The organism is Aeromonas sp. 25-AL00135 (genome assembly GCF_054052385.1).
Window position 1 is genome coordinate 112,090 of the sequence record NZ_JBSTYQ010000009.1, and the last position, 56,820, is coordinate 168,909.

At 58.6% G+C, this 56,820-nt stretch carries 51 protein-coding genes (1 of these 51 only partly in view); 25 read left to right on the forward strand and 26 right to left on the reverse strand.

The annotated features are described in order from the left end of the window. Positions 1-95 precede the first annotated feature (95 nt). Positions 96-677 carry a YjaG family protein gene (locus tag ACW5XC_RS10475; RefSeq protein WP_021231718.1) on the forward strand — a complete coding sequence of 194 codons (582 nt, stop codon included), beginning with the start codon at positions 96-98 and terminating at the stop codon, positions 675-677. A 71-nt stretch (positions 678-748) separates the two neighbouring features. Here ACW5XC_RS10475 and ACW5XC_RS10480 read toward each other — a convergent pair whose 3' ends face one another. Beyond that, positions 749-1,228 carry a MarR family winged helix-turn-helix transcriptional regulator gene (locus ACW5XC_RS10480; RefSeq protein WP_021231719.1) on the reverse strand — a complete coding sequence of 160 codons (480 nt, stop codon included), beginning with the start codon at positions 1,226-1,228 and terminating at the stop codon, positions 749-751. Between the two features lie 163 nt (positions 1,229-1,391). On the opposite strand from ACW5XC_RS10480, the gene ACW5XC_RS10485 reads away from it, so the two are divergent. Both ACW5XC_RS10485 and ACW5XC_RS10490 read left to right on the forward strand, forming a co-directional pair. Next, on the forward strand, positions 1,392-1,919 hold the full coding sequence (locus ACW5XC_RS10485; protein WP_005335836.1) for a hypothetical protein: 528 nt from the start codon (positions 1,392-1,394) through the stop codon (positions 1,917-1,919). Between the two features lie 9 nt (positions 1,920-1,928). After that, positions 1,929-3,527: a BCCT family transporter gene (locus ACW5XC_RS10490; protein WP_042052458.1), complete on the forward strand. Its 1,599-nt coding sequence runs from the start codon at positions 1,929-1,931 to the stop codon at positions 3,525-3,527. Between the two features lie 118 nt (positions 3,528-3,645). Here ACW5XC_RS10490 and ACW5XC_RS10495 read toward each other — a convergent pair whose 3' ends face one another. Next, positions 3,646-4,884 carry a multifunctional CCA addition/repair protein gene (locus ACW5XC_RS10495; RefSeq protein ID WP_042052457.1) on the reverse strand — a complete coding sequence of 413 codons (1,239 nt, stop codon included), beginning with the start codon at positions 4,882-4,884 and terminating at the stop codon, positions 3,646-3,648. A gap of 237 nt (positions 4,885-5,121) precedes the next feature. Between ACW5XC_RS10495 and mutY the strand changes: the two genes are divergently transcribed. The 3 genes from mutY to mltC all read left to right on the forward strand — a co-directional run bounded on the left by mutY (position 5,122) and on the right by mltC (position 7,676). Continuing rightward, positions 5,122-6,174 carry an A/G-specific adenine glycosylase gene (gene mutY / locus ACW5XC_RS10500; RefSeq protein WP_042052456.1) on the forward strand — a complete coding sequence of 351 codons (1,053 nt, stop codon included), beginning with the start codon at positions 5,122-5,124 and terminating at the stop codon, positions 6,172-6,174. 8 nt (positions 6,175-6,182) lie between these two features. Further along, positions 6,183-6,455 (forward strand): oxidative damage protection protein, encoded by a 273-nt coding sequence (locus ACW5XC_RS10505; RefSeq protein ID WP_005335828.1) that lies wholly within the window; start codon positions 6,183-6,185, stop codon positions 6,453-6,455. Positions 6,456-6,572: 117 nt separating this feature from the next. Continuing rightward, a complete protein-coding gene (gene mltC, locus ACW5XC_RS10510; protein WP_042052484.1) occupies positions 6,573-7,676 on the forward strand; it encodes a membrane-bound lytic murein transglycosylase MltC in 1,104 nt (367 codons plus the stop codon). Positions 7,677-7,761: 85 nt separating this feature from the next. Here the strand turns inward: mltC and ACW5XC_RS10515 are convergent, their stop codons facing one another. Next, positions 7,762-8,148, reverse strand: coding sequence for a YgiW/YdeI family stress tolerance OB fold protein (locus tag ACW5XC_RS10515; protein ID WP_005335826.1), 387 nt, complete (start codon positions 8,146-8,148; stop codon positions 7,762-7,764). A 254-nt stretch (positions 8,149-8,402) separates the two neighbouring features. On the opposite strand from ACW5XC_RS10515, the gene ACW5XC_RS10520 reads away from it, so the two are divergent. Both ACW5XC_RS10520 and ompA read left to right on the forward strand, forming a co-directional pair. Continuing rightward, the gene (locus ACW5XC_RS10520) at positions 8,403-9,440 is read left to right on the forward strand and encodes an SGNH/GDSL hydrolase family protein (protein WP_042052455.1); all 1,038 of its coding nucleotides are present in this window, start codon (positions 8,403-8,405) and stop codon (positions 9,438-9,440) included. 265 nt (positions 9,441-9,705) lie between these two features. Continuing rightward, positions 9,706-10,740, forward strand: coding sequence for a porin OmpA (gene ompA, locus ACW5XC_RS10525; protein ID WP_042052454.1), 1,035 nt, complete (start codon positions 9,706-9,708; stop codon positions 10,738-10,740). 131 nt (positions 10,741-10,871) lie between these two features. On the opposite strand, the gene ACW5XC_RS10530 is transcribed toward ompA, so the two are convergent. Beyond that, the gene (locus ACW5XC_RS10530) at positions 10,872-11,894 is read right to left on the reverse strand and encodes a GGDEF domain-containing protein (RefSeq protein WP_019445736.1); all 1,023 of its coding nucleotides are present in this window, start codon (positions 11,892-11,894) and stop codon (positions 10,872-10,874) included. Positions 11,895-12,028: 134 nt separating this feature from the next. Between ACW5XC_RS10530 and rnr the strand changes: the two genes are divergently transcribed. After that, positions 12,029-14,416, forward strand: a complete 2,388-nt coding sequence (rnr, locus tag ACW5XC_RS10535; RefSeq protein WP_042052453.1) for a ribonuclease R — start codon at positions 12,029-12,031, stop codon at positions 14,414-14,416. Between the two features lie 363 nt (positions 14,417-14,779). Here the strand turns inward: rnr and ACW5XC_RS10540 are convergent, their stop codons facing one another. Both ACW5XC_RS10540 and ACW5XC_RS10545 read right to left on the reverse strand, forming a co-directional pair. Next, on the reverse strand, positions 14,780-16,963 hold the full coding sequence (locus ACW5XC_RS10540) for a DEAD/DEAH box helicase (RefSeq protein WP_042052451.1): 2,184 nt from the start codon (positions 16,961-16,963) through the stop codon (positions 14,780-14,782). After that, positions 16,960-18,576: a HamA C-terminal domain-containing protein gene (locus ACW5XC_RS10545; protein ID WP_042052450.1), complete on the reverse strand. Its 1,617-nt coding sequence runs from the start codon at positions 18,574-18,576 to the stop codon at positions 16,960-16,962. The genes ACW5XC_RS10540 and ACW5XC_RS10545 overlap by 4 nt, the downstream gene beginning before the upstream one ends. A gap of 790 nt (positions 18,577-19,366) precedes the next feature. On the opposite strand from ACW5XC_RS10545, the gene rlmB reads away from it, so the two are divergent. From rlmB to ACW5XC_RS10560, 3 genes are read left to right on the forward strand one after another with little or no spacing between them, the layout of a single operon-like run. Continuing rightward, a complete protein-coding gene (gene rlmB / locus ACW5XC_RS10550) occupies positions 19,367-20,116 on the forward strand; it encodes a 23S rRNA (guanosine(2251)-2'-O)-methyltransferase RlmB (protein WP_042052449.1) in 750 nt (249 codons plus the stop codon). Positions 20,117-20,118: 2 nt separating this feature from the next. Beyond that, on the forward strand, positions 20,119-20,691 hold the full coding sequence (locus tag ACW5XC_RS10555; RefSeq protein ID WP_042052448.1) for a Crp/Fnr family transcriptional regulator: 573 nt from the start codon (positions 20,119-20,121) through the stop codon (positions 20,689-20,691). A gap of 56 nt (positions 20,692-20,747) precedes the next feature. Beyond that, positions 20,748-21,203 (forward strand): GNAT family N-acetyltransferase, encoded by a 456-nt coding sequence (locus tag ACW5XC_RS10560; protein WP_042052447.1) that lies wholly within the window; start codon positions 20,748-20,750, stop codon positions 21,201-21,203. 72 nt (positions 21,204-21,275) lie between these two features. Here ACW5XC_RS10560 and srmB read toward each other — a convergent pair whose 3' ends face one another. Next, positions 21,276-22,499 (reverse strand): ATP-dependent RNA helicase SrmB, encoded by a 1,224-nt coding sequence (gene srmB, locus ACW5XC_RS10565; RefSeq protein WP_040066999.1) that lies wholly within the window; start codon positions 22,497-22,499, stop codon positions 21,276-21,278. Between the two features lie 119 nt (positions 22,500-22,618). On the opposite strand from srmB, the gene ACW5XC_RS10570 reads away from it, so the two are divergent. The 3 genes from ACW5XC_RS10570 to brnQ (ACW5XC_RS10580) all read left to right on the forward strand — a co-directional run bounded on the left by ACW5XC_RS10570 (position 22,619) and on the right by brnQ (ACW5XC_RS10580) (position 26,554). Beyond that, a complete protein-coding gene (locus ACW5XC_RS10570; RefSeq protein WP_042052446.1) occupies positions 22,619-23,329 on the forward strand; it encodes a tRNA1(Val) (adenine(37)-N6)-methyltransferase in 711 nt (236 codons plus the stop codon). Between the two features lie 191 nt (positions 23,330-23,520). After that, a complete protein-coding gene (gene brnQ / locus ACW5XC_RS10575; protein ID WP_005335813.1) occupies positions 23,521-24,825 on the forward strand; it encodes a branched-chain amino acid transport system II carrier protein in 1,305 nt (434 codons plus the stop codon). A gap of 451 nt (positions 24,826-25,276) precedes the next feature. Further along, the gene (brnQ, locus tag ACW5XC_RS10580; RefSeq protein WP_042052445.1) at positions 25,277-26,554 is read left to right on the forward strand and encodes a branched-chain amino acid transport system II carrier protein; all 1,278 of its coding nucleotides are present in this window, start codon (positions 25,277-25,279) and stop codon (positions 26,552-26,554) included. Positions 26,555-26,627: 73 nt separating this feature from the next. Here brnQ (ACW5XC_RS10580) and ACW5XC_RS10585 read toward each other — a convergent pair whose 3' ends face one another. The 3 genes from ACW5XC_RS10585 to zur are packed head-to-tail and all read right to left on the reverse strand — an operon-like array spanning position 26,628 to position 27,772. Continuing rightward, complete coding sequence (locus ACW5XC_RS10585) at positions 26,628-26,858, reverse strand: hypothetical protein (RefSeq protein ID WP_042052444.1); 231 nt, start codon at positions 26,856-26,858, stop codon at positions 26,628-26,630. Positions 26,859-26,862: 4 nt separating this feature from the next. After that, positions 26,863-27,324: a chemotaxis protein CheX gene (locus tag ACW5XC_RS10590; RefSeq protein WP_005335807.1), complete on the reverse strand. Its 462-nt coding sequence runs from the start codon at positions 27,322-27,324 to the stop codon at positions 26,863-26,865. Next, entirely contained in the window at positions 27,314-27,772 is a 459-nt protein-coding gene (gene zur / locus ACW5XC_RS10595) for a zinc uptake transcriptional repressor Zur (protein WP_074042686.1), read from the reverse strand. The genes ACW5XC_RS10590 and zur overlap by 11 nt, the downstream gene beginning before the upstream one ends. Positions 27,773-27,909: 137 nt before the next feature. Here zur and dusA point away from each other — a divergent pair, with 137 nt between their 5' ends. Further along, positions 27,910-28,896, forward strand: a complete 987-nt coding sequence (gene dusA, locus ACW5XC_RS10600; RefSeq protein WP_042052443.1) for a tRNA dihydrouridine(20/20a) synthase DusA — start codon at positions 27,910-27,912, stop codon at positions 28,894-28,896. Between the two features lie 69 nt (positions 28,897-28,965). Here the strand turns inward: dusA and ACW5XC_RS10605 are convergent, their stop codons facing one another. The 3 genes from ACW5XC_RS10605 to ACW5XC_RS10615 all read right to left on the reverse strand — a co-directional run bounded on the left by ACW5XC_RS10605 (position 28,966) and on the right by ACW5XC_RS10615 (position 32,685). Continuing rightward, complete coding sequence (locus ACW5XC_RS10605) at positions 28,966-30,525, reverse strand: methyl-accepting chemotaxis protein (protein ID WP_042052442.1); 1,560 nt, start codon at positions 30,523-30,525, stop codon at positions 28,966-28,968. A gap of 137 nt (positions 30,526-30,662) precedes the next feature. Then, entirely contained in the window at positions 30,663-30,962 is a 300-nt protein-coding gene (locus ACW5XC_RS10610; RefSeq protein WP_005335795.1) for a hypothetical protein, read from the reverse strand. Positions 30,963-31,080: 118 nt separating this feature from the next. Beyond that, on the reverse strand, positions 31,081-32,685 hold the full coding sequence (locus ACW5XC_RS10615) for a peptide ABC transporter substrate-binding protein (protein ID WP_042052441.1): 1,605 nt from the start codon (positions 32,683-32,685) through the stop codon (positions 31,081-31,083). Positions 32,686-32,869: 184 nt separating this feature from the next. Here ACW5XC_RS10615 and ACW5XC_RS10620 point away from each other — a divergent pair, with 184 nt between their 5' ends. Further along, positions 32,870-33,577: a ParB-like protein gene (locus ACW5XC_RS10620; RefSeq protein WP_042052440.1), complete on the forward strand. Its 708-nt coding sequence runs from the start codon at positions 32,870-32,872 to the stop codon at positions 33,575-33,577. A gap of 94 nt (positions 33,578-33,671) precedes the next feature. On the opposite strand, the gene ACW5XC_RS10625 is transcribed toward ACW5XC_RS10620, so the two are convergent. Continuing rightward, positions 33,672-34,331, reverse strand: coding sequence for a CatB-related O-acetyltransferase (locus tag ACW5XC_RS10625; protein ID WP_042052439.1), 660 nt, complete (start codon positions 34,329-34,331; stop codon positions 33,672-33,674). 283 nt (positions 34,332-34,614) lie between these two features. Here ACW5XC_RS10625 and ACW5XC_RS10630 point away from each other — a divergent pair, with 283 nt between their 5' ends. Next, a complete protein-coding gene (locus tag ACW5XC_RS10630) occupies positions 34,615-35,043 on the forward strand; it encodes a DUF2753 family protein (RefSeq protein WP_005335785.1) in 429 nt (142 codons plus the stop codon). A gap of 17 nt (positions 35,044-35,060) precedes the next feature. On the opposite strand, the gene ACW5XC_RS10635 is transcribed toward ACW5XC_RS10630, so the two are convergent. After that, complete coding sequence (locus ACW5XC_RS10635; protein ID WP_042052438.1) at positions 35,061-35,810, reverse strand: enoyl-CoA hydratase-related protein; 750 nt, start codon at positions 35,808-35,810, stop codon at positions 35,061-35,063. A 90-nt stretch (positions 35,811-35,900) separates the two neighbouring features. Here ACW5XC_RS10635 and ACW5XC_RS10640 point away from each other — a divergent pair, with 90 nt between their 5' ends. The 3 genes from ACW5XC_RS10640 (at position 35,901) to ACW5XC_RS10650 (ending at position 37,887) form a co-directional block, all read left to right on the forward strand. Further along, positions 35,901-36,350: a copper chaperone PCu(A)C gene (locus ACW5XC_RS10640; protein WP_005335782.1), complete on the forward strand. Its 450-nt coding sequence runs from the start codon at positions 35,901-35,903 to the stop codon at positions 36,348-36,350. 95 nt (positions 36,351-36,445) lie between these two features. After that, on the forward strand, positions 36,446-37,078 hold the full coding sequence (locus tag ACW5XC_RS10645; protein WP_005354809.1) for a TIGR04219 family outer membrane beta-barrel protein: 633 nt from the start codon (positions 36,446-36,448) through the stop codon (positions 37,076-37,078). A gap of 128 nt (positions 37,079-37,206) precedes the next feature. Then, positions 37,207-37,887, forward strand: a complete 681-nt coding sequence (locus ACW5XC_RS10650) for an SDR family oxidoreductase (RefSeq protein WP_042052437.1) — start codon at positions 37,207-37,209, stop codon at positions 37,885-37,887. Between the two features lie 90 nt (positions 37,888-37,977). Here ACW5XC_RS10650 and ACW5XC_RS10655 read toward each other — a convergent pair whose 3' ends face one another. Further along, the gene (locus ACW5XC_RS10655) at positions 37,978-39,702 is read right to left on the reverse strand and encodes a proline--tRNA ligase (protein ID WP_042052436.1); all 1,725 of its coding nucleotides are present in this window, start codon (positions 39,700-39,702) and stop codon (positions 37,978-37,980) included. Positions 39,703-39,975: 273 nt separating this feature from the next. On the opposite strand from ACW5XC_RS10655, the gene rlmD reads away from it, so the two are divergent. Then, complete coding sequence (rlmD, locus tag ACW5XC_RS10660) at positions 39,976-41,328, forward strand: 23S rRNA (uracil(1939)-C(5))-methyltransferase RlmD (RefSeq protein WP_042052435.1); 1,353 nt, start codon at positions 39,976-39,978, stop codon at positions 41,326-41,328. 80 nt (positions 41,329-41,408) lie between these two features. On the opposite strand, the gene ACW5XC_RS10665 is transcribed toward rlmD, so the two are convergent. Genes ACW5XC_RS10665 through ACW5XC_RS10675 form a run of 3 tightly spaced genes read right to left on the reverse strand, consistent with a single transcriptional unit; the run spans position 41,409 to position 44,885 of the window. Then, the gene (locus ACW5XC_RS10665; RefSeq protein WP_042052434.1) at positions 41,409-41,975 is read right to left on the reverse strand and encodes a PqiC family protein; all 567 of its coding nucleotides are present in this window, start codon (positions 41,973-41,975) and stop codon (positions 41,409-41,411) included. After that, positions 41,972-43,621, reverse strand: a complete 1,650-nt coding sequence (gene pqiB / locus ACW5XC_RS10670) for an intermembrane transport protein PqiB (protein WP_005335774.1) — start codon at positions 43,619-43,621, stop codon at positions 41,972-41,974. Before pqiB ends, ACW5XC_RS10665 begins: the two co-directional genes overlap by 4 nt. Next, positions 43,614-44,885: a paraquat-inducible protein A gene (locus tag ACW5XC_RS10675; protein ID WP_040066978.1), complete on the reverse strand. Its 1,272-nt coding sequence runs from the start codon at positions 44,883-44,885 to the stop codon at positions 43,614-43,616. Before ACW5XC_RS10675 ends, pqiB begins: the two co-directional genes overlap by 8 nt. 176 nt (positions 44,886-45,061) lie before the next feature. Between ACW5XC_RS10675 and hfq the strand changes: the two genes are divergently transcribed. After that, entirely contained in the window at positions 45,062-45,421 is a 360-nt protein-coding gene (gene hfq / locus ACW5XC_RS10680; protein ID WP_005335772.1) for an RNA chaperone Hfq, read from the forward strand. A gap of 132 nt (positions 45,422-45,553) precedes the next feature. Here the strand turns inward: hfq and ACW5XC_RS10685 are convergent, their stop codons facing one another. From ACW5XC_RS10685 to ACW5XC_RS10710, 6 genes are all read right to left on the reverse strand, one after another. Beyond that, positions 45,554-46,144 carry an HAD family hydrolase gene (locus ACW5XC_RS10685; protein WP_005363005.1) on the reverse strand — a complete coding sequence of 197 codons (591 nt, stop codon included), beginning with the start codon at positions 46,142-46,144 and terminating at the stop codon, positions 45,554-45,556. 65 nt (positions 46,145-46,209) lie between these two features. Continuing rightward, positions 46,210-47,313: an EAL and HDOD domain-containing protein gene (locus ACW5XC_RS10690; RefSeq protein ID WP_042052433.1), complete on the reverse strand. Its 1,104-nt coding sequence runs from the start codon at positions 47,311-47,313 to the stop codon at positions 46,210-46,212. A 4-nt stretch (positions 47,314-47,317) separates the two neighbouring features. Further along, the gene (locus tag ACW5XC_RS10695; protein ID WP_042052432.1) at positions 47,318-48,958 is read right to left on the reverse strand and encodes a sensor domain-containing diguanylate cyclase; all 1,641 of its coding nucleotides are present in this window, start codon (positions 48,956-48,958) and stop codon (positions 47,318-47,320) included. 254 nt (positions 48,959-49,212) lie between these two features. Beyond that, a complete protein-coding gene (locus ACW5XC_RS10700) occupies positions 49,213-51,249 on the reverse strand; it encodes an exoribonuclease II (protein ID WP_042052431.1) in 2,037 nt (678 codons plus the stop codon). 99 nt (positions 51,250-51,348) lie between these two features. Next, positions 51,349-52,248: a LysR family transcriptional regulator ArgP gene (locus ACW5XC_RS10705; RefSeq protein ID WP_042052430.1), complete on the reverse strand. Its 900-nt coding sequence runs from the start codon at positions 52,246-52,248 to the stop codon at positions 51,349-51,351. Between the two features lie 209 nt (positions 52,249-52,457). After that, a complete protein-coding gene (locus ACW5XC_RS10710) occupies positions 52,458-53,096 on the reverse strand; it encodes an acyl-homoserine-lactone synthase (RefSeq protein WP_021231751.1) in 639 nt (212 codons plus the stop codon). A 62-nt stretch (positions 53,097-53,158) separates the two neighbouring features. Between ACW5XC_RS10710 and ACW5XC_RS10715 the strand changes: the two genes are divergently transcribed. Then, positions 53,159-53,935: a helix-turn-helix transcriptional regulator gene (locus tag ACW5XC_RS10715; protein ID WP_021231752.1), complete on the forward strand. Its 777-nt coding sequence runs from the start codon at positions 53,159-53,161 to the stop codon at positions 53,933-53,935. A 196-nt stretch (positions 53,936-54,131) separates the two neighbouring features. After that, complete coding sequence (lysE, locus tag ACW5XC_RS10720; RefSeq protein ID WP_021231753.1) at positions 54,132-54,740, forward strand: L-lysine exporter; 609 nt, start codon at positions 54,132-54,134, stop codon at positions 54,738-54,740. 81 nt (positions 54,741-54,821) lie between these two features. Here lysE and ACW5XC_RS10725 read toward each other — a convergent pair whose 3' ends face one another. Continuing rightward, positions 54,822-56,820, reverse strand: the 3' portion of a protein-coding gene (locus ACW5XC_RS10725; RefSeq protein ID WP_042052428.1) for a methyl-accepting chemotaxis protein. The gene runs 11 nt beyond the window's last position; only the last 1,999 of its 2,010 coding nucleotides appear in the window; its start codon lies beyond the right edge, outside the window; it ends in the stop codon at positions 54,822-54,824.

Here is a 56,820-nt window from a genome sequence, read left to right on the forward strand (position 1 = left end):
ATATCGCAACATAGCCGACCAGGGCGCTTTTTCGTTTTCGCCGCGCCCCTCGTGGGCTACAATCTGCCCCACATTTTGCAAAGGATCCGACTCCAGTGTTTGGTGACAAGTTTTATAAGCGACTGGCCGAGCTACAGCCTTGGCAACAGACCGTCTACACCCTGGCGCTGGCAGAGCGCATGTACCCCAACTATGCCCTGTTCTGTCAGGCTTCCGGCTTTGGCAATGCAGGCGCTTTCCGGCATGCGCTGGATCAGATGTGGGTCTACCTCACCGTCAAGGGATCCCGGGTCAATCTGGGTGCCATTCTCGAAGAATTCGAGTCTCACATTCCGGATCCCCGCAAGTTTGAATCCTACGGTGCCTATCCGGCGCTTGATGCCTGTGTTGCGCTGGGCTGCGCCTACAACTCGGTGATCTGCCGGGTCGGCGAAGAGGCCAACGATGCCAGCCATGCGTCAGTCGGTACAGTGGCCGGTTTTATCGAGCTGCTGGAAGAGCGGGATCTGACCGAAGAGGAGCTCTACGAGCACGAGTACATGGAAGCCGAACTGGAGTTCCAGGTTGAACTGCTCAAGCGGGTTGCCCATGAGCGCGACAGCGATCGAATCCTGGCCATCAGAGCATTCGCCTCTCAGGATGGCGTCTCCAATATCGGGATCAGCCTGGAAGAGTAATTCTCTGCGGCCCCTGATCGAAAAAAGCTCCCGTTCGGGAGCTTTTTTTATGCCTGAAATTGTTCAGCAGCTTATGCCTGCTCTTCGGTGAGGGGTCTGACGCTCAGCACTGGGGCGGCATCGATTTCGTCTGCATTCATCATGGCGGAGATGCGTTGCAGGGAAGAGAGCAGCAGGGTCTGCTCCCACGCTTCAAGTGCCTGAAAACGTTGGATAAAGCGCTCTTGCAGCGGGGTCGGGGCCTGGGCCAGCAGGGCGCGGCCTGCGTCAGTCAGTGTCGCGTGAACCTTACGCTTGTCGGTATTGCTGCGAACGCGCTGCACCAGTTGGCGGCTCTCCAATCGGTCCATGATGGTGGTGGCGGTGGCCTGGCTCATGTTGGTGTGATCGGCCAGCTGGCGCATGGAGATCTGTCCCAACTCGTCGATCCCCTTGAGCAGCAAGAGTTGCGGAGAGGTGAGCCCGGCTTCTTTGATCAAGCGCCTGGAGTGCATGTCGATGGCACGAATAATCTGGCGCAGGGCGACCAGTACTTCATCATGTTTTTCCATGGGGTGTGCGTCATTGGAGGGCTATGGAGAGGGGCAAAATTTTCCGCCTAATTCGTCACAAGGTCAATATGGTTTTTGTTGTAACAATTTCTGCTCTAATCAATTTTGTGTTAGGTTGACGGGCATTTCACGGAATTCACCCTGACATTTGAGGAGCGAAATGATGAATGACGAGCTGGATATCAAGTCTCTGGTGGCCGAGTTACGTGTGGTCAGAGTACGCTATGAACTGCCGGATACCTCGGCTTTTGTGCGCTATCAGCCTGCCTATGATGAAGACCCCAACAACCTCAAGGTACACCACTATGATGGTGAGTTACCCCTCTCTTGCAGTGAGACAGGTACTTTCAACCTAAAGGAGTTGGTGAATGAATTACGCTACGCCTATGTGCTGGTGCACCTCTTTCCTGACGAAAGTGCCATGAACTTCTATCTGACCGGCCTCGATACCGGCCTGGCACAGCTGGAGTTCATCGGTGGCTCTTACGACTTCAACCGCCTCTGGATCACCAGCGGTATCTCCAATCTGGGCGTCCCCATGGCCATCTTCCTTGGCAAGCGTCACGCCGTGAATGGCCAGCCCTCGGTTTCGCTGGTGGATCACCGCGAACAGGCTGCTGGCAAACTGGTCTATCGCGCCATCGGCGGTGCCGGTGATCATGTGGGCGAAGACTTTTTCAACAACGACTAAGGAGGCTGGATGCGAGCAAGCAAAGGGCTATTGAAAGGCCTCAACCCCACCATGGCCATGACGGCCCTCACCGTGATCACCCTGTTTTTGCTGTTTGGCGTATTTGTTCCCGATACCGCGGCCGCCTGGTTTGTCGGTGCCAAGGATCAGATTATTGCCGGGTTCAAGTGGTACTACATTCTGGTGGTCGCCCTGTTCCTGTTCTTCGCTGTCTACCTGATGTTCAGCCGTTTTGGCAGCATCCGGCTGGGTGACGACGACCAGGTACCGGAGTTCGGCTACTTCGCCTGGTTCTCCATGCTCTTTAGCGCTGGCATGGGGATCGGTCTGGTGTTCTGGAGCATCGCCGAGCCGATGAACCATCTGCAGGGCAATCCGTTCATTACCGAAGGGATGACCCCGGAAGCGGCCCAGATCGCCATGCGCCTCACCTTTTTCCATTGGGGCCTGCACCCCTGGGCCATCTATGTGATCGTTGGCCTGTCACTTGCCTTTTTCAGTTATCGTCGCAAGTTGCCGCTGGCTATTCGCTCCGTGCTTTACCCCATCCTCGGTGAGCGCATTTACGGTTTCTGGGGCCATGCGGCCGATGTGCTGGCGGTGTTCGGCACTGTCTTCGGGGTGGCGACCTCCCTCGGTCTGGGGGTCTCCCAGATGAACACCGGCCTCAACCAGATGTTTGGTATGGCGGTGTCGCAGTCCAACCAGCTCTGGCTGATTGGTGGCATCAGTCTGATCGCCACTCTATCGGCGGTCTCCGGGGTCGGGCGCGGGGTGAAGATCCTCTCCGAGCTCAATATCTGGCTGAGCGTGTTCGTGCTCGCACTCTTTCTGGTGCTGGGGCCGACCACCTATATCCTCAACGCCTATGTGCAGAATATCGGTGATTACCTGCAGAACATCGTCAAACTGAGCTTCTGGACCAACACCGAGGCCAACGGCACTTCGGCCTGGCAGTCGAGCTGGACGGCGTTTTACTGGGGTTGGTGGATTGCCTGGGCGCCGTTTGTCGGCATGTTTATCGCCCGTATCTCCAAGGGGCGTACCATTCGCGAGTTTGTGCTAGGTGTGCTGCTGGTACCCTCGTTGCTCGGCATGTTCTGGCTCACCGTGTTTGGCGGTACGGCGATGAATCTGGAGCTGTTTGGCGGTGGCGGGGTGGTCGCTGCGGCCAATCAGGATGTGACGCTGGCGCTCTACAAGACGGTCGAGCTGCTGCACTGGGATACCTTCGGCTGGATCGCCAAGGCCGTGTTGACCCTGCTCATCTGCACCTACTTCATCACCTCCAGTGACTCGGGCACGCTGGTCATCACCACCCTGCTCTCCATCGGTGATCAGGAGCCGCCGGTACTGCACCGCGCCGTATGGGGTCTGGGGCAGGGGCTGGTTGCCGCTATCCTGCTGGTTTCCGGCGGCCTGGCAGCCTTGCAGGCGGCCAGCATCATAGCGGCGCTGCCCTTCTCGGTGATTATGCTGGCGATGTGCTATTCGCTGATGCTGGGGCTCAAGCAGGAGAGCCAGCGCCAGTTCGAATATCGCCAGAACCTCAAGCGCCACGATGGCTCATCCCATATGAGCCTGATGGAGCGAATTGGTCCGGCATAACGGCGCCAGCAGGGGTTAGCGTCCCCTCACATATCAATCTGGATGCAAAACGGCCGCCCTGGCGATGCTCTCCTTGCGGAGCTCATCATCAGGGCGGCCGTCTGTTATGGGGCCGAGGTTACTCCTCGATAAAGGTCCACTCATCCTTGATGCGGCTGATGGCATCGGTGCGCTTTTTGGCCAGCTGCTCCTTGATCTCTTCCCCTTTGAAACCGGCCGCCACTATCTCTTTCACCGGCACCGCCTGGGCGGCAGCCAGCGCTTCGGCCACATAGTCCGGCTCGGCGTAGACCCGCTCCTCGAAACCGGTACGGCCATGGAAGTCGGCGCGGCAGGCATCCAGCAACTGGGCAAAGCGCTCGGGGCGACGCCAGGCATCTGCCTTGTCGAACACCTTGAGCAGGGTGGCGGGCTTGAGCTCAAAGGCGATATGGATGTGGGTGTGCAGATCGCTCACCAGCAGAGCCAGATCCCGGCACTCATTGGGTACCCGGAATCGCTCGCACAGGGCTCGTATCAGCGGCAGCCCCTTCTGGCCGTGACCGTGATGGCTTGGCCAGAACTCCTTGGGGGTTACTCCCTTGCCAAGGTCGTGGCAGAGGGCAGCAAAGCGCACCGTCAGCTCGGGGGAGATCCGGCACGCCTGCTCCAGCACCATCAGGGTGTGGATGCCGGTGTCGATCTCCGGGTGCCACTTGGCCGGGGCGGGGACGCCAAACAGCTCATCAATCTCTGGGAACAGCGCCTTCAGGGCGCCGCACTGGCGCAGCACCTCGATAAAGATCTGCGGGGTCGGCCCCAGCAGCACTTTTTCCAGCTCCTTCCAGACCCGCTCCGGCGTGAGGTGGGCCAGCTCGCCAGCGGCCGTCATCTCGCTCATCAGGGCGAGGGTTTCCGGCGCTATGGTAAAGCCCTGAGCGTGGAAGCGGGCGGCGAAGCGGGCGACCCGCAGGATGCGCAGCGGATCTTCGGCAAAGGCGGGGGAGACGTGGCGCAGCAGCCGTTTTTCCAAATCCTCGATACCACCGTAGGGATCGTGAAGCTCTCCCTGATCATCTTCGGCGATGGCGTTGATGGTGAGGTCCCGGCGCAGCAGATCCTGCTCCAGCGTCACATCGGGGGCGGCGTGGCAGACAAAGCCGGTGTAGCCCTGACCCTGTTTGCGTTCGGTACGGGCGAGGGCATACTCCTGCTGGGTTTTGGGGTGAAGAAACACGGGAAAGTCGCGACCGACCTGGGTAAACCCCAGCGCCAGCATCTGTTCCACGGTGGCACCGACCACCAGATGATCCCTGTCGCCCTGCGGCAATCCCAGCAGGCGATCCCGCACTGCGCCCCCAACCAGATAAGTCTGCAAACCGTCTCTCCCGTCATCAATCGTGGGGCCGAGTATATCGTCTTTGTTACCGCTTTGCTGCCTGACCACCACCTGCCCGCAGTGCCAGTCAGCGCGGCTTTGACTTGGGCGTGACGAGGCCTTACGCTGCCGCACCAGACAGCTGGCGCTGTGCTGCGGGATGACTTTATGCCCGCGCAGGCCAGATGAGCCGAAGGAACCGCAGAGTTCCCCTTATATCAACGACATGAGAACAACGTGAATCAATCAACCTTCGCAAGCCGGGTTCTGGAGTGGTACGAGCTTCATGGCCGCAAAACCCTGCCCTGGCAGCAGGAGAAGACCCCTTACCGGGTCTGGGTCTCGGAGATCATGCTGCAGCAGACTCAGGTCGCTACCGTGATCCCCTACTACCAGCGTTTTATGGCGCGCTTCCCCGATGTTGTGGCGCTGGCCGATGCCCCTGTCGATGAGGTGCTGCACCACTGGACCGGGCTTGGCTACTACGCCCGGGCCCGCAACCTGCACAAGGCGGCCCAGCAGATCCGCGATCATCACCACGGTCTCTTTCCCGAGCGCTTTGACGAGGTGATGGCGCTGCCGGGCATTGGCCGTTCTACCGCCGGGGCCGTGCTGTCGCTCTCTCTTGGTCAGCCTCATGCCATCCTTGATGGCAACGTGAAGCGGGTACTCACCCGCTGGCTGGCGCTGCCGGGCTGGCCCGGCCAGAAACAGGTGGAGAACGAACTGTGGGAGATCGCCATCCGGCTCACCCCCAAGCTGGGGGTGGCGCAATACAATCAGGCAATGATGGATATCGGGGCCACTATCTGCACCCGCAGCAAGCCTGCCTGTGATCGCTGTCCGGTGCGGGCCGATTGCCAGGGGCTGTCGCAAGGCAAGCCTACCGCTTATCCCAACAGCAAGCCCAAGAAGAGCATTCCGGCCCGCGATGGCATCATGCTGCTGATCCGTCACGGTGATGAGCTGCTGCTGGAGAAGCGGCCGCCACAGGGGATCTGGGGCGGGCTCTACTGCTTCCCGCAGGTGGCCTCGCTGGCGGAGGTGGATGGTCTGCTGGCGTCCCTCGGCCTGAGCCATCACGGTTATCGGGAACTGGCCGGTTTTCGCCATACCTTCAGCCACTTCCATCTCGATATTCAGCCGCTGCTGATTGACATTGATGAGGCGCAGCCGCTGCGGCTCATGGAAGCAGATAACCGACTCTGGTATAACTTACGCCATCCTGCCGAGGTGGGGCTGGCGGCCGCCACGGCCCGTCTGCTCGCCTATCCAGAGTTACAACCATAGAGGTCAACATGAGCCGTACTGTATTTTGCCAACGCCTGAAAAAAGAGGGCCCGGGTCTGGATTTTCAACTCTATCCCGGTGAGCTCGGCAAGCGGATTTTTGACAACATCAGCAAGGAAGCCTGGGCCGAGTGGCAGAAGAAGCAGGTGATGCTGATCAACGAGAAAAAGCTCAACATGATGAATCTTGAGCATCGCCAACTGCTGGAAAAAGAGATGGTCAGCTACCTGTTTGATGCAGGTGAAGTGCAGATCGAAGGTTACACCCCGCCTGCCCAGTAAGCTCTCCGGCTGTTGTACGTGTGAACAGGTGCGGGAATGGCGCCACACTGGCGTGACCGCTCCTTAAGTCGCAGCAAATGAATGATGGGCAGCTCTGCTGCCCGGTTTGAGGATCCTATGGGCCGAATTTTTTGGCTGCTGTGCACCCTGCTGTTTCTCTCTGCCTGCTCATCCTCCCCCAAGCCCAGCGGGAGTGAGGATGACGATCTGGTCAACGGCAAGGACATCCGCGGTTTTGAACACATGATCAGCGCGCTCTCCCATAACGTGAACGAGATATGGGGGCGGGAGGCGCTGTTTGCGGGCAAGTTTGACTACGTAAAATACACGGATCAGTACAAGAGCCGGGCCCACATCGACTTCTCCAGCGGCCACATCATGGTGGAGACGGTCTCGGGCATCGATCCCCGCGCTCACCTGCGTCGCGCCATCATCGAGACCCTGCTGACGCCGGACGATCCGGCCGAAGTGGATCTTTACTCCGATCGGGAAATTCTGACTGGTGGCGAGCCTTTCCTCTACGGTCAGGTGCTGGACAACCAGCGCCAGCCAATCCGCGCCTCCTGGCGCGCCGAGCGTTATGCCGATTACCTGCTCAACACGGCGATGAAGAAGCGCACTTTGGGGATTCGCACCATCTTCTTCGTCGATATTCCCATGGTGGCCAACCATGAAGATCGACGGGGCTACAAGTATGCGGGGATCATCCGGGAAGCGTCGCGCAAATACGGCGTGCCGGAGAGCCTGATCTATGCGGTGATCAAGACCGAGAGCAGCTTCAACCCCTATGCGGTGAGCCATGCCAACGCTTATGGCCTGATGCAGGTGATCCCGGCTACCGCCGGTCGTGACGTCTATGTTCGGGTCAAGGGCAAGAACGGCCAGCCGACCCGGGAGGAGCTGTTCAACCCGGCCTACAACATCGATGTTGGTACCGCCTATCTGCACCTGTTGCAGACCGTCTATCTGGCGGATATCGAGGATCCGCGCTCCCGTCGCTATGCGGTGATCTCCGCCTATAACGGTGGTGCTGGCGGGGTGCTCAATACCTTCTCCAGCGATCGCAAGGCGGCGCCGGGCCGGATCAACAGGCTCTCCCCCGAGGCGGTCTATCAGGTGTTGACCGAGCAACATCCCAAAGAGGAGGCGCGCCGTTACCTCTACAAGGTCAATCAGGCCGAGAAGGGGTTCAAGAGAGCCTTTGCCAGTCGGGCCGGTTAAGCGGTGACGCTGGGTTAACCATGCAAAAGGGCGCTTGATATCAAGCGCCCTTTTAACGTCTGGCCAGTTCGTCGTTGAAGTGGCCTTATTTGGCAATAAAGCCGCCCTTGGTCTGCGGGGCCGCGCCCACTTTCTCCAGGGTTTTGACTTCCACTTCGGTCTTGTTCCAGCTGTGGTCCACTTCACCACGGATACGGATCTGATCATCCGGGCCCACTTCGGTGCCACGCCACACATCCTGATCCACTTCGACCTCCACCTCACCGCTGGCATCGCGGAACAGATAGTTCTCGCCGCCCAGATGCTTGACCAGTTTCCCTTCCAGGGTGGCCCAGCTGTCATCGGCCAGATCTTTCAGCTGAGCAACGGAAACTTTGTTCTGCTCTTGCGGGCCTGTGTAGGCCGCCATGGCAAAAGAGGAGACAGACATCAGGGTCAACAGTCCGATTACGCTTGCGCTTGCCTTGTTCATTTCATACTCCTGTCGTTGGTATGGGGGCATTGTGCCGGGGGGGATGTGAAACAAGCGTGAAAGAAATAGGCTGGTGTGATTGTCTGTTTTGTGAGCGCAAGCGATTTCATCGGTGGCGGAACATGTGTGATTTCATCTGGAACTGTAATCTGTCGCCTTCACCAGAAGTCAGTGGCAGCAGACTCTTCCCATGCCTGTCGCCACTCGAGGAGAAGTCCGCAGGTCTCACCTGCTTAATCGAAGAGCATAACAATATGAAAAAATGGCTTGTTTGTTTATTGGGGTTAATGGCATTGACCGCGCAAGCGGCAGAGGGACGCCAACCTTTTTCCCGGGTCGTGATGTTTGGTGACAGCCTCTCAGACACCGGCAAGATGTATAAAAAAATGAAAGGATATCTCCCTTCCAGCCCACCCTATTACAACGGTCGCTTCAGTAACGGACCGGTGTGGCTGGAGCAGTTGGGTGACGAGCGTTTCCCCGGTCTGGTCGTGGCCAACGAGGCGGAAGGCGGTGCGACCGCGGTGGCCTATAACCATCTGGGCGCCCTGAACGGCTGGCTCGGTTTCTGGTCCTGGGATCCCAAATATCAGGTGATCAACAACCTCGATTACGAGATCGATCAGTTCCTGAAAAAGGACAAGTTCCGCCCCGATGATCTGGTGGTGATCTGGGTCGGTGCCAACGACTATCTGGCTTATGGCTGGAACACCGAGCGGGATGCGGATCGGGTGATCGATACCATCCGGCTGGCATCCAACCGGTTGGTGCTCAACGGCGTGCAGCAGATCCTGCTGTTCAACATTCCTGATCTGGGGCAGACCCCGTCAGCCCGCAGCATGAAGGTGGTGGAGAAGGTGCGCCATGTGGCCAGTTACCACAACCAGAAGTTGCAGAACCTCACTCGCGAGCTGGCTCCCCTTGGCATTGTGAAGCTGTTCGAAGTGGACAAGCAGTTTGACGAGATGATGCGCGATCCCCAGCTGTTCGGGCTGAGTGACACAGAACACGCCTGTTACGGTGGCGGCTATACGTGGAAGCCATTCTCCGGCAGCGCCGCCGAGGTGGCTGCGACCCCGGCTTTGAGTGTCTCCGAAAGAGTGGCTATTGCCGGTAACCCGATCCTGGCGCAGGCGGTGGTAAGCGGGCAAGCAAAAGGGCGAGCCGCAACTCTCAACTGCGATGAGCATATGTTCTGGGATCAGGTGCATCCGACCAAGACGGTGCACAAGGTACTGAGCCAGCGTGTTGCTGACTTTATCGATCAGCACTACGAGTTTGTTCGTCACTGATATCGCTTCGGGCCAGCATGTTGCTGGCCTTTTTTCCCTTTCAGCCCTCATTTGTGCGTCTTTTTGCGTCACACTCAGTTCAAATAACAAACGTTTGTTGCTGTTTTTGTAACGTGGTTGCGTTAGAGTGTTTTTTGTTAATTGATATCAGTGACTTGAAAATAGGCTAACGTTGATATGCTGCGATCGCTTTTGGGTGGTTGCACCTATAAGACGAGGTGATATCAATCAACCTCCTCCTACATAAAGTTGCAGAGGCTCAAACATGAAAAAATCATTGATTACCTTGCTGGTTACCGGCTTGCTGGCGGCCAATGCCCAGGCTGCCGGTCAGGACAACACTTGGTATGGCGGTGCCAAACTGGGTTGGTCAAACTTCTACGGCATTGATGAAAGCAACAGCTTTACCCTCGGCAATGAGACCAATGATGCTCTTGGGGCTGGTGTATTTGCCGGCTATCAGCTTAACAAGAACCTGGGCATCGAATATGGCTACGATTATCTGGGTAAGTACAAATATGATGCCCGCTCAGCGACGGGCGCAGCGTTGCAAGATGAAGTTCAGGCCCAACTTATTCATTTATCATTGAAGCTGGGCTTCCCTGTAACTGATAGCCTCGACCTGTACGGACGTATCGGCGGTGGTTATGCGGCCGCTAACAGTGACCTGAAAGGGGGTGATGGCCGGTTCAACTTTGTCAGCGCGCTGGGTGCCGAGTATGCGTTCAATCGTGACTGGGCTGCCCGTCTTGAATATCAATACACTACCCCCTACGGCAGTCGAGACAATACCGGGTTGCGTATGGACAATGGCCTGCTCTCTGTGGGCGCAGTCTATCGCTTTGGTCAGGTTGCCCCTGTGGCGCCCGCTCCGGCTCCGGAACCTGCTCCTGCACCTGTGATGGTTGAGAAGCAGTTCACCCTGAGCTCCGATGTGCTGTTTGACTTCAACAAGGCGACCCTCAAGCCAGAGGCCAGTCAGGCACTGGATAGCCTCTATAGCCAGATTGAAGAAGCACGACCCAAAGATGGCGTGGCAACCGTAATTGGTCACACCGACCGTATCGGTTCCGATGCCTACAACCAGAAGCTCTCCGAACAGCGTGCCCAGACCGTTGCCAACTATCTGGTTGGTAAAGGGATCCCGGCCGCCAAGATCAATGTGGAAGGGCGTGGTAAATCCTCACCCGTTACCGGCGACAGCTGCGTCAGCAAGTCCAAGCGTGAGCTGATCGTCTGTCTGGCTCCGGATCGTCGTGTTGATGTGAAAGTCGAAGGTGTCAGCGAGGTGCAGGAGTAATCCTTCACACTGAGCTGATCTTCACTGGGGCTGGAATGAACAGCCCCTGTCGGAGCAAGAGAGACCAAAAAGCCAGTCAGTTGATCTGACTGGCTTTTTACATTGGCATTGCGGTCGGGCAGGGGACTAAATCAGGATGGGAGCGGCATCACCCGGTTGCGCCCCAGCTCCTTGGCCTTGTAGAGCAGCTTGTCGGTACGTTCGACCAGACAGTCTGCGCTCTCCTGACCGTTGAACTCACCCACGCCAAACGAGGCTGTGATGTGGTCGATACGGCGGCCCGATTTGCGATCCAGAATCGACATCCGCTCGATGGCGCGGCGCATGCTCTCCGCCATCTGTCTGGCCAGCGCCAGCGAGCGATGGGGGACCAGCATGGCGAACTCCTCCCCACCCAGCCGATAGGCGGTGACCCCCTCCTTGCAGGCGTCGCGCAGTCGTTTGCTGAAGGCGCGCAGCACCTGATCGCCGAGCAGGTGCCCATATTCGTCGTTGAAGTTCTTGAAGCGATCGATATCAGCAAGGATCAGCGAGAAGGGGTGCTGGCTGCGGATCAACCCCTCCAGCTCCAGATCGAAGGCGCGGCGGTTGAGCAGGTTGGTGAGGGCATCCTCGTTGGCCAGTTTGCGTGTCTCGTTGAGCGCCGCCCGCAGCTCCTTGATCTCTTTCTCCGCATTGCTGAGCTGGTTGCGAAAGTGCATGGTGGACATGCGCACGTCCCGTGATTCGCGCACCAGCTCCCGCAGGATCCCCATGGTGTCTTCCAGGCTGAAGCCCTCGTCATCAATGCGGCTGAGCTTGTCAAAACTCTTGTCGAGCATCTCCTGAAACATGCCGGTATCGGAGATGGCGTCCTGCATGGAGTGGCCGAGCTCGTTGGCCATGGCGGCAAGGCTCAGTTTCATCGCCTCCATCTGCTTCTCGTCCTGAGCGGCCAGATACTGGTGATAGAGTCGCTCGCAGGTGGTGAGCGAGCAGGTTCCCTGCATTTTGACTGCCTGATCAATCGCCTGGTTGAGCTCGGGCATGCTGGCCGAGACATAGTTGTACCACAGGTGGTAATTGTCCGGCGTCGTGGGGATCTGGTACTTGATCATCAAAGGGACCGCCTGTTTGAGATAGGCAGCGGATTGGGCAAATGTGTCCTTACTCATGAGTTCTGTGTCTCATCATGCCAGCGAACTGAAGATAGTATGACAGAGAGATTGGCCAAAAGGCAGCCGATGGATGCCATTCGCCCCCCCCTCCGATATAATGGCACCGTTACCACCTACCCTAAGGCCTGCTTATGTCTCAAAAAGATCCTTTCCTCGAACGCGAGGCCGAAAAATACGATAACCCCATCGCCAGTCGCGAGTTGATCCTGGAACTCATCAAGGGCCATGAAAAGCCCATGTCCCGTGAAGAGTTGGCCAAGGTCCTCAAGCTGAAAGATGAAGAGCCGTTGGAAGCCTTGCGTCGTCGTCTGCGCGCCATGGAGCGTGATGGACAACTGGTATTCACTCGCAACCAATGTTATGCCCTGCCGGATCGCCTGAATCTGGTCAAAGGTTATGTAATCGGCCACAAGGATGGCTTCGGTTTTCTGCGTCCGGAAGGTGGTGGTCCGGATCTGTATCTGAACAACCGAGAGATGCAACGCCTGATGCATGGCGATTACGTGCTGGTTCAGCCGACCGAGATCGACCGCAAGGGTCGTCAGGAAGCGCGTCTGGTGCGCCTGCTCAAGTCCCGTGAGGCAGACATTGTCGGCCGTTACTTCGTCGAGAATGGCGTTGGTTTCGTGGTGCCGGATGACAGCCGTATCGGCCAGGACATCATCATCCCGGAAGGGGAAAACAAAGGGGCTCGTCAGAGCCAGGTCGTGGTTGTGCGGATCAATCAGCGCGCCACCTCCCGCATCAATGCCGTCGGCACCGTACTGGAAGTGCTGGGCGAGAACATGGCGCCGGGCATGGAGATCGAAATTGCCCTGCGTACCCACGGTATCCCGCACACCTGGCCGGAAGAGGTGACCAAAGAGGTTGCCGGTCTTGGCGAACAGGTGCCGGAGAAAGCCAAAGAGGGCCGCATCGACCTGCGCGCCCTGCCGCTGGTGACCATCGACGGGGAAGACGCCCGTGACTTCGATGACGCCGTCTTCTGTGAAGCCAAGCGTGGTGGCGGCTGGCGTCTGTGGGTTGCCATTGCGGATGTCTCCGCTTACGTGAAGCCGGGCACGGCGCTGGATGCCGAAGCGTATCAGCGCGGCAACTCCGTCTACTTCCCCGAATTCGTGGTGCCCATGCTGCCGGAGGTGCTCTCCAACGGCTTGTGTTCCCTGAACCCGCAAGTAGACCGCCTCTGCATGGTGTGCGAGATGACCATCTCCGCCGCTGGTCGCATGTCCGGCTACAAGTTCTACGAAGCGGTAATGAACTCTCACGCCCGTCTGACCTACACCAAGGTTGCCGCGATCCTCGATGGCGATCCCAAGCTGCGTCAGCAGTATGATCCGCTGGTTGGCCACATCGAAGAGCTAAACAACCTCTACAAGGCGCTCAAGCATGCCCGTCACCAGCGTGGCGCGGTGGAGTTCGAGAGCGAGGAGACCCGCTTCATCTTCAACGCCCAGCGCAAGATCGACCGCATCGTGCCGCTGGTGCGCAACGACGCCCACAAGATCATCGAAGAGTGCATGATCCAGGCGAACGTGGCTGCCGCCCGCTACATCGAGAAGAACGAAGCCGCCGCCCTGTTCCGAGTACACGATCGTCCGGGCGAAGAGCGTCTGACCGGTTTCCGCGATTTCCTGGCCGAACTGGGTCTGGAGCTCAAAGGCGGCCTCGAGCCCGAGCCGAAAGACTTTGCCGAGCTGGCCGCCAAGTTTGAAGGGCGCCCGGATGCGGAGCTGCTCTCCACCATGCTGCTGCGCTCCATGCGTCAGGCCATCTATCAGGCTGACAACATCGGTCACTTCGGTCTGGCGTTGAAGTCCTACGCGCACTTCACCTCGCCAATCCGTCGCTATCCCGACCTGATCCTGCACCGGGCGATCAAGTATCAGACCGCCAAGGAGCAACAGGGCAACTTGCGCCACAAGTGGACCCCGAGCGGTGGTTATCACTACCAGCTGGAAGAAGTGGACCCGATGGGCGAGCACTGCTCCATGACCGAGCGCCGTGCCGACGATGCGACCCGCGACGTGGCCGACTGGCTCAAGTGCGAGTACATGCTGGATCACGTGGGTGACGAGTTTGACGGCGTTATCGCCAGCGTCACCGGCTTTGGCTTCTTCGTCCGTCTGGCGGAGATCCACATCGATGGTCTGGTGCACGTCAGCACCCTCACCAACGACTACTACCAGTTTGATCCCCTGCACATGCAGCTGATTGGCGAGAACTTCCGCCGTCGCTACCGTCTGGGCGACAAGGTGCGGGTCAAGGTGATGGGCGTGAACCTGGATGATCGCAAGATCGACTTCGTGATGGTCGAAGAGCCGCTCAAGGCCACCGGCAAGAACGCCAAAGAGATGGCGCGCAAGCAGGCCGAGATCAAGAAAGAGAAGGCCAAAAGCGCTCAGCGCCACGAAAAACGTAAAGAGGGCAAGGATCACGGCAAATCCGACAAGGGTGGCCGCGCCAAACCGAGCAACAGACGACCGAGCAAAAAGGCTCGCGATAAGGCCAAGGGGTAAGCCCTCGACCATGGCCTGGATCCGGCGACCCGGGCTGAGGTCTTAAAGGGCTGATGGCCCCTGGGTATCTGCGCCAGCGCCCGGGTTATCACTACAAAAGCCTGCGACGCTTGAGATGAAAAAAATCCGAACCCTGTTACCGGGGTTCGGATTTTTTATGGTCAGCGAAAAGGGGAGGGACTTAGATTCTGGGCGGAGCTCGGCCAAGTTTCGTGCCTGTGGCGAGGAGTACACTCCCTGCGCGATGGTCACTCTATTGGCCGCGACGCAGCGCTCGGAAAGGTGGGTGTCCCAATTTCACCTTTTTCCGCTACAAATTTGGTTTTCCGCACCAATTTTTCTTCCCATTTCCCATGACTGATATCATCCAATATTGAGTGCTCGCCTGATGAACGACTGATCCACAAAACCAAGTATTCTATTCCAAACGTCCTGAGTATTGCGAAGATACTGACACAGCTCATCTACATCAGCTTGGTCTGGAAATGCCAATAAGTCTGACAGTCGGTGTAACGTCTGAATGGGAATACCAATCTCCTCTAGGGCATTGACACCTGGTGGTAGGTGGTGGCTCTCGAATACCAATTTGACGTAGGTGTAATCGATCTTGCTGCGGATACCCCGCTTCAACGCATGGTGTTTGACGACATCCTCCATCAAACTGAGAACTTTAGGCAGGGTGTAACCGAAGGCATTTGTGATGATCTTTAAATCATTGTTGATGGAGTAGGAAAGCGTGCGCTTTTCCCCTTCAGATATCCATTGCTGTGCATGATCGATCTGACTTTTCAGATAGTCCGAATAGCTTGCAGCATTATAATATCCAGCAAGTTTGGCTACCATGACATCTGTAGGCTTAACAGGGACCCCATTGCGACTAAAAGTATGGGGAACCAGTCTGGCAATGACTTTAGCGAAGGTTTTAAGGAAGTTCGTCGCGGGGGTCCAATGAAACACCAGCGATGCGAATTCAGAGGTATCCATCATCTCCACCATACTTTGCAGTTCCTCGAACTGATCGACACGGAAGTACGAGTGCTTCTTCACAAGGTCAATTGAAATGCTGTCGTTTGTGAAAACTTCATCAAAGCGATCTTGTGAAAACTTGGACAAGTGGTCAGGTTGAACACTAGCCAAGAGATTGAGCGGAGTATCAATGTCCTGAATACCGAGAGGAATCTCTACCTCTTGATTGAGGTTATCTTCAGGGATTTCCTCTAGGCAAAATATTTTTCCTACGAAATGAACGCCCATTCGCCCTGCGCGCCCCTTGATGTTCCCATGGGTGAATTTATCGATACTGCGAGTACCATCGCGGTTGTCATATATCACGACGTTCTTGGCAACAGTGTTGACGCCTTCAATGATCGTTGAGGTACAGAGCAGGAAGTGCAGTTTTCCAACATTAAACTGATCGATGGTGTATTGCTGTAGTGCCCTCGGCAATGCACCAAAATGCAATCCTATTCCGTTCTTGAGAGCAACAGTGTAATCCCAATCGGCATCGAACTCTTTGCTGACCCACTCGATATGAGGACTTTCAGTCGGAGTGCCATATCCGAGCCTGATCAGCTCGCGTGCCACCAAACCGGCAACAGTTGGCGACTTACAGTAGATGATTGTTGCGCCGTCACATGAGCGGGCGATCTTAGCCAGCGCGTTGAGTTTAGCTTTGTCGTCATTCGCTTTGATGCCGAAGGTTTGAACATCGAGAGCGACCGTGTTGAAGTCGGTGGACACGAAGGTATGCGGGTACCCGAGTTTTTCAAGACCACGAATACTGTTGATGAAAGGCCCGGTCAGGTAGAACTGTTTGGATACCTTCAGCAGCTTGCTCAACGCAATGTTGAGCTCGATTACTCGCTCATCCTGATAATTCACCTCGCCGCTTTTGAGTTGTCGGAAAGCTAGCTTGTAAAACTCGTCAATGACGAAGAGGTCGATGTCAACGATATCGTCTCGCTCGTTCACCCGCTCTTGCGTTAACACGTAGACAGCTTGGTCTGAATGACATATCTGGGAACTATGGTGGATTATCTGGTATCGATCACCGAACCGCCCTTGCAACCGACGACGAGTTTCGTCAGCAAGGGCAACGGTCGGAACAACCAAGACGAGCCTCTGCAAGGTACCAAGACCGAGCAAAGAATCGACGATAGCGCTTTTTCCCATACTTGTTGGCGCGCTGAGTACCACATTCTTACCAGCTTTAAGCAAATCAAATATGTGGAACTGCATGGAATGGAAAACAAAGCTGTCTGAGAATGGTGTCCTGTATAGATCAAGTACCCTGACTTCTTCCGGCGTCAGGTCGGTGAATTCCTTTTTTAAATACGGAAACAGGCCTGATTTCCTCACCATGTTTTTCAGAATCGTAGTGTGATCGGCAAACAGCTCGCGCGCATCGAGAGCGCGCACGATCAAGTCTCGGCCTAGGTCATACGAGACAGGGTTAGACAACAGCCTGTTAATCACAGAAAGGTATTTGAAAGGTGAGAAGCTCTCCGTATGCAGACTGTTTTTCGTCTGTTCATATCCCCCTGTCATACGACTTCCCTCACTTTGTCCTCAACTAATTGGATTAACCGCTCAATACTCGGAGCGGGATAGATGAACACGTGGACACAAAGATCCGCGAACGGCGAATCCTCAATGAGATCAGCCGCAAATTTGTCGAACAGCGCAGTAGTTTCCTTCTCCAAGTCATCCTCATATCCTAGCGTTTCAGGGTCGGTAAGCAGGCTCGAGTCATAACCCACGAACAGGACGAAAGTGAAGCGGTCGAGGTGAGCATCGAAAGGTTGGCCACCATCGAGGATTTCGTCGATGTCGTGGCTAAGTAAGTAGTCGTCATCTTTGATATCGAGGATCTTTCTGCGCGCTGTATCGAAGCACTCCGAAATATCCTCATACAGCTGATTTCGTATCTCTGGCAATCTGACGGCAATGTCGATACTTGTCACCAACTCGCTGAAGCCAATCCAGAGCTGATCACCATCAGGATCGCGGCGAACGATGTGCACGTTTTCAAGAATTTTTTCTGACCCAGGTTTTTCCACATACAACATGCAGGGTATCGGCTGGCTTTCGTGGTGCTGCCGGATCGTGGCGTGCAATAGTACTCGACCTAAAAATTCATTCACATCATGGAGTGATTTGAAGACGGATGTCTTTAATCGTTCTCGCTTTTCTACCAATGACAGTTTGTGAATATCAGACATTTCTTTTGGCCGGAGAAAAACTTCATCCAACCATTGGCAAACATTGTCCGCGATGTGACTGTAGCGGTATTTTCTAAGCGAGTATTGCTGATGAAGAACCAACCCTTGTCGCTTGGCGCAGACCGAGGCCATGGGCGCTCTGAATGGCGTCAGGACGTGGGGTAAGTCCCGTTTGACGTAAATTTTGCGGCCTGATCGAGACTGGTCATCCTCGACACACAACTTGAACCATTCAAGGAGGTCTTGCCGGGAATAGGATTTCTCATCAGCACTGTGGATACGCCGAGAATGCTCGCCCTTACGCGTCACAGTGTCGAGGATCTGAGACCATATCTCTTCGGCAACGGTCTCAGAGCTGAGAATGACCCCATGCAAATCTTGAGAAGCCATTCGTATATTTCTGATCCCCATGAGCTCCAACTCGCGCAAGGTGTGATAAACCTTCCAAGTGGCCGCATCGACCCAGTCGGCAATGCTCACACCCGACGTAGTCTGATAATTCGTCGTGCGTTTGTTGAGGTCGTCGATCAACTCCTGCCGGCCTGGCTTATCTGCCCGGGCTGTTGGGTGGATCGTCAGGTATTCTAGGGTTTTGTTAACCTTGTCTTCAGTGACAATCAAATACCTACAGGACAAACCGGCATCTGGCTCGCATTGCATCGACTTGTGCAATATCGAGCTACAGGGAATTATTTTCTTATCGGCGCCCTTGGAATTTTTGACGATGTCAGAGATGTTCCAGCGTGTTTTTTCTGTGCTTTTCACCTGCACGAAGTCGACGCGCCCATTGGATAAGATGTCGATATCGTCAGTGACCTCACAGCGGACACTATGGATAGTCTTGTCTCGGAGCATTCGGGTGACATGGTAAGCGGCTACGCAATCCTGAAATAGGAAACCGTGCTTGGCGGCTACACCGCCTGAATCGTTTGATTCCATCGTGAGTTCCGTGACAATTTTTCGATAATCTTGAAAATTTTTACACAAGAGAAGTTGGGACAGTCACCACTTTTGAGTGGCGCCACCATTAGTGCTGTATGAAAAAACAGTGTACAGATCAGTCTTGGAAAACGTCGCCCCATCACGCCTGCGTGAACCGGTCAGAAATGAAAATGAGGCCGTCACCATGTCCAGTGTCGCTCCACTCGCTTATCCATTCCATCAGGCAAGGCTACCGCGCTTGAATGTCAGCCTCCAGTCAGCAGCTTTTGACCAGCTTACCGACGATGTTGCACTTGCATGACCCATGGATGATTCCGACGAGGCTGTTGCCAAACGGCTATGTTAGCGAGCGATGCAGGAGAGGGAAGTGGGGGATGATAGTTTTCTGGTCAAGATCAATAAATTAGTCATCCTGAGCCGTGTTGAAGTTGAACATCAACAAGGAAAGGGCTGATCTTCAATGAACTGAAATTGGGACATTCATCGTTTTTGAGCACCGCGTAGCGAGTCCACTTAGTCACTGCCGGGCAGGGTATTGTCCTCCTGCAATCAGCCGAGAGTTGAGTCAGGTGTGCCATCAAGGATGATGGCGCAGCCGGATCAAGAGGCCTGTCATAGTTTCGCAGCTTAGCCGAGCAGCTTCCTTCTCCCTAGATGCCGGTCTCTCTGGTATGATGCGCCATCATTTAGCGACCGGTGACGAGACCTGCATCATGGTGGTCAGGCTGCCGGTTCGGCCATTTTTCTTCGGGGCGCATTTATGCGACCCGACCTACGGATCTTGAACATGAGCACTGAACTGATCTACGGCATTCACGCTGTATCCGCGCTGCTGGAGCGCACCCCGGAGCGTTTCATCGAGGTATGGGCGCTCAAGGGGCGGGATGACGACCGGCTGCAACCTCTGCTGGCCGAGCTGGAGTCCCTCGGCCTCAAGGTGCAGAGCGTGAACCGCAAGACCCTTGATGACAAAGCGGAAGGCAACAATCACCAGGGCATCATGGCCCGGGTGAAAGAGGCGCCGAAGCTCGCCGAGCACGATCTGGCCAGCCTGCTGGACGAGTTGGCGGCACAACAGAGCCAGCCCTTCCTGCTGGTGCTGGATGGCGTTACTGACCCGCACAACCTCGGCGCCTGCCTGCGCAGCGCCGATGCTGCCGGGGCTCATGCTGTCATCGTGCCGCGGGACAAGGCCACCGGCCTGACCCCGATCGTGCGCAAGGTCGCCTGTGGCGCCGCCGAAGTGGTGCCGCTCATTCAGGTCACCAACCTGGCCCGCACCCTGCGCGAATTGCAGGAGCGCGGCGTCTGGATTGTCGGCACCGCTGGCGAGGCCGATCACGACCTCTATCAGGCCAAACTGACCGGCCCGATGGCGCTGGTGATGGGTGCCGAAGGTAAAGGTATGCGTCGCCTGACCCGCGAACATTGCGACGAGCTGGTGAGCATCCCGATGGCAGGGGCGGTATCCAGCCTCAATGTTTCGGTGGCAACCGGCGTTTGCCTGTTTGAAGCCGTGCGTCAGCGTCGCGGTTAATCATGCTGACTGACAGACCCCCCTTCGATTGGGCGCAGGTCGCAGATAGAGAGGAGGCCGCGCGCCTCCTCTCTTTTGCCCGCCCGCTGACCCTCAGCCCGAAAAGCTGCCTCTGGCACGCCGGCGACAGCCCGGATCTGCTGGTCAGGGTGGAGCAGGGGCTGCTGCGGGCCAATCTGGTGCTGGAGGATGGCCGCGAGTACATCAAGGAGTTCTATTGGGAGGGGGACGAGTTTCTCGACTTTCACCACCTGCTCAGTGGCGAGCCGGCCCGCTACAGCGTGGAGGCGCTGGAGCCCTGCCATCTGCAACTGTTCAGTCTGGTCGACTTGCGCCAGCTGCCCGGCTGGCCGCGCTGGTACCAGCACCTGTTGGAGGTGCAGCTGCGCATCAAGGAGGAGAAGGAGCAGTTGCTGCTGACCGGCAGCCCGCAGGCGCGCTATCAGCACTTTCTCGACAGTTTTCCTGCTCTCGATGCCAGAGTGCCTGACCACCAGATCGCCGCCTATCTCGGTATCACTCCCATCAGTCTTAGTCGCATTCGCAAACGGCTGAAAGAACTTAACAAAGGTTAATGCGGGGCGCTGGCGCCACGATTATGCTGGCAGGCCGAACTGATAAGGAGTTGCCGATGAACTGGATCCTGAAACCCTGGTCTGAACTGACCACTGACGAGTTGTATGAGTTGCTGGCGCTGCGGGCCGAGGTGTTCGTGGTGGAGCAGACCTGCCCCTTTCAGGATCTGGACGGGCTCGATCGCCGCGATGGGGTCTGGCACCTGCTCGGATATCAGGGCGAGCTGCTGGCCGCCTATGCGCGGATCATGGCGCCCGGCATCGGTGATGAGAGCGGTGCAGCCATCGGTCGGGTGGTGACCTCACCCAAGGCGCGCGGCGGTGGTCTCGGTCATAAGCTGATCGGCGAGGCGGTCAAGGCGTGCGAGGCGCGCTGGCCGACTCACAGCATCTGGCTGGGGGCACAGGCTCATCTGCAAGGCTTCTACGGCCAACACGGTTTTGTGGCGGAAGGGGAAGGCTATCTCGAAGATGATATCCCCCATATGGGAATGCGCAGAGTGGCGGCATAACTACTCGTCAGAGTGATTCAGAATGCAGAAGGGCCATCCCGCGGGATGGCCCTTCTCTTTATCGCCAGGCGATCACTTCTTCTTTTTCTTCTTGGCGGACTTCTTCTTGTCGACCGGCTTTTTCTTCTTCACCGGTACCCGCGCTTCCTTGTGTTTCGGGCGCAGCTCGTCGATCACCCGGCGCTTGAGGCGCTCCTCGGTGTAGCGCTCGATCTTGGCGACCATCGCCATGTCGTGGGCTTCCACCAGGCTGATGGCACAGCCACGGTTGCCAGCGCGGCCAGTACGGCCGATCCGGTGGACGTAGACATCGGCGCCGTAGGGCATGTCGTAGTTGATGACATGGCTGACGTTCGGCAGGTCGATGCCGCGGGCGGCGACGTCGGTGGCGATCAGGAAGGGCACTTCCCCTTCGTGGAACTTGCGGATCGACTCGATACGCTTGCTCTGCTCCATCTCGCCACGGATCCAGGCGCAGGAGATACCTGCAGCCTGCAGCTGGCCGGAGAGCTCCGCCAGACGCTCGCGAGTCTTGACGAAGATGATCGCCTTATGGGTTTCCGGATCTTTCAGGATATGGGTCAGCAGCGCCAGCTTGTGGGCGGCGTCATCGGCCAGATGGATCCACTGGGTAATGGGGCGACGTTCGCTGCGCGGCGGCTCGGCGTGCAGCTCCACAGGATCCTTGAGGATCTCGTTGGCGAACTTCTCAAGGCCAGCCCCTTCCAGGGTGGCGGAGAAGAGCATGGTGTGCTTGCGGTAGCGCGCCTCTTCCACGATGCGGTTCACATCCTTGATAAAGCCCATGTCCAGCATGCGGTCCGCTTCATCCAGCACCAGCACTTCGATGTCGTGGCTCTCGAACTCCTCTTTCTCGATGTATTCGAGCAGACGGCCCGGGGTGGCCACCACGATGTCGGTGGTTTTGGTCAGGGCAGGCAGCTGCTCTTCATGGCTGACGCCGCCGATGATGGTCTCGATGCTGAGGTTGGTGTGAGCCGCCAGCGCCTTGGCGTGGGCGGTCACCTGCAGCGCCAGCTCGCGGGTCGGGGTCAGGATCAGCATGCGGCAGGGGCCCGGCTTGCGGCGCGGGAAGTCCAGCAGGTGCTGGAGTGCCGGCAGCAGGAAAGAGGCGGTCTTGCCGGTACCGGTCGGAGCGGATGCCAGAATATCGCGGCCGTCCAGGGCTGGCTCCAGCACCATCTGCTGGATGGTGGTGGGGCGGGTGAATCCCATCTCGGCCAAGGCCCGGTTGAGGGCTGGGTGCAGGTCGAAATCATCAAAGGACTGGCTCATGGCAATACTCGGTCATTAAGGAAACGGCAGATTATAGGCGATTATCTCGTCGGCTCCTATTGGTGAGTGTGTCTTAGCCGCTATAATCGCCCACCATTTTTGCAGATGACGGGGGCTAGATGGGACGTAGTCGCGGATTTACCTTCAAACAGTTCCATATCAATCACGATAGCTGTGCCATGAAGGTGGGTACCGATGGCATTTTGCTCGGTGCCTGGGCGCCGGTCGAACAGGCGCGTCGAGTGCTCGATATCGGCACCGGCAGCGGCCTGATCGCCCTGATGCTGGCCCAACGCAGCAGATCTGACTGTCGTCTTGATGCGGTCGAACTGGATATTAATGCGGCCAGTCAGGCGCGGGAGAATGCGGCGTCCTCTCCCTGGGCCGATCGGGTAACCGTCATAGAGAGTGCCATTCAGGATTATCAGGCTGCCCCTTACGATCTTGTCGTCTCCAACCCTCCCTATTTCGTGGCAGGCCAGTCATTTAGCGATCCGGCGAGGGCGTTGGCCCGCCATACCGGCGCCCTCGACAGCCACGCATTACTGGCTGCCTGCGATCGTTTGCTGAGCCCGAACGGGCAGGTAGCGCTGGTGCTGCCGACGGCGATGGCCGATGAAATTTTATGCATTTCGGCGAATTATGATCTGCATGGCATTTGTTATACAGCTGTTATCACCAGAGAGGGTAAAGAGGCAAATCGTGTTTTATTGCTACTTGGCAGAGGATTAAACAGGTGCGAGAGGGGTGAAATTGTGATCCATTCTGCTGATGGGGCCTATTCCGACAGATATATCCAACTGACCAAGCCCTTCTATTTGAAGATGTAAATTTCGTCTTGAACTATTTTTTCACGCCATTATGCTGGTTCCAGATCGAGCGCCCGCTCCAGACCAGCTAAAACCACTGGTTGCGATGAAAAAACATGCGGGGCTCTTTTTTTATACCCCCTGAACACACCCGGTCAGCGACCGATAAAAACTATAACAAGCAATAATTTACAAGACAGACGAGGTTGAACTTGACGAAATCACTCACATTGTCCGATGTACTCGGATTAGGGTTTATGACCTTCGCCTTCTACCTGGGCGCCGGTAACATCATTTTCCCGCCGTTGGCCGGTTACATGGCTGGTGAGCACCTCTCCTTGGCGATGTTTGGCTTCCTGGTCACTGCCGTGGGCCTGCCTCTGGTAACCATTCTGGCCGTGGCGAAAGCCGGTAACGGTTGGGCTGGCATGACCAAACTGCTGCCTGCCGGTGTCGCGACTGCGCTGGCCGTTGCCATCTATATCATCATCGGTCCGGCCTTTGCCGCGCCCCGTACCGGTCTGGTTGCCTATGAAATGGGCCTCAAGCCGTTTATCGGCGATATGGGGCAGGCTGGTCTGGCTGCCTATACCGTGATCTTCTTTGGTGTGGCCATTCTGGTTTCCATGAACCAGGGCAAGCTGATGGACGCCATCGGCAAATACCTGACTCCGGTACTGATGCTGCTGCTGCTGACTCTGGCGATCGGGGTATTTGTTGCGCCGCAAGGCTCCATGCCTGATGCATCCGGTGACTATCAGAACAGCCCCTTCGTGAAAGGGATCCTGGAAGGCTACAACACCATGGACACCCTGGCGTCACTGATGTTTGGCGCCCTGATCGTCGATCTGCTGCGCCAGAAAGGCATCAACGATTACAAGAGCCAGTTCAAGTATCTGGCCATTGCCGGCCTTATCTCTGCCGTTGGTCTGAGCGTGGTGTACGTCTCCCTGTTCCAGCTGGGTAACACGGCAGCCGGTGTGGCGACGGATGTCAGCAATGGTGGCGCCATCGTCAACGCCTACGTACTGAGCCTGTTTGGTCAGCCGGGTCAGTTCATTCTGGCGGCCATCATCACTCTGGCTTGCTTCACCACTGCCGTGGGCCTGATCTCTGCCTGCTCTGATTTCTTCCACAATCTGACCGGCATGGCTTACAAGAAGCTGGTGGTGTTGCTGGGCGTTATCTGTGCCGTGGTGGCCAACGTGGGTCTGAGCCAGTTGATCAGCCTCTCCATTCCGGTGCTGGTTGCCATCTATCCGGTTGCCGTGGCGCTGGTACTGGTCACCTTCCTGAAGGGTTACTTCGGCCGTCCCCGTCTGGTGTTCCGTGGCGTGTTGATGGTTGCCTTCCTGTTTGGTTGCCTGGATGGTCTGGGTGCTGCCGGTATGAAGATGGATGCGTTTGCCTTCCTGCCGCTGTTCGACAAGGGCCTCGCCTGGCTGATGCCGACCCTGCTGGCCTGCGTAGTTGGCGTGATGGTGCGTCCGACCGAGATGGCTGCCGAAGCTGCCTGATCACACCCGATCTGATATTGCCAAGAGCCTGCCCCGTGCAGGCTCTTTTGTTTTCTGTGAGCCTAGCTTCTCGCCTCGCTTTACACTGCCGTAGTTGTCCCCGTGCTCAGATAGCATCTGAGCAGCCGTATCTTGCCGCTATAACCTGTTCCCCCCTTCTTGCCTCCAATACGCCACGTGTGACACCTGTTTATGGATTGCTGAGTTGTTCGGCGATTAATTCCGCTGCGGTAAATTGTTTCAAGATATTAATTGGTGATTGAGATCGAACTCCTCTTCTTTATGCTAAAGGTGGTGCACCTCATCCGGTCCGCAGGCCGTGTGGGGGCGAGAGGTATTGTTACCGGTTATCTGCCAGGCAGTGGGTGCAATCAATAACAAGCTGATAAGGCAGATGAGGTTGAGTTTGACGAAATCATTGAAGTTGTCCGACGTATTCGGATTGGGGTTTATGACGTTTGCCTTCTATCTGGGGGCTGGCAATATCATTTTTCCGCCGCTGGCCGGTTTTATGGCTGGTGAGCATCTGCTGGCCGCCATGTGCGGCTTTTTGCTGACGGCGGTGGGCTTGCCGCTGATCACCCTGATTGCGGTGGCCAAGGGGAGTTCGGGAGGCGGCGCGAGTGGCTGGACCGGAATGACCCGCTATCTGCCCGCCGGGGCGGCGACGGCGCTGGCCATCGCCATCTATATCATCATGGGGCCAGCCTTTGCCATTCCCCGCACCGGTCTGGTCGCCTACGAGATGGGGCTCAAGCCCTGGCTTGGCGATGCCGGTCATGCGGGACTGCTGATCTACACCCTGAGTTTCTTTGCGCTGGTGATCCTGGTGGCGCTCGATCGGGGCAAGCTGCTCGATGCGGTCGGCAAGTATCTGACCCCAGCCCTGATGGCGATGCTGCTTATTCTGGCGGTCGGGGTCTTTATGATGCCGCAGGGCACCATGCCTGATGCCAGCGGTGAGTACATAGATGCAGCCCTGACCAAAGGAATGCTGGAAGGGTACAACACCATGGATACCCTGGCCTCCCTGATGTTTGGTGCCCTGATCATCGGGTTGTTGCGCCAGAAGGGGATCGAGGATTATCGCAGTCAGTTCAAATATCTGACCATTGCAGGCTTGATCTCGGCGGTCGGGTTGTCGGCGGTGTATGTCTCGCTCTTTCAGCTGGGCAACAGCGCCGGTGGGGTGGCAAGCGATATCAGCAATGGTGGGGCCATCGTCAATGCCTACGTCCTGAGCCTGTTTGGCCAACCGGGTCAGTTTATTCTTGCTGCCATCATCACCCTGGCCTGTTTTACCAGCGCAGTTGGCCTGCTCTGTGCCGGTGCCGACTACTTCCATGGCCTGACTGGCTGGACCTATCGCAACTGGGTGATCCTGCTGGGGGCGCTCTGTGCGCTGGTAGCCAATGTGGGGTTGAGCGAGCTGATTGGCCTCTCCATCCCGGTGCTGGTGGCCATCTATCCGGTTGCCATCGCGCTGGTGCTGGTGACCTTCCTCAAGGGATGGTTTGCCCAGGCACGGCTGGCGTTTCGCGGCGTGCTGACGGTCGCCTTTCTGTTTGGTTGCCTCGATGGGCTGGGCGCTGCCGGTATGTCGATGGACGGCTTTGCCTTCCTGCCGCTGTTCGACAAGGGGCTTGCCTGGCTGCTGCCGACTCTGCTGGCCTGCATCGTCGGCATCCTGGTGCGACCAAGCGGGAAGTTGGCTGCCGAAGCGGCTTGATTCAGGGTCAACGAGATAGCAAAGAGGCCAGCAACTGCTGGCCTCTTCTGTTTCTGCCGGATCCGTTACCGGATCAAATTTGCGGGCCTGACGGCTTGGGTTTGCCATCCAGACCATACCAGTGGGTTTCTACCCGTCCGGCATGCCACTCGAAGGTGCCCCAGGGCTGCTTGGCTTCCCAGCGCGGGAAGTTGATGAGCACCCGGTTATCTTCGTACTTGTAGAGGGAGGTGCTGATCTGAATGTCCGACAGGATCAACAGCAGGGCCCAGCAGATGAAAATCCATTTCAATGCTTTCCACATAGGGTTACTCGAAGCAGATTTCGATAGTGGCGCGACCGAAATCCGATTCGAACGGCATCATGATCTTGGTGCCATCGGCACGGTGGGTAATGGTGTGGTTGGGGCCGGAGACGATGATGGGGGTCGCCATGTCAAACTCGTAGCCCTTCTCGCCCAGCATCCGCTTGGCACCGCCGGTTACCATGTTGGTGATTTCACCGACCATGTCGGTCACCTCTTCGTTGATGTTGGCGGGCGCTTCCCCCAGCATGCGGCGCATGATCTCCAGCGCCAGCCCCTTCTCGAAGCTGATGGAGAGGGAGCCACGGGTCTGCGGGCCGACCATGCCAATCAGGCCGGAGACGTCACCGCGCGCCAACTCATCCATCTTGCGTTTCGGTTTGCCCGGTTTGAGTTCCAGCTGTGCCATGGTCGAGAGCACATTGAGCAGGGATAGCAGGAACGGATTTACAAAATCAGCCTTCATGATGACTTCCTACAGTGGGCGTACAACGGGCACATTGGCCATGTGCCTCTATCGTCTTATTGGTAATAGTAAAACCATGCAAGTGGGCCTGCTCGGAAAACGCGCTATCGATCGCCGCATCGTGAAGCTCGACCACATCCCCGCACTCGTCGCAGATCAACAACTGCATCGGGTGAGCGTGATCGAAGTGGCAGCAGAAGATAAACGCGTTGAGAGATTCCACCTTGTGAGCAAAGCCCTGTTCGAGCAAAAAATCGAGTGCCCGATAGACGGTTGGCGGCTTGGCATTGGCTTCGGTTTGTTGCAGCTGGGCCAACAAATCATAGGCGCTGATGGCGTTGCCGTGTGCCGCCAGCAGGCGAAATACCTGACGTCGGGTCGGGGTGAAGCGGATCCCTCGCTGTATACAGAGTCGCTCGGCTCGTTGTAAAAGTTGGTCTTGATTCATGATCGCGCAGATACCCTTTCTATTAGCCGGATACTATCACAGGGCCTCGCATGGCGCGGCGACAAAATTCATTTTCTGGGGCTGCTTCACGTTGTGATAAAATCCGCCCCTTTCTTTAGCCAACCCGGATGATTTTTATGCAGGCGCAGCGTTTTTCCATCGCCCCCATGCTGGACTGGACTGATCGGCATTGCCGTTACTTTCATCGACTGATGAGCCGCCAGACCTTGCTCTATACCGAAATGGTGACCACCGGCGCCATCATCCATGGCAAGGGGGATTATCTGGGTTACAGCGAGCAGGAGCACCCCATCTCCCTGCAACTGGGTGGTAGCAATCCGGCCGATCTGGCGCGCTGTGCCAAGCTGGCCGAGGAGCGCGGCTATGACGAGGTGAACATCAACGTCGGTTGCCCCTCTGATCGGGTGCAGAATGGCCGCTTTGGCGCCTGCTTGATGGGTGAACCGGCGCTGGTGGCAGACTGCGTCAAGGCGATGCGCGATGTGGTCGATATTCCGGTGACGGTGAAGACCCGTATCGGTATCGACGATCAGGACTCCTACGAATTTCTGCAGACCTTTATCGAACAGGTGCGCGATGCCGGTTGCGATACCTTTATCGTCCATGCCCGCAAGGCGTGGCTGAGCGGCCTGAGCCCCAAGGAGAACCGCGAGATCCCGCCCCTCGATTACCCTCGGGTCTATCGGGTCAAGCAGGATTACCCGGATCTCACCATCGCCCTCAACGGCGGTGTCACCTCCATGGAGCAGACTCTGGAGCACCTGCAACACGTCGATGGCGTCATGATGGGGCGCGAAGCCTATCAGAACCCCTACATTCTGGCGCAGGTGGACAATCTGGTGTTCGGCCAGAACAACGCCGTGCCGAGCCGCCACGAAGTGGTGCGGATGATGCTGCCCTATATCGAGCAGGAGCTGGCCAAGGGCAACTACCTCTCCCACATGACCCGCCACATGCTGGGGCTGTTCCAGAATATGCAGGGGGCCCGCGCCTGGCGTCGTCACCTGAGCGAGAACGCCTGCAAACCGGGAGCGGATATTCAGGTGGTGCTGGATGCCATGGCCAAGGTGCCGGAGTTTGCCGCCAGCGAGACGGCCGAATAAGCTAGTTGTGCCAAGGCAAGAGCAGCCAAAAAGCGCGTCAGTTGACGCGCTTTTTTGATCGCTGTCGCTTCAATGTCTGAACTGGTTGATCAGCCGCGAGAGGTCCTGCAGCCGCTCTACCAGCAGGGTGATGCCATCGAGGGCCTGCCTGCTGTTGTCGGCGGTGTGGCTGGCCAGCTGGTGGATCTGGTGTACCCCTTCATCGAGGGTCGCCGTGACGTCGGCCTGCTGACTCACCGCCTGGGCGATCTCGTCGCTGGTGCGGGTTACCTGCCCCAGCATCCTATTGATCTGGGTGAGCACGTCGGCGGTGGTGCCCGCGTGCTGCTGGCAACGCACCGAAGTCTGCGCCCCTTGCGTCATCCCGTCCGACAGCTGTCGTGTAGTCTGTTGCAGCGCCTGGATCATCTCGTGGATCTCGCTGGTCGAGGCACGGGTCTTCTGAGCCAGCGCCCTCACTTCATCCGCCACCACGGCAAAACCGCGCCCCTGTTCGCCCGCCCGGGCAGCCTCGATGGCCGCATTGAGGGCGAGCAGGTTGGTCTGGTCGGCGATTTGACTGATCACCTCCAGAATGCCGCTGATCTTCTGGCTGTCGCTGGTGAGCTGGGCCAGCACGGCGTGGTTGGCATCCAGCTCCTGATGGAGTTGGTTGACGGCAGAACGGGTGGTCGCCAATGCTTGCAGCCCCTCGTCGGATACCTGCTGTACCTCTATGACCAGATTGCTTGCCTCATGGGCACTGTGGGCCACATCCCGAATGGAGTGGCTCAACTCGGTGATGGCGGTCGCCAGCTGCTCGCTGTGGGCGCGCTGCTGCTGTAGGTGGGTATCGATGGTCTGGATATTGCCCCGGTCATCTTCGGCTGCCTGCAGGATCTGCTGGTTGGTGTCGGCGCTGCGCCCGACCACGGCCTTGAGCTCGGCCTGCTTCATCCGTAGGGCCAGTTCGACGGCCGCCAGAGTGTCGTGCCGTCGGGTGTAGAGCACCTGACAGAGGCGGGTTCCCTTGTCTTGATCGGCAAGGGTGAGCAGATGAGCCAGCCGTTGCTGCAATCGCCAGCCGTGGGTTGCCTGTGCCAACAGCAACAAGGCGGTGGGCAGCAGCCATAACAGGTTGCCGGTAGCAAAGGTAGCAAGGGTGGTGAACAAGGCAGAAACGGAGAGCCAGAGGGTCAGCTGACCCGGTTCAAAGTGAAAGCGGCTCAGCCAGGGAAGCGCCTTGCCGCTGCGCAACAGGCCATAGAGCTGCTCGGCCCAGGCCACATCGCTGGCGGCGGGTTTGGTGCGCACCGACTGGAACTCGACGATCTCCTTCTGCGCATTGAGGATCGGGGTGACGTAAGCGTTTACCCAATAGAACTGACCGCTTTTGGCGCGGTTCTTGACCAGCCCCATCCAGCTTTTGCCCTGTCGCAGCCGCTGCCACATGTCGGCGAAGGCCGCCTTGGGCATGTCGGGGTGTCGCACCAGATTGTGGGGCACCCCTTCCATTTCGGCCGCACCATACCCGGCCACATCACAGAAGTGCTGGTTGGCATAGGTAATATGACTGGCGGGATCCGTGGTCGAGATGAGTGCGATGTTGTCGGGGAAGTGTATCTCCCCCTCCTGATGGAGTTTGGTCATGTGTCGTTCCTGAAAAAGCCAAATAACTGATAACTATGTTTTTTATTGTCGTTCTCAGTTAATCATTCTAAGGCTCTTCAGTGACCCGAACTTGGCTTGGGTCAATTAATCAACACAATGAATTGATGAAGTGAGGGTCAGCTGGCCGGGGTGAAATCGTGAACTTCGCCGCTTCTCGGTTTAAAGCGCGGATCGCTATCTTTGTAGCTGCGCACCAGCTCCATCGTCTTGCAAAAGCTGGTCTGCTTGTCGTACTCCTGACGAGCCAATTCGATGGCCCGCTCGGCCCGGCGCCGTTCCATCTTGTCAGACTTGCGATCGCTGAACTGTTGCTGCTGATGCAGCATCCAGCCGACAAACTCTTGCTGGCATTGAGATTCGCTGTTGGCCTGAGCAGGCAGGGTCCACAATAACGAGAGCAGTATCAAATAACGCATGTCTGACTGGGCATTGAAGATTAATTGAACAGAAGGGGCGGCATTTTAGGCTGGAAATCGGGGTGTGAACAGTATCAATAGCGAGGCCCTGCGGGGCCTCGCATCGTTGTGGCCGGTGTCAGTGTTTGACGAGGTAGAGTTGGCGGCTGTAGGCCACATCTTCCGGGTTGTTGATGGGGTAGCCCTTGAGCCATGGCTTGATGAGGCGGGCATTGGTGTACTGGTAGATGGGGGCGATGGGGGCTTGATCCAGCAGGATCGCCTCCGCCTCGCCAAACAGCTTGCTGCGGCTGGCGGCATCCTGGGTGCTGGCCGCCTCTGCCAGCAGCTGGTCATAACGGGCATTGGCAAAGCCAGCCATATTGCCACTGTGACGAGAGCCCCACAGGCCGAGGAACGCTGACGGGTCGTTGTAATCGGCGACCCAGGAGGAGCGGATCACCTCGAACTGCCCGCTTTGGCGGCTGTCGAGATAGGTTTTCCACTCCTGATTGGTCAGCTCGACCTCTGCGCCCAGCTTCTGTTTCCACATGCTGGCGATGGCCAGCGCCATCTTCTTGTGAATTTCCGCAGTGTTGTAGAGCAGGGTCAGCTTGAGCGGCTTGTCCGGGCCGTAACCGGCCTCCTTGAGCAGGGCCTTGGCCTTGCTGTCCAGCGCCGGTTGGCTGCTGGTGGAGAGCAAGTTGGCGGCCGGGGTAAAGCTGGCGGTCACATCCGGAGTGAAGTGATAAGCAGGTTTCTCGCCGGTACCGAGCACCTTGTCGGCGATCAGGGTGCGATCGATGGTGTAGGAGAGCGCCTTGCGCACCCGCACATCGTTCAGTGGTGCCTGCTTGGTATTGAAGGCGTAGTAGTAGGTGCCGAGCTGATCCGGGGTGTAGACCTCATTCGAGATCTGCTGCTTCAGCTTGTCGTACTGCTCCTTGGGGAAGGATTCGGTGATATGCAGATCGCCAGCCAGATAGCGGTTGGTCGCCGCGCTCTCCTGATTGATCGGCATGAAGATCACCTTGGTCAATACGGTATGGGCCCGATCCCAGTAATAAGGGTTGGGGGTCAGCTCCAGCTTCTCGTTGACCACCCGGTTGTTCAGCACAAAGGCACCATTGCCCACCAGTTTGCCGGGTTGGGTCCACAGGTTGCCGTACTGTTCGATGCTGGCCTGATGGAGCGGCGACAGGCTGGGGTGGCTCAGCAGGTTCAGGAAGTAGGGCACCGGCTGGGAGAGGGTCACCTGCAGGGTGTGGTCATCGAGGGCCTTGACCCCCAGCTCGCTGGCAGGCAATTTGCCAGCGACTATCTCGTCCACCTTGTCGAAACGGGCCAGTTGGGCAAACCAGGCGAAGGTGGCCGCCTCTTTCGGGTCGACCAGCTTGCGCCAGCCGTAGACGAAGTCGCCGGCCTTGACCGGATCGCCGTTGGACCAGCGCGCATCCGGGCGCAGATGGAAGGTAAAGAACTGGTTGCCCTTGTTCTCCCAGCTGGCCGCCACCCCGGCAATCGGTTTGCCATCCGGCCCCTGGGTCAGCAGCCCCTCGAACAGATCCCGCAGTACCTGCAACTCCGGCAGGCCGACCAGCTTGAGCGGGCTCAGGCTCGCAGGTTCATCCTTGAGGTGGCGAACGACAATCTGCTCGGCGGCGAGTTGTGTTCCGGCGGGAATATCGGCAGCCTGGACAGCAGCACAGCCCAGCAGGGCCAGCAAGGGGCTCCATCCTTTCATGGGTCGGATCCTTCAAATAGTGTGAAGCGGGGAGAAAACTCGGCGAGAAAATATCGCCGACAGATGGGAAATCATGATATCCCGTTTGCTGGTCTGGCCGCCAGCATTCGACTCTCACTCCCAATCGGGGTAGAAGAGCGTTCCCGGCGTCTGTGCAGTTCAATGTGGTGAGGAGTGTCAAACGATGAAAGCATGGTTATTGCTGGCCTGTGTGTTGAGCCAGAGTGCCTGGGCGTTGGCCCCGTGCCAGAGCGACACGGCGGTGGGCAACTGGTGCGAGATCGGCATCGATGCCTTGCACCCGACTCAGGGGGGCGTCGGCCAGATCCAGGTTGATGAGACCCAGGCCACATTGGCAGGCATGAGCGCAAAGCAGCTCGACAAGTTGATGAAAAAGAAAGAGATCCCCGTGGTGATTGCGCCGGATGGCAGCTACTGGCTGGTGGATAGACACCATCTCACCAAGGCGCTGTGGCAGCAGGGCGTCAAGGATGCCCGGGTCAAGGTGATTGGCCGTCTGCAGGACAAAGCCAACTTCTGGAGCCAGATGCAGAACAACCATTGGGCCTGGCTCAAGGATGAGAAGGGGCAGCCGCTGACCCCGGAGCAGTTGCCGACCAGTATCGACAAGCTGTCTGATTATCCCTATCGCACCTTGGCCGGGCTGCTGCAGAATGCGGGCTACTTTCGCAAGGACAAACAGATCTATTTCGTCGAGTTTGCCTGGGCCAGCTGGCTCGGCAAGCAGATGCAATGGATGCCGGTGGACAGCGCCAATCTGGCGGCCAGGCTGCAACAGGCCAAACGGCTCGCCTGCGGCAGCGATGCCAAGGATCTACCCGGTTATCCCGGCAAGCAGTGCAGCCTCAACCAGTCCAAAAGCGCGCAGTGAGTGGATGTGCGATGACGGCATCAAGAGTATGCCGGAGATAACAGAGGGCGACCCAAGGGTCGCCCTCCTGCTGTCAGCTACTGGTTAGCGGTGGTCACTCATGGCGCTCCGCCCAGCGGGCAGCCGCCTGTTCAAGCAGGGCGACGTCACCTTGCTGGATCAGCGGTAGCAGATCGTTGACCTGTTGATCCGGCCAATCCCACCAGGCGAGGGCCTGTAGCCGGGCAATCTCCTCCTCGCCAAAGCGCATCCGCACCATCTTGGCCGGGGTGCCCGCCACCATGGCATAGGGCGGCACATCCTGATTGACCAGCGAGCGGGCGGCGATGATGGCGCCGTCGCCGATGGTGACGCCGGGCATGATCATCGCCTCCATGCCGATCCAGACATCGTTACCGATGCGGGTATCGCCAGCGGGGCGGTAGCTGCGCTGGAGCGCCGCCAGATCGGCGAACGGATAGGTGCTGATGAAGGCGGTGTTGTGGGTATGGTTGCCCCCCATGATGATCTTCACCCCAGCGGCAATTTGCACATAGTCGCCGATATGGAGCCGGTCGATATGCCAGAGCGGTTCCCAGCCGGTGTCCGGGCTGCGGCTGAAGGGATCGCCATGGAGGTAGCGCACTGCCACCTCTTCGAAGGGGCCATCCCAGGCACCCGAGTAGTAGCTGTGTTGTCCCTTGAGGCAGATATTGGGGTTGGTCACCGTCAGGTGCAGGTATTCGACCTGCGACCAGTGTTGGCAGGTGTTCATGCTGGTACTCCTTTGCTGAATGGATCGGATGGGTTGCGTTCGCTTGAGCGCAGCTAATAGATCCAGACCAGCATGCGGGGCACGCAGAGTAGGGAGCAGCCCAGCATCTGCGGGAGGCGTGGTCGCATTGTGGTGTGCTCCAAAGGAGGGGGGGGGCGCGATCATAAGGGCGGGCGCCGGGTTTGCCAAGGTTTTGCAGAGATCCTGCACTAACCATCTGGTTGATATTTATTCTCAATTAGCCATGATAACACTCCCACCATGACGGACTCGGGAGAGCGAGATGACACCGCAAAGTTGGCAACGATACATGCTGGAGGCGGAGCGTGCCTGGCAGGCCGGTTCGCTGGGGGCAGCGATCTGCTTTTATCAGCAGGCGCTGGGGGATGTTTACGAGATGACTCAGGTCGAGCTGACCGAGCTGGCCACCATGCGGGTCGCCACCTGTCACCGGCTGGCTGACTTCTGGCGGGCGATGGATGAGCCGACTTACGAGTTGCGCTACCTGAAACTTGCCTCCGAGCTGGTCACTGCGCTGGTGCCGCAGTGCCCAAACCGGGAGTGCGAGGCACTGATCAGCGAGCTGGGTTGCTGTCGCGGAGCCCTGCTCGCCTTTCTCAAGCGCCACCCCAATCCGGAAATTGCCCGGCTGATCCAGCTGCAGGACAAGGTGCAGGGCTGCGAGCTGATCGGTCGGTTTCGTCTCAACTGAGCGGATGTGGGCGCGGCTCAGCCTCGCCGTTTGAGTTTCTGGGCGATACGTTGCTGCGCCTCTTCCCCTTGCAGTGCCTGGGCGAAGGCGCGCGCCTCCAAATCGATGACAAAGTGTACCGCCTGTTTAAGCTCCTGTTTCAGCAGCGCCTTGCTCTTTTGTAGCGCTCTGGGCGGTTTGGCCGCCAGCTTCAGCCCCTGCTCGCGGGCAAAGGAGAGCACTCCATCGGCCGCCACCACCTTGTTGGTCAGCCCGAGACGTAGCGCTTCCTCGGCATCCATCGCCTCGGCCAGCAGCAACAGCTCGGCCGCCTTGAGGTGTCCCACTAGACGTGGCAGCAGCAGGCTGGAGGCGAACTCCGGCACCAGTCCCAACTCGACGAAAGGAAGCTGCAAGCGGGCGTTATCCGCCAGATAGACCAGATCGCAGTGCAGCAGAATGGTGGTGCCTATCCCTACTGCAGGACCTGCAACAGCGGCGATCACGGGTTTGGGGAAATCGGCCAGGGTGTGGAGGAACTGCAGGATGGGGTCGTCGGGCTCCAGCGCGCTCTTGCCCATAAAGTCGGCCAGATCATTGCCCGCGGTAAAGCAATCTTGCTGCCCCTGCAACAGCAGGACATGCACCTCCTCATCGGCTGCCGCCTCTCGCAGCGCTGCCACCAGTTGCTTATAGAGCTCGGTATTGAGGGCGTTGCGCTTGTCGGGGCGGTTGAGGGTCAGGGTGAGCAAGCCATCCTGCTGCTCGGCAATGAGAATGGGGGCCATGTCTAAATCCTTGTTATTGAAAGGTGCAAAAAAGGTTGCTGCTGGGGTAACCTTGGCGCCGTTTAACAACATCATAAAAGGATTTCAACCATGTTTAAACGTGCGTTTTATTCTCTGCTGGTTCTGGGTATGACGGCGCCTGCACTGGCCAAGGTCGAGGCTGTCGACGGTTATGTGCGCCTGTTGCCGCCGGGCTCCCCCAACACTGCCGCCTTTATGGTGCTCAAGAATGACGCCGACCAGCCGGTCAAGCTGGTGGCGGCGGCTTCTGCTGCGGCCGGGCGTGCCGAGCTGCACACTCATCTGCACGAAAATGGCGTGATGAAGATGCGTCAGGTCGAGAATATCGAGATCCCGGCCAAGGGCGAAGCGGTGCTGAAACCGGGCAGCCTGCACATCATGCTGTTCGAGGTGGGCACGCTCTCCGAGCAGACCCCTTTCCCGCTCACCCTCACCATGGATGATGGTCAGAAGCTGGATCTGTCACTGCCGGTGAAGCCGATTGAGCCGATGGCAGAGATGAAGCATATGAAGCACTGACATTTGTCGTCGTTTGTTCAGGATTGACGCTGGGTATTTTGGCTGCACCGAGTAAAATAGTGCTCTTTTCCATGTATGCAAGAGGAAGTGACGTAATGAAAAAGACGCTGATTGCCGGTTTTGTGCTGGCTCTGTGCAGCCAGAGTGCCATGGCCGCTGACGACTGGCGTTTTGCCGCCGGTGCCGACGTATGGGCCGCCAAGGGCAGTGGTCAGGCTTATGGCACCAGTGCTGATGGCAGCTATGACGACAGCTACAACTGGAACGGCTATCTGCAACTGGAACACGGCATCATCTTCCTGCCGAACGCCAAGTTTGAAGTCTCCGATTTCAGCACCTCCGGCGGCAACTTCAAGAACGATCTGACTGCCTACGATCTGAGCCTCTACTACCGTCTGTTTAACAACGATCTGTTCAAGATCGATCTGGGTATGACCGGCCGTCACTACGATGGCGAGCAGGTCTACTTCGGTCGCAAGGGTTATGACGAAGATACCCTGATGGCCTATGCCGGCAGCGAAGTGAAGATCCCGGGCACCGGCATCGCCTTCTTCGGCGATCTGCGCACTCACGATGCGGACAACTATGACTACCGTCTGGGCGGTTCCTACAAGTTCTCCTCCATGCCGATCAAGCTGCGTGCCGGCTGGCGTGAAGCCAAGGTCGACTTCGCCAATATCGACCAGTCTGTCGATGGCTGGTTCATGGGCGGCGAATTCACTTTCTAATCCGGCGTTGTCTGACAACGGGGGTGATATTCTTCGCCAACATCTATCAGAGCATTCTGTCGATGGATGGTTCATGGGCGATGAGTTCACTTTCTAATCTGACCGTCGACTGGCGACGAGGAGCGATAATGGGCCACATCATAGTGACAGGTGCCGGTTCTGGTCTCGGCCGGGCGCTGACCATAGGTCTGGTTGAGCGGGGCCATCAGGTCTCCATGATGGGGCGCCGTTATCAGCGACTGCAGGAGCAGGAACAACTGCTCGGCAGCGCGGTGATCGGCATCGCGGCCGATCTGGCGCACCATGAAGAGGTTGACGTCGCCTTCGCTGCAGCGGTGGAGTGGGGCGGGCAGCCCGACATGGTGATCCACTGCGCCGGGGTCGGCGAGTTTGGCCCGGTCGGTGTTTACACCGCTGAACAGATCCGCCGGGTGGTGGAGAGCAATCTCATCTCCACCATTCTGGTGGCTCAGCAGACGGTGCGGCTTATCGGTGAGAAAGGCGGAGTGTTGGCCAATGTGCTCTCCTCCGCCGCGCAGGTGGGCAAGGCTAACGAGAGCCTCTACTGCGCCTCCAAATGGGGGATGCGCGGCTTTCTCGAATCCTTGCGCGCCGAGCTGAAAGGCTCGCCACTGCGGCTGGTCAACCTCTACCCGAGCGGGATCCGCAGCGAATTCTGGGACAACTCGGATCACGTGGACCCGAGTGGCTTCATGACTCCGGAAGATGCGGCGGCCTATATGCTCGACGCACTGGAAGCCAGAAGCAGCTGCCACGTGACCGATCTCTTTATCGGTCGCAATCCCTGAGGCAACCCTTCATCCGGTTGCCGTCGTCAGCACACAGAAACAAAAAGCGCGCCAAATGGCGCGCTTTTTTATATCGGGAAGAGGGCGGAATTAACGGCCCAGCTTGGCCTTGAGCATGGCGATGATGTCGCTGATGGCCACTTCCTGCTTCTCGCCGGTGCGGCGGCACTTGTACTCCACCACGCCGTTGTCCAGACCGCGATCGCCGATGACGATGGCGTGCGGGATGCCCAGCAGCTCCATGTCGGCGAACATCACGCCCGGGCGCTCTTTACGGTCGTCGAACAGCACGTCTACACCAGCGGCTTTCAGCTCGGCGTAGAACTGTTGTGCCTGCTCGGCCACGCGCTCGGATTTGTGCATGTTCATCGGCACGATGGCCACTTCGAACGGGGCGATGGCGTCCGGCCAGATGATGCCGTACTGGTCGTTGTTCTGCTCGATGGCAGCGGCCACCAGACGGGAAACCCCGATACCGTAGCAACCCATCTCCATGGTGACGGATTTGCCAGCTTCGTTCAGCACGCTCGCCTTCATCGCTTCGGAGTACTTGGTACCCAGCTGGAAGATGTGGCCCACTTCGATACCGCGCTTGAGCAGCAGCTTGCCCTGGCCGCACGGGCTCGGGTCGCCTTCCACCACGTTGCGCAGGTCGGCAACTTCGTAAGAAGCGATGTCGCGATCCCAGTTGGCACCGGTCAGGTGGAAGCCGGTTTCGTTGGCGCCGCAGACGAAGTCCGCCAGATGGGCGGCGCTGCGATCGACGATGATGCGACCGGCAAAGCCGACCGGGCCGATGGAGCCTGCATCGCAACCGGCGGCCGCCTTGATCTGCTCGTCGTTGGCGAAGGTCAGCGGGTTGGCCACGCCAGCCAGTTTCTCGGCCTTGATTTCGTTCAGCTCGTGGTCGCCACGCAGTACCAGCGCGATAACGGTCTGCTTGCCGTGCTCATCTTCCTCTGCCAGTACCAGCAGGGTCTTGGCGATGGCGGTCGGTGCCACGTTCAGGAAGGCGGCCACTTCGTCGATGGTGTGGACGTTCGGGGTGGCAACCTTGGTCAGGGCTGCGGTGGCGGCAGCGCGCTCACCAGCCGGTGCCAGCGCTTCGGCCATCTCGATGTTGGCGGCGTAATCGGAGCTGTCGGAGAAGGCGATCAAGTCTTCACCGCTCTCGGCCAGCACCTGGAATTCGTGGGAACCGGTACCCCCGATGGAGCCGGTATCGGCTTGCACCGGACGGAAGTTCAGACCCATGCGGGTGAACGCCTTGCAGTAGGCGGCGTGCATCTTCTCGTAGGTATCGACCAGAGATTCCTTGTCGATGTGGAAGGAGTAAGCATCCTTCATCAGGAATTCGCGGCCGCGCATCACGCCGAAACGGGGGCGCACTTCGTCGCGGAACTTGGTCTGGATCTGGTAGAGGTTGAGCGGCAGCTGCTTGTAGCTGTTCACTTCGTAACGCACCAGCGCAGTGATCACCTCTTCGTGGGTCGGGCCCAGCACGAAGGGACGGTTGTGGCGGTCGGTCAGACGGCACAGCTCGGGACCGTAGTCATCCCAGCGGCCGGACTCCTGCCACAGCTCGGCAGGCTGAACCACCGGCATGGAGACTTCGACGGCACCAGCATTGTTCATCTCTTCGCGAACAATGTTCTCGATTTTCTTCAGTACCCGCAGACCGGTTGGCAACCAGGCATACATGCCGGAGGCCAGTTTACGGATCATCCCGGCGCGCAGCATCAGCTGGTGGCTGACAACTTCAGCGTCGGAGGGGGTTTCCTTGAGAGTGGAAAGCAGATATTGGCTGGTACGCATCGCGGTAGACCTTAGCTAGAACGGGCGCGGGGCCCAGGATAATTTCAAGGGCGGAATTTTAACAGGCTGGGCGTTGCGGCCCAAGGGCTAAATTTGCCGCAACCCGAAAGGTGGCCACGCCCGGCAGATGGTCAGGGCAATGACCATTGCAACAAGCAGGCTTTTTATGCCTGCAATTTGGCCGGATCTCCGCTAAACTCTGCCACCTTTTCTCGATGGGCATGGCTCTGCCGCGTTCATCACCCCCCATTTTTAGTACTTTTGGAGCCGCTCATGCCGTTAGTGGGACATCAACACCAGATCGAGATCCTGGAACTGACCGACAAAGGAGATGGCAAAGGACGCCTGTTCGATCGCCCCCTGTTTGTCGAAGGTCTGCTGCCCGGTGAGCAGGCGCTGGTGGAGTTGACCGAGGTCAAGCCGAACTATCTGCACGGCAAGGTTGCCGAGCTGCTCCAGCCCTCCGCCGATCGGGTTGCCGATTTCTGCCCCAACACCGAGTGTGGTGGCTGTCAGGTACGTCCGCTGGCCTATCCGGCCCAGCTCAAGCTCAAGCAGGCCTTGGTGCAGAGCGCACTGGAACAGGTCGGGCTGGGTGACACCCCGGTCAAGGATATCCTTGGCATGGAGAGCCCGTTCGCCTATCGCAACAAGGCGCAATATGCGGTGCGTGGCTGTGACGCCGGTGCCGAGATCGGTTTTTATCGCAAGCACTCCCACGATCTCATCACCGCTGATGACTGTGCGGTGCAGGATCCGCTGCACGTCGAGCTCAACGCCCGGGTGCGCAACTGGATGCGCGCGCACGACATCGCCGCCTATGACGAAGTAAACCACAGCGGCTGCGTGCGTAACCTGATGACCCGCAAGGGCTTCAAGAGCGGCGAACTGATGGTGGTGTTGGTGACCCTGGGCGAGGAGCTGCCGTTCGAAGTCGAGCTGCTGGCGAGCTTAAGCGATCTGCCTATCACTACCCTGGTGCAGAACATCAACGATGAGCGCACCAACCGCATTCTGGGCGCCACCAACCGGGTGCTGCTCGGCGAAGGGGTGATCCGCGACAAGATCCACGAACTCGAGTTCGAGATCTCGCCGCTCTCCTTCTTCCAGAACAACCCGACCCAGACCGATGTGCTCTACTCCAGCGCCCTCGAGTATGCCGAGCTGACCGGTAACGAGACGGTGTTCGACATCTATTGCGGTATCGGCACCATCTCCCTGTTCCTGGCTGGCAAGGCCGCCAAGGTCGTCGGGATCGAGTCGGTGGAGAGCGCCATCAGCGATGCCCGCCGCAACGCCGCCCTCAACGGCATCGAGCACACCGAATTCCACGTCGGCAAGGCCGAGCAGCTGATGCCCGAGCTGCACGCCCAGGGCGTGACCGCTGACGTGGTGGTGATGGATCCGCCGCGCAAAGGCTGTGACAAGGCGGTGCTGCAGACCCTGGTCGCCATGGCGCCCCGCCGTCTGGTCTATGTCTCCTGCAACCCGCAGACTTTGGCCCGCGACCTTGCTTGGCTGGTCAAGCAGGGCTTCGTGCTGGACGAAGTGCAACCGGTCGATATGTTCCCGCACTCCATGCATGTGGAAGCGGTTGCCCGCTTGAGCCTGCCCGCCAAGGCATAAGTCGCCCCCGACTCTTGCCCATAAAAAAACGACGCCAGCTGGCGTCGTTTTTTCTATCTGATGCTCGCAGGTTGATGTGCTCAACCCTGCTTGCGCACCTCGGCGGCGATCTGGTCGAGCAGCTGTTGCCAGCCCTGACCCAGCTCGTTCACCAGTGCGTTGTAGCCATCGGCTGGCAGCACCCGCTCCTGACGGAAGGGGGCATCGCGCAGCACGGTGCCATCTTCCGCCAGCAGGCGCCAGCGGCCGCTCAGCACGGCGCTGCCATCATGACGGCCCTGAAAGCGCTCCACCAGAATGGTCAGCACCGGCCCCTTGCGGGCGCCATCCTGCCGTACCACCCAGCCCGGCAGGCGGGTGGAGAGGCCATTGAGGGTGAGCTGGTTGAGCTGATCGTCCAGCGCACCGGCCCAGCGATGGTACTCGGTGAAGTGGAGCTCTTGTCCTTCCAGCTGATAGACCAGACTGATCCGGTCGAGCTGGCTGGCCAGCGCCACCGGGCGCAGCACCAGCTGGTGCTGCGGTTGGGCCGGGGCCGTTACGGGTTGCTGGTTGTCGGCATCGAGCGAGTAGTAGTGCAGACTTGGCTGGCTGCTGCAACCCGCCAGCAGGCCCAGCAGGGCCAGCGTCAGGATCTCTTTTTTCATTGTTTGCCTCGCTTGGGCTCAGGGTCCGATGGATGCGCGCGATCGAAGATCAGTGAGCTGGGCTGCTCGTTGAGGGAGTGCACCAGCGGCTGCAGTTCGCGCATCAACTGATTGAGGGTCTGCACCGACTGACGCAGATCCTGATTGGTCTGCGATTGGGCATCATAGGCCTGCAAGGTCTCCTGCAACTGCTTGAGGCTCTCGTTGAGCGAGGCGGGCAGCTGCTGGGTAGAATCCTTGGCGGTGAGCTTGTTCAGGTTGGCGCTGACTGCACTGATGTTCTTCAGGGTGCCATCCAGGGTGGTGAGTGACCCGTTGACCTTGGTCAGGGTGGTCGCCATGTCCATGTCGACAAACTTGTCGAGGATGAGGTTCACCTTGCGCTCGATCTGATCCAGCCCGCCCTGCACGGTGGGGAAGACCTGATAACCGGCCAGCTTGGCCTGCTCGAAACGTGGTGCGTCCGGATAGAAGTTGAGATCGATGATCTTGCCGCCAGTCAGCAGGCTTGAGGTCTTGAGACTGGCACGCAACCCTTCCTTGAACTGCTTGCCGAACAGGGCTCGCCATTGATCCTTCTCCGCCTTGGCATAGCGGTGGGAGAGGCGCTGCACCTCGATGCGAGCCAGCACCGGGATCTGGCGGCTCTTGAAGATCTGCACGCCCTTGTCCTCGATGAGGTAGGGGGCGGAGATGACGGTACCGACCCGAATGCCGCGATACTGCACCGCCGCGCCCGGGTGCAGGCCACCCACGTTGTCATCGAACAGGAAGACGTAGTCGATGAACTGATCCAGACTACCGGCCAGCACGCTCGCCTCATCCTGAAACAGGGTGAACCCTTCCATCTGTTTGACCGGTTCGCCAGGCGCCCAGCCGGGTGGCAGACCCATGGTGATGCCGCCATCGATCAGGCTCTCCAGCGAATCCATCTTCACCTTCATCCCCTCGCTGCTCATGGAGACCTCGAAGCCCGGGGTCATCCAGAAGCGGGAGTTGCTGCTCACCAGAATGTCATAGGGGGCGTGGATGAAGATTTGATACTGCATCTCGCTCTTTTCCGGCAGGAACTTCGCCTCTTCCACCTGACCTATGGTGAAGCCCTGATAGTTGATGGGGGAGCCTTCCCCCAGCGCGCGGGTGTCGCGGCTGCTGAGGGTGAGACGCAGCCCCTTGGCATCGAGGGAGGCGAGCGGCGGTTTGTCGAGCATGGCGTATTCATCCCGCGCCCGACCTTTCTTGCCGGGGGCGAGCTCGATATAGGCGCCGGAGAGCAGGGTGCTCAGACCCGATACCCCTTCACGGCCCACTCTGGGCTTGACCACCCAGAACTGGCTGTCACCGCGCAGCATGCCGGAGGCGGCATTGGTCAGCCGTCCTTTCAGCACGGCATGGCTATAGTCATCGCTCAGCTCGACGGCCTCGATGCGGCCGACGTCCACTTCGCGGGAGCGGATCACCGTCTTGCCAGCGACTATGCCCTCGGCAGTGGCGACTGTCAGGGTGAAACTCGGGCCCTGGGAGTACCAGTGCTGGAACAGCATCCAGAGACCGATGAACAGTGCCAGCAGGGGCACCATCCAGATTGCGGCGGCAGAGCTTAGAAAGTCAGAGCCCGGTTTCCACCTTTTTTTACGCTCACTCACGTTCGCGTTCTCCTTGTTGTAAATCCCAGATCAGGCGGGAGTCGAAACTCATGGCGGCGACCATGGTGATCAGCACCACACCTGCAAATGCGACGGCCGCAGGGCCGGGGTAGATGGTCATCAGATTGTCGAGCCGGATCAGGCCCGCCAGAATGGCCACCACGAAGACGTCGATCATCGACCAGCGTCCGACAAATTCGGTCATGCGATAGAGTTTGAGCTTGCCGAGGGGGGAAGTGACATTGCCGCGCTGCACCATATAGCAAAGCCAGAATAGCGCCAGTATTTTCACCAGCGGCACCACCACGCTGGCGAAAAAGATCACCGCCGCTATGGGGTAGGAGCCCATGGCCCAGAGCAGCACCACACCGCCGAGGATGGTAGAGGGGCTGTCATCACCGAGAAACACCGTATCCATGATGGGATAGACGTTGGCCGGAATGTAGAGAATGGCGGAGGTAAACAGCAGCGCCCAGGTGCGGTTCAGGCCGCCCGGCTTGCGCGCATGCAGCTTGCCGCCGCAGCGGGAGCAGCTGTGGCTGCCCACCTCGCTCAGAGCGCCACAGATATGGCAGCCCACCAGACCTGATTCCAGCGCGCCCGCTTCCGGGTCGATATCCCGCGCCTCGGTAGGGCCGAACAGCCGCTGCCACAGCCACATCTGATCCAGTGAGGAGATCATCTTGATGAGCAGCACGGTGTAACCGACGAAAGCCCAGAATGACAGCCCCATCTTGATGTCGGCCATCCCCATCAGCTTTACCAGCGAGATGAGCACCCCCACCAGAAAGACATCCACCATCAGCCAGGGTTTGATCCGGCAGAGCAGACGGCCGAGGGAGCGCAGGGCATTGCTGTGCAGATCTTTATCGACCCGCCACAGCACCAGCATGATGGATCCCATATAAACCAGTGGCAGGCCGATCAGGGTCAGGCTCAGTACCGCGCCGAGAAACAGATAGCCCTCATCCACCAGGGTGGTGATGCTCTGCAAAAAGGTCATCTCCTGGCCCACCCCTTTGGCCGAGAAGGACATAAAGGTAAAGGCATTGGCGAGCACGAACATGATAAGTGCCGCGAACCCGTAGGAGATCGGCCGCAACTCCTGCTGTGGCAGGTGGCGACTCAGTGTGTGTCCGCAACGGGGGCAGCAGCTGGCCTGTCCCACCTCGAGCGGTGTGGCCGGTATCAGCAGGTCACACTCTTCGCAGGCAGTGGCATCATGGACATAGGTGGTGTGGTGTTGGTGTGAAACCGGATGCAAGATAAAACCCCAGATAAGGCCCGTGGTAGAGCCAGAGCTGGCGATTATCGCAGTTGTGCTGGTCAGCGACCAGCCCCCGGAGGGCGCTATTGCTGGCGGGAGTGAGAATGACTTTGACAAGCCAGTGCCCATTTAGCACAATCAAACGCCACTTTTTTTCCGCGGGACAATAATTTATGACAACTGAATCCCCCAGCTACTCCACGATTGAGCAAGCCTTCTCCCTCGGGAACGGGCAAGATTCTGCCCTCAACTGGTTGCGCAAGAACCGCAGTCAGGTCGCTATTTTTCTGGTGAGCGGCATCAAGCTGGAAGGCACCATCAGCGGGTTCGACCAGTACAGCGTGCTGCTGACCGATGCTCATGGTAACCAGCAGCTGGTCTACAAGGCCAAGATCTCCACCATCGCCATGCACACCGGCCGTCCGCAGGTGAACATCCAGCGTGCTCGCAAGCCGCGTGTCTCCATGGCGCCGCGCCCCCACGGTGCGCCGGGCCGTTATGACGACAATCAGGGCGGCGGCAACAACGAGTAATCGTCAGCCTCGCACTCCCCGTTGACGCGCCCTGCGTCAGCGGCTGACGGAACCTGCTCTCATTTTCATTCATGTCCCGTATGAGAGCCGGTTCCGGTTATCGCCCCTTGCAGGGCGATATTTTTTTCCGTACTACGCCGTTATGCCGACCGGTTTGCCCTCTTTGACCATGCAGGTCTGCATACCCGCCGCTTCTCCGGCCTGTACCCCGATACCGGTATCTTCAAACACCAGACAGCCTGATGGCTCGACCCCCAGTTTGCTGGCGACCAGCAGGAAGGTGTCCGGATTGGGCTTGTGCAGCTCCACATCGTCTGCGGTGACCACCACGGAGAAGTAGCGATCCAGCCCAGTGTTGCGCAGCACCGCCTCGGCATTTATGCGCGGCGAGCCGGTGCCGATCCCCATCGGGATGACGCCATGATAGCGCTCGACCAGCGCCTGCATGGCCGGAAAGACGGTCGCCTTGTGCAGGTTGGCCACATAGTGGGCGGTCTTGCAGCGGGTGACTTCGAGCGGATCGAGGGGGATCTGCTGCTCCTGTGCCACCAGCAGGGCTATCTTGCGGCTCGGCATGCCACCCAGTTCATAGAACCAGTCGGCATCGAAGCGAAAGCCAAACTCACGGGCGGTATGTTCCCAGGCGGCGAGGTGCAGCGGCATGGAGTCGACCAGGGTGCCATCAAGGTCAAAGACCAGGCCTTGGAATCCGGAAAGCGTCATGGTGCGGGTCAGTCTCTGAAAAAAGGGAACCCATTCTAGCCAGTGGCTCCCCGCCTCGCCATCACCTAGCTGGTGAGAAACGCTTGCCCCCACATTTGTGACTGAAAATAGACGGGGGTGAGCTGGGCCGGATCGAGTTGATATTTGGGGGCAAGCTGTTCCAGCAGGGCCCAGTTGCCCTGTTCATAGGTGCTGACCAGCTGAAACAGATGAAATAGTGGCCCTTCGTGCAGTTCGATGGCGCGCTGCACGCTCTTGGGCAGGTGGGCCATCAACGGCTCCGACAGCAGGGAGCCATCGAGCACCAGTCCCACCAGAAAGGCCCAGCTTGCCTCCGCTTTACCGAGGGCGGTGAGGGCAATCAACTCGCAGAAGCGGCCGCGGGCGATGGCCATGCGGGTGCAGGCCTCCGGCATGTGCTGGCTCACCCGGGCCAGACCGTTGATCAACACGAACTTGCGGATCTCCTGCTCCCCCAGATAGGAGAGGGCGCGGGGTACCGAGGTGATGGGGGCTGCATGATCGAAGCCGGGGGCGTTGACGTAGGTGAGCAGCAGGCCGGGCAGCCAGGCATCCTGCTCCAGCAGGCGGGCTACCTGGGCGAAAGAGAACTCTTCGTGGCAGATGAGCTGGAGGATCTGCTGTACTAGCGCCATATCGGGCTGGTTGGCCCGCTGATTAACCAGCTCCGGACGGGCGAGAAAGCCGCCGGCAAAGAAGTCGACCTCGGCCTCTCGCAGCGGGAGAAAATCCGCCCAGGTTTCGATGTTCAGCGCCATCCGCTTGTGTTCGGTGGGCTGGCAGATCCCCTCTTCCCCCATCCAGTACACCAGCAGGCGGCTGGCGCCGAGCCAGCGTGGATCCCGGTTGGCGCCATGCACCGCCAGTCTGCGCCGGCTGTCGCGCCACTGCTCCAGCACCGGGAACGAGTTGGGCTGGCGTTCGCTGGAGGCTTCAACCAGCGGGATCGCGTCCTGATCCAGCAGGAGGGGACGCTGTTCATCGAGCTGTTCGTGGGTGAAGGGCACCAGATATTGACGCCCCTGCGCTAGCAGGCGGCAATGTTGCGCCAGTGAAGGCCATTCGGCCGGTGAGCTTAGCTGATAGTCGATGCCGTAGGCCACCAGAGCCAAGCGACGATTGAAGATAGGGTAGCGACGCAACAGCATGGGATCACCGATAGGCCAGAGTGCGGGCCCTCCCTTGTGACTTGGCGTGGTAGAGCGCCTGGTCAGCCTGTTCGGTCAGGGTCTGCCATGCTCCGTCCTGGGAGGGAACCAGATAGCTAAAGCCTATGCTAACCGTAATGAAATCAGCAACCCGCGAGGCGGGATGGGGCATTTTTAAGCGGGCAAGACCATCATGGATCCGTCCGGCCAGCTGTTCGGCCTCACCGGGTTGGGGGGCGCAGAGCAGAATGACGAACTCCTCCCCGCCGTAACGGGCGACCAGATTGGTACAGCGCCGCTCTGCATCCCGCAGCACATGGGCCACCTGTTGCAGGCAGAGATCCCCCTTGGAATGGCCGAAGTGGTCGTTGTAGGCCTTGAACTCGTCGACGTCGATCATCAATACCGCCAGCAGGTTCTGGGTGCGCCGTGCCCACTCCCACTCCCGCTGCATGGTGATGTCCCACTGGCGCCGGTTGGCGATGCCGGTGAGGGGATCTTCCAGCGACAGCAGGGAGAGGCGGTGATTGGCCTCCTCCAGCGCACGGTTGGTCTCGGCCAGCTGCATGGTGCGCTCGGCGACCCGGGCCTCCAGCTGGCGGTTGAGGGTTTCCAACTGCTCCTGAGTACGCTGGCGGATCAGCAGTTGTGACAGAATGGCGGCGTACTGTTTGAAGATCTCGCTCTGATAGGCCTTGAGCGGACGGTGCCAGAGCAGGTTGTCGGCGGCGATCCAGCCGATGGGGGTGGTGCCATCCCACAGCGATACCATGGCGTTCCAGCCACGGCCCACCTGCTGCTTCTCGTAGTAGAGGGGGGTATCTTCCATCACCAGCACGTAATCCTTGCGCCTGAGCGCCTCTTGCACCGTGGGGTGATCCGGAATGGGGCTGATGAAGTTGTGTTCATCCATCAGCTCGCCCTCTTCGCTGGTGCCCCAGGTGCCGCGCATGGTCTTGCCATCGGGTTCGATCAGGAAGATGGCGACCCGATCGAACTGCAGCTCCTTGCGGGCCAGCAGCACGGCATCCCGCAGCAGATCGTTCTCGCTGCGACTGCGGGAGAGGGTAACGCTTACCATGTGCAGCGCCTGCAACATGGTGAGGAAGGAGCCTTGCAGTGCCTGACTCTGAACCAGATCGGTCTGGGTATGGAGCCGCTGGTCCCGCTCCTGATTGACCTGGCTGGAGAGCAGGTGATTGCTGAGCTCGGCAGTCAGATAGTGGATAAGGAGCTGGATGCCCTGACGCTGGTGGGAGGAGAGGCGATCGATGCGGCGGCGGGTCTCCAGATAGATGACCCCTTCCAGCTTCATGTGACGCTTGAGAGGGAAACAGGCGCGTAACTGCGGCTGGGCGGGCTCCACATTTTCGCCGGGATCCGGCGGTGCTTGGAGTTGCTCGATCACCAGTTGTCCCTTCTCCATCGCCTTGTCAATCAGGTGGTGGGGCAGGGTCAGTTGACCGAGATGGGCGAGATCAAGCGTGGTCAGCCCGTGATCGAGCTGAAAACTGTAGAGCTGCGGTTCGGGGGCTTTCAGCCAGAGGTAGAGGCGTTCGGCATCGGTCTTTTCACGGATGGTGGCGAGGCTCACTTCGCATAACTGAGCGAAGTTGGTGAAGTGTTCCGGGTCCCATTCCTGCATACCAATATCCCTTGGATTGTACCCAAGCGAGTATAGACATATTTCTCCTTGATTAATATGTCAGAAAGGAGAGGTGGCGCACATAATGGTTGCATTAAGCCATTCTGGTGGAGACATTCACTGCGTTCTCTGCCAATAGTGGCTAGAACTGTGTGCCATAACGGTATATATGGCAGCTTGTAGGGCGGGATGCCGGGTAAAAAAGAGCCCGCACGATGGCGGGCTCTCGGGCAGATCAGATGATTCTGCGCGGCTTATTCTGCCTTGGGGGCAGCCTCAGCGGGTGTTTCACTGCTATCGGCTGGCGCACTCTCGGTCGCCGGGGCTTCCGGTGCCGGGCCCGGCACCAGATCCACAGCCGGCTTGGCGATAAGGGAACGGGTCTCTTCCACCGCTTCGGTCAGCTTCACCTCGATGATCTGGCCGAGCTCATAAACCACTTCGGTCTTGTCCAGATAGACGCGGCCGTTGTCCCAGTTGCACTCCAGTCGATCCTTGTTGTCGAGGATGTGACGGGCAGGCATGAACACCACGGCGCCGTTCTCCTGCAGACGCAGCTTGAGACCGGCACGCATCACGTCGATGATTTCGGCATTGAACACCTGATCGGTGCCAGCGGCGGCTTTCAGGTAGCGAACATAGAGCCAGTCGCCGATGTCGCGCTCCACCATGCGGTGCAGACGGCGGCAGGCGGTCAGATGCTCGGTGAGCTCGGTGCTCGGGCGCTCGCCCGGGGTCTTGCCGGCGATGACCGCTTTGAGCAGACGATGGTTGACCATGTCGCCGTATTTACGGATCGGGGAGGTCCAGGTAGCGTAGGCATCCAGACCCAGGCCGTAGTGGGCGCCCGGCTCGGAGGACATCAGCGCATAGCTCTGGAAGCGGCGGATCTTGCCGTCCAGCCAGCGGGTGTCGAGGTTGTCGATCCAGCGGCGCAGGGCGCAGAAGCCGGAGAGGCTGGCGATCTCGTCGCGCTCGAACGGGGCTTCGGCACTTTTCAGCAGGTCAATGGCGCCGTCGAGGGACTCTTCGTCAAAGCCGGTGTGAACGTTGAAGATGCCGTAACCGACGCTCTTGCCCAGCACGCGACCGGCGCAGATGTTGGCGGCGATCATCGACTCTTCCACCATGCGGTTGGCGATGCGGCGCGGCTCGACGTGGATAGTCAGCACTTCGCCATTCTCGCCCAGCTCGAAGTCGTAGTCGGGACGATCCGGGAATACCAGCGCATGCTCGGTGCGCCACGCGATGCGTGCTTCGGTCATCGCCTTCATCAGCGGCAGCTGGGCCAGTACGCCTGCGTCGATAGCCAGCTCTTTGCCATGCTCGGCCCAGTCGGAGACGTCGTCGTAGTTGAGACGGGCGTGGGAGCAGATGCGGGCGGCGAAGAACTCGGTCTCCTCCAGTAGCAGACCATCTTCGGCGATCAGCAGACGGGCGCACAGGGTGTTGCGCTCCTCGCCCTCTTTCAGGGAGCAAAGCTCGTCGGAGAGGGTGCGCGGGATCATCGGCACGTTGCGGCCCGGCATGTAGACGGTAAAGGCGCGCTGGGCGGCCTCTTTGTCCAGCTCGCTCCCTTCGGCCACATAGGCGGTCGGGTCAGCGATGGCGACCAGCAGCTCCCAGCCGTTGTCCAGCTTGGTGATGGCCAGCGCATCGTCCATATCCTTGGTCTTGGCACCATCGATGGTGAAGAAGGGCACCTTGGTCAGGTCACGACGGGGCAGCTCTTCCTCTTCGATGACCTTCCACTCCGGCAAATCAGCCGGCTCGACCTGGGCCAGATTGTGGCGCGCCAGCACCACCCACCAGGGCACATTGTGATCTTCCTGGGCGGCGATCTTCTGGATGATCTCGGCAGAGAAGTTGCCGTCGACCAGCGCATGGCGCTTGAGGGTCGCCACCACCCAGTCACCTTCCTTGAACTCTTTCTCATCCAGACCCTTCTTGACGCGGGCCTTGATGGCATCCTTGATCAGCGGATGGTCGGCAACCACGTTGAGGCGGTCACGGAACATCTTGACCCGGGCCACGAAGCGGGTGACGGACTGCTCCAGCAGGGTATCCGGCTCGGCCACTTCCTTCTCTTTTTCGGTGCGGATCAGGGCGGTCACCCGGTCACCGTGCATCACCTTCTTCATGTAGGGAGGCGGCACGAAATAGCTGGTCTTCTCATCGACTTCCAGAAAGCCGAAGCCCCGGTCCGAGGCGCGGATCACACCCTCTTTCTTCGGGATGTTTTCGCGGATTTGTTGCTTGAGCTGGGCCAGCAGCGGATTGTCTTGGAACATAAGTGAGGAACCTGAAGTGAAAACCTGGGTGGAGACCTGATGAAGGATCGCCCAGCACTATACGTTTTTAGCCCTGCAAAGCCAAGGTGAATGGCCTGCTCAGCGTGGTTTCAACTGCGATCTGGCATGGTCGATAAGGCGTTGGGAGAGCTGCTTGTGAACCCCTTTTTCCAGTACCCAGCGGTGCCAGTAGAGGCGTTCCGTCAGGACGTGGTCGGGACTGAGGTTGAGTAGTGACCCGCCAGCCAGCTGGCCTCTTATCTGCAATTCGGGGATCAGGCAGTAGGCCAGCCCCTGTTCTGCCATGGCGACGAAGGCCTCTGACGAGTGGACCGTATGGCAGGGATAACCGCCCGGCTCCAGCCCGAAGTGTTCTCTCATAAAGCTCACATGCATGTCATCGCGCTGATCGAACGCCACCGCCGGTGCCTTGGCCAGCGCATCGCGGGTCAGGCCATGAGGGAAGTGGCGGGCAACGAAGGCGGGGCTGGCGGTAAGCAGATAGTTCATCTCACCGAGCTCATCAACGCAGCAACCCGCCAGCGGCTGGGGATGCAGGCTGACTGCACCAAAGGCCTGACCCTCGCGGACCTTGTCGAGGGTGCGGCTCTCGTCATCGACCAGCAGGTTGAGTTCGATGGGGTGCTGTTTCAACAAGGGGGCAATGGCGGGCAAAAACCAGGTGGCCAGGCTGTCGGCGTTGACGGCGATGCTGATCCGGATTGGCCCTTGCGGCTCATCGGGAGCCAGCTCCCCCGCCAGTTCGAGCTCGAGCTGATGTACCTGCCGATAGTGGGCCAGCAGCTTCTGACCGAGCGCGGTGGCCTGCAGCGGCTGGCTACGAATGAGCAGCGGCTCGGCAAACTGTTGCTCCAACTGCTTGATCCGCTGGGAGATGGCCGACTGGGTGATATGGAGCGACTTGGCCGCCCGATCGAAGTTTTGTTCCTGCAGTACCGCATCCAGCGCCCGCAGCAGTTTGTAATCCAGCTCTTTCATCTTCTCCCCCTTCCGTTGCCCAAGGGCTGACTCTACGTCACTCGGCAGGGGACAACAATGGGCGGTGGAAGGGGCGTTGCGCTGTGATATCTGACAGTGGTGGTCTGTCTTGTAAGGAAGGCATACTGCTAGAGACCGCAGGGGGCAGCCCTGCGGGGTCATAGCGATACAGCGATACGTTTATCCCGGGCCTGTTTTCCCGGGATTTTTTATATCTGGGCCGCTAACTCATGGGAGCGATAGGTGGCAGTTTGATAGTGTCCGATAAGTGGCTGCGAGACCGCCAGGGCAAATCGCTCATCCAGATAAAAGCGCAGGCCGACACCTTTCACTGCACCGAGATCTACCGCTTGGCGGTGGCCCAGACGAGCCATAGGGATTCCGAGACGGCGGAAAATGCGTTCTGCGGGCAGGCTGGCTACACCAACAAACTCTTTGATGCCGTTGGCTGTAGCAAACGCATAGGCTTCCCGAAGGAGCACGCAGGTCAGCTCGCTGACACCATTGGTCATGCACGGAGCGCGGGTCGCATCGATAGCCAGACGGGTGAGTTCCCAGATCTCGGGAGTGCGAGGCGCGTTTTCACCGGCAAGGGCGGTGGGAAAAATGCTGGGCAACATATAGGCGCTGGCGCAACTGAGCAGACGGATACAGGCGCAGACTCCTTGTTCATCTTCGACCAGTACCCAATGGGTGTCTGGCGTGTCAAAGCGGTCGCGTTCCAAACCGTGGTAAGACTCGACGTCCCAGCCTAGCCGGTCGGAAAAGACGCGATTTCGAAATTGATAGAGTTCGTTCTCTACGGCGTTTCGTGGGTGATCTCTCAATTTTCCTTTGAAAACCAACATTATGAACTCTCTCTCTGCCTGTTCGCCGTTATAATCAGAAGCTTGGCCAGGGGGGCTAGCATATGAAACAAGAGCAACTGTTTGAGTATCTGGAACATTTCACTTCGGTGACGGATGGTGACCGTCTTGCCGGATTGATCGGTCGCTTTACGGTCGATATGGGTTATGACTATTACGGCTTTACCCTGATCATTCCGATGTCGATGCAAAGACCCAAAGTGGTACTGTTTAATCAGTGCCCTATCTCCTGGGTACAGACCTATACCGATAACAACATGCTGGCGTGCGACCCTGTGATTCAGTTGGCACGCAAGCAGACGCTGCCCATCTACTGGAACCGCCTCGATGAGCGGGCTCGCTTTCTGCAAGAGGGAAGCATGGACGTGATGGGACTGGCCGCCGAGTTCGGATTGCGCAATGGCATCTCCTTCCCTCTGCACGGCGCAGCCGGGGAGAACGGAATCCTCTCCTTTATCACGTCCGAGCGGGCTTCTAGCGATCTGCTGCTGGAGTCCTCGCCAATCCTCTCCTGGATGGCCAATTACATCTTCGAGGCTGCGATCAGGGTTGTGCGCCTGAGGGATTCGGATCAACAAGCCGCGCTGACGGATCGTGAGACCGAATGCCTGTTCTGGGCCAGTGAGGGGAAAACATCGGGGGAGATCGCCTGCATTTTGGGGATCACCGAGCGTACGGTGAATTACCACCTCAATCAGGTCACTCGCAAAACCGGATCAATGAATCGCTATCAAGCCATTGCCAAGGGGATTAGCAGTGGCATTTTGCTGCCGAATCTTGAACAGGTTGTTGTCACCAACTTCCCTAAACTGATGCAATAGAACCTGTTGATTCTCGGGGCAGAAGCAGGGGGACTCAATTGTCAGATCCTGCTATTGACTATTGGTTTCGGATGGGGCTTTTGGTGACTCCAAGTGATTAGCAAAATGAATCAATCAGTAAATCAATGAATTTCTAAGAAGGAACCACCATCGCTATAGTGCCGCTCATTCATCATTTCGAACGGTACTCTCCATAATGCTCGCAACTACACTACAGGGCTTCACCATCGGTCTGGCCATGATCATCCCCATCGGCGCCCAGAATGCCTTTGTGCTGAGTCGGGGCATCCATCGCAATCACCATCTGCTGACGGCCACGCTCTGCAGTTTCTGCGATCTCACCCTGATTGCTATCGGCGTATTTGGCGGAGCCAATCTGCTGGCCGCCAGCCCCCTCGGCATGGCGCTGCTCACCTGGGGAGGCGTGCTGTTTCTCGGCTGGTTTGGTGGCCGTTCCCTGCTCAGTGCCTGGCGTGGTAAAGGGGAGGGGCTTGCCGATTCAGCTCAGCAGATGGGGGCCAAAAGCGTGCTGGCGATGACGCTGGGAGTTACGCTGCTCAATCCTCACGTCTATCTCGATACTTTGATGCTGCTCGGCTCCCTTGGCAGTCAGGTGAGCGAGTCCCTGCGTCCGGCCTTTGCTGCGGGGGCCATGCTGGCCTCGTTGGTGTGGTTCTACTCGCTGGCGCTGGGGGCCGCAGCGCTGGCGCCCTGGTTGGCCCGCGGCCGGGTGCAGCAGGGGATCGATCTGCTGGTAGGCATCATCATGTTGAGCTTGGCTGTTCAACTGGCCATAGGACGTTGAGGAAGTTAAGGCGGCAGGAATGAGCGGCCGGTAACAAAAAGATGCCACTCACATGAGTGGCATCTTTGCTATTGGAGGGGCTCAGACTCTGAACTGGGAGAGCAGGCGCTGCTGCAGCAGGCTGGCCTGATGGAGCGAGGAGGCGAGTTGCAGACACTCCTGTGCCTCCTGTTCGCCGGTTCTGGCTTGCAGACTGATGCCGGAGACCTTGTCAGAGGAGTGGCTCAGGGTGTGTGACAGTTGACCTGTGGCTACGGCGACCTGCTGCACCATGTCGGCCAGCTGGTCGATGGCGCCTTCCACCTTGAACAGGATCTGCTTGGTATTCTCGGAGTCCTGCATGCCGGACTCCACCGTCTTGAGGTTGCGTTGCATCATCAGATAGGCGGTCTCGGTCTGCTGCTGGATGCTGCTGATCACCTGGCTGATCTCGGCGCTTGATGTCGCGGTGCGATTGGCCAGGGTGCGCACCTCGTCCGCAACCACCGCAAAGCCACGCCCCATCTCCCCCGCGCGGGCCGCTTCGATGGCCGCATTGAGGGCAAGCAGGTTGGTCTGCTCCGAGATGCCACTGATGGTGGAGATGATCTGGCCAATCTGACCCGCCTGCTCCTTGAGGGAGTTGATGGCGATGGCACACTCGCTCACCTCCTGTACCACCCGTTGCATGCCCGCGCTGGCGGAGGCGACATACTGGCTGCTCTCGGTGGTCAGCTGGCGCACCTCGTTGGCATTGTGGGCCGCCATGCTGCAGTTGTCCGAGATACCGGTGGCGACTTGCACCATCTGTTCACTGTCGTGGTGCAGGGCCAGCGCATGTTCGGCGGTCTGGCGGCTGCTTTGGCTGATTGCCTCCACCCGGTTGACCGAGGTGTGAACGTGCTCGCTGATGTGCTGGTTGTTGTCCATGGTGGAGCTGATCATCTTCTGCAGTTTCTCGATGAAACGATCCACGCTGTTGGCCAGCGAGCCTATCTCATCATCACGTTGCAGGTTGATGCGGGCGTTGAGGTCTCCCTCGCCAGCGGCAATATCCTGCATCCGCTTGTCCACTTGCAGCAGCGGGGTTACCAGCTTGCGGGTCAGCCAGAAGCCGCAGAGGGTGACCATGATCAGGCTCAGCAGCAGGCCACCCAGCAGCAGGGTTCGGGTCTGGCTGATGATGCCGTTGAGCTGGGCCACCTGATCCTCGACGGTAGCATCGCCGCTCTCCTCGATGGCAACCAGCTGTTGTCGCAGCTCATCGGCACTGACCTCATAGACGGACTGCTGGGTCTGATAGCTGCCGAGCGCATCGACCCACTGTCCCATCAGTTGCTGATGCCGGGCCAACAGGGCGCGATACTCTGCCGACAGTGTCTTGCCGGCAAATTCGCCGGTTCCCTCGATATCGAACAGCCCGGTGCCGAGCATGCTGTCGATTGCTTCGTGGTAGAACTCGGTCGCTTCTTTCAGCTCGGCCTTGATCGCCTCTGTGACTCCTTGTCTGCGCATCTTCTCCAGAGCATAGAGCTGGCGCAAAAAGCCTATGTTGGATTCCATCCCCCCGTCGGCCGCTTCCCAGCGAGTGGAGAGGCCGCTGTTCCAGCTGATGGTCTGGTCGGGGGATTGGGTCAGCGCCTCGACCGCGCCGTCGCCGATCACCTCCAGCTGGGTCGAGAGGCGAGCCATCAGATCGGCGTTGTGATGCAGGGCCTGATCCACCTCGGTATAGGCGTGATAGAGCGCCAGCAGCTTCTCTTGTTGCTGTTGATAGTCCTGCTTGTGCTGTTCCATGGTGGCAAGGGCTGCACCATCAATGAGCTGCCCCTGGCTGACCCGAGCCAGCGCGTCATCGGTCGCCGCCTTGGCAGCATCGAGTTCGGCGCGATTGAGCGGGGTTCCGTTTTGCATCTTCTGAATCTGTAGCTGTTGGTTGCCCAGCTCTATGGAGCCCTCCATGGCACCGTCGGCGGTCTGCCAGGCGGCGCCCAGGACATAGGAGAGCAGATTGGCTAGCCGCTGGCTGCCATACCAGCCAACGACCCCCATGCCCAGCGTACAGCCGAGCAATATGGCAAGACCCAGATTGGAGGTGGTA

Coding starts and splice junctions, on each gene's coding strand:
- ACW5XC_RS10605 (WP_042052442.1), bottom strand. CDS start 30,525: ATGACCAAACTCCATCAGGAGGGGGAGATACACTTCCCCGACAACATC.
- ACW5XC_RS10625 (WP_042052439.1), bottom strand. CDS start 34,331: ATGAACACCTGCCAACACTGGTCGCAGGTCGAATACCTGCACCTGACG.
- ACW5XC_RS10545 (WP_042052450.1), bottom strand. CDS start 18,576: ATGGAATCAAACGATTCAGGCGGTGTAGCCGCCAAGCACGGTTTCCTA.
- ACW5XC_RS10715 (WP_021231752.1), top strand. CDS start 53,159: ATGAAACAAGAGCAACTGTTTGAGTATCTGGAACATTTCACTTCGGTG.
- lysE (WP_021231753.1), top strand. CDS start 54,132: ATGCTCGCAACTACACTACAGGGCTTCACCATCGGTCTGGCCATGATC.
- ACW5XC_RS10620 (WP_042052440.1), top strand. CDS start 32,870: ATGAAAGCATGGTTATTGCTGGCCTGTGTGTTGAGCCAGAGTGCCTGG.
- ACW5XC_RS10650 (WP_042052437.1), top strand. CDS start 37,207: ATGGGCCACATCATAGTGACAGGTGCCGGTTCTGGTCTCGGCCGGGCG.
- rnr (WP_042052453.1), top strand. CDS start 12,029: ATGTCTCAAAAAGATCCTTTCCTCGAACGCGAGGCCGAAAAATACGAT.
- ACW5XC_RS10505 (WP_005335828.1), top strand. CDS start 6,183: ATGAGCCGTACTGTATTTTGCCAACGCCTGAAAAAAGAGGGCCCGGGT.
- ACW5XC_RS10630 (WP_005335785.1), top strand. CDS start 34,615: ATGACACCGCAAAGTTGGCAACGATACATGCTGGAGGCGGAGCGTGCC.
- brnQ (WP_042052445.1), top strand. CDS start 25,277: ATGACGTTTGCCTTCTATCTGGGGGCTGGCAATATCATTTTTCCGCCG.
- zur (WP_074042686.1), bottom strand. CDS start 27,772: ATGAATCAAGACCAACTTTTACAACGAGCCGAGCGACTCTGTATACAG.
- ACW5XC_RS10705 (WP_042052430.1), bottom strand. CDS start 52,248: ATGAAAGAGCTGGATTACAAACTGCTGCGGGCGCTGGATGCGGTACTG.
- srmB (WP_040066999.1), bottom strand. CDS start 22,499: ATGAGCCAGTCCTTTGATGATTTCGACCTGCACCCAGCCCTCAACCGG.
- ACW5XC_RS10690 (WP_042052433.1), bottom strand. CDS start 47,313: ATGCTGTTGCGTCGCTACCCTATCTTCAATCGTCGCTTGGCTCTGGTG.
- ACW5XC_RS10645 (WP_005354809.1), top strand. CDS start 36,446: ATGAAAAAGACGCTGATTGCCGGTTTTGTGCTGGCTCTGTGCAGCCAG.
- ACW5XC_RS10480 (WP_021231719.1), bottom strand. CDS start 1,228: ATGGAAAAACATGATGAAGTACTGGTCGCCCTGCGCCAGATTATTCGT.
- ACW5XC_RS10695 (WP_042052432.1), bottom strand. CDS start 48,958: ATGCAGGAATGGGACCCGGAACACTTCACCAACTTCGCTCAGTTATGC.
- ACW5XC_RS10585 (WP_042052444.1), bottom strand. CDS start 26,858: ATGTGGAAAGCATTGAAATGGATTTTCATCTGCTGGGCCCTGCTGTTG.
- ACW5XC_RS10515 (WP_005335826.1), bottom strand. CDS start 8,148: ATGAACAAGGCAAGCGCAAGCGTAATCGGACTGTTGACCCTGATGTCT.
- ACW5XC_RS10570 (WP_042052446.1), top strand. CDS start 22,619: ATGGGACGTAGTCGCGGATTTACCTTCAAACAGTTCCATATCAATCAC.
- ACW5XC_RS10635 (WP_042052438.1), bottom strand. CDS start 35,810: ATGGCCCCCATTCTCATTGCCGAGCAGCAGGATGGCTTGCTCACCCTG.
- ACW5XC_RS10560 (WP_042052447.1), top strand. CDS start 20,748: ATGAACTGGATCCTGAAACCCTGGTCTGAACTGACCACTGACGAGTTG.
- ACW5XC_RS10530 (WP_019445736.1), bottom strand. CDS start 11,894: ATGAGTAAGGACACATTTGCCCAATCCGCTGCCTATCTCAAACAGGCG.
- ACW5XC_RS10615 (WP_042052441.1), bottom strand. CDS start 32,685: ATGAAAGGATGGAGCCCCTTGCTGGCCCTGCTGGGCTGTGCTGCTGTC.
- ACW5XC_RS10655 (WP_042052436.1), bottom strand. CDS start 39,702: ATGCGTACCAGCCAATATCTGCTTTCCACTCTCAAGGAAACCCCCTCC.
- ACW5XC_RS10700 (WP_042052431.1), bottom strand. CDS start 51,249: ATGTTCCAAGACAATCCGCTGCTGGCCCAGCTCAAGCAACAAATCCGC.
- rlmD (WP_042052435.1), top strand. CDS start 39,976: ATGCCGTTAGTGGGACATCAACACCAGATCGAGATCCTGGAACTGACC.
- ACW5XC_RS10540 (WP_042052451.1), bottom strand. CDS start 16,963: ATGACAGGGGGATATGAACAGACGAAAAACAGTCTGCATACGGAGAGC.
- ACW5XC_RS10490 (WP_042052458.1), top strand. CDS start 1,929: ATGCGAGCAAGCAAAGGGCTATTGAAAGGCCTCAACCCCACCATGGCC.
- dusA (WP_042052443.1), top strand. CDS start 27,910: ATGCAGGCGCAGCGTTTTTCCATCGCCCCCATGCTGGACTGGACTGAT.
- ACW5XC_RS10520 (WP_042052455.1), top strand. CDS start 8,403: ATGAAAAAATGGCTTGTTTGTTTATTGGGGTTAATGGCATTGACCGCG.
- ACW5XC_RS10485 (WP_005335836.1), top strand. CDS start 1,392: ATGAATGACGAGCTGGATATCAAGTCTCTGGTGGCCGAGTTACGTGTG.
- ACW5XC_RS10590 (WP_005335807.1), bottom strand. CDS start 27,324: ATGAAGGCTGATTTTGTAAATCCGTTCCTGCTATCCCTGCTCAATGTG.
- ACW5XC_RS10640 (WP_005335782.1), top strand. CDS start 35,901: ATGTTTAAACGTGCGTTTTATTCTCTGCTGGTTCTGGGTATGACGGCG.
- rlmB (WP_042052449.1), top strand. CDS start 19,367: ATGAGCACTGAACTGATCTACGGCATTCACGCTGTATCCGCGCTGCTG.
- ACW5XC_RS10710 (WP_021231751.1), bottom strand. CDS start 53,096: ATGTTGGTTTTCAAAGGAAAATTGAGAGATCACCCACGAAACGCCGTA.
- ACW5XC_RS10685 (WP_005363005.1), bottom strand. CDS start 46,144: ATGACGCTTTCCGGATTCCAAGGCCTGGTCTTTGACCTTGATGGCACC.
- ACW5XC_RS10610 (WP_005335795.1), bottom strand. CDS start 30,962: ATGCGTTATTTGATACTGCTCTCGTTATTGTGGACCCTGCCTGCTCAG.
- hfq (WP_005335772.1), top strand. CDS start 45,062: ATGACAACTGAATCCCCCAGCTACTCCACGATTGAGCAAGCCTTCTCC.
- mltC (WP_042052484.1), top strand. CDS start 6,573: ATGGGCCGAATTTTTTGGCTGCTGTGCACCCTGCTGTTTCTCTCTGCC.
- ACW5XC_RS10555 (WP_042052448.1), top strand. CDS start 20,119: ATGCTGACTGACAGACCCCCCTTCGATTGGGCGCAGGTCGCAGATAGA.
- ACW5XC_RS10665 (WP_042052434.1), bottom strand. CDS start 41,975: ATGAAAAAAGAGATCCTGACGCTGGCCCTGCTGGGCCTGCTGGCGGGT.
- ompA (WP_042052454.1), top strand. CDS start 9,706: ATGAAAAAATCATTGATTACCTTGCTGGTTACCGGCTTGCTGGCGGCC.